We start from the raw sequence: 47,241 nt of genomic DNA, 5'->3' as shown, positions 1-47,241 counted from the left end.
GCCGCGCCGCACAGCCACCGCATCGGGCCGCTGACGCGGCTGGCGGTGCGGCTGCGCGCCGCCGGCATCGTCGGCGCCGCCATCGCCGCCGCCAACGCGGCCCGCGACGAGTCGCCCCGGCCCGCCGACCCGCCCGCGACCGGCGACGCCGCCGCGGCCGAGCGGCAGGTGGCGTGCGAGCTGCTGCTGGGCCGGCTCCTCGAGGACGCCGGGCGCGTCGAGGAGGGCATCCGGGTGGGGGAGAGCGCCGCCGCGCACGCCCGGCTGTGCGACGACACCGTCCAGTTCGCCGACGCCGCCCTGGACCTCGGCCTGCGGCTGCTCGCCCAGGACCGCCTCGGCGACGCGGCCGGGCGGCTCCAGCAGGCCGTCGAAACCTACCGCGACCACGCCGACGACCCCGCCCGCCCCGACGTCCGCGCCAACCTGGCCGTCGCCGCCAACCGGCTGGGCGTCGCCCTGTCGATGCAGGAACGCGACGGCGAGGCCGTGCCGTACTTCGAGGAGGCGGTCCGGCAGCACCGCCGCCGCGATGCGGCCGACCCGGAGGTGCGCGACGAGCTGGCGGGCTCCCTGCGCGATTTGGCCGTGTGCCTGATCCAGGTGAACCGGGACGCCGAGGCGGTGGCCGCGCTCGGCGAGTCCGCCGAGCTGTACCGTCCGCCGGCCCGGAACGGTTCGCAGTTCCACCGCAGGCGGCTCGCCGAGGTGCTGAACCGGCTGTGGCGCGGACTGGCCATCCTCGGCCGCGAGGAGGAGTCGGCGAGCGTCAAGGCCGAGTGGTCGGCGCTGGCGGAGGCCAGTCCGGCGCCCTGAGGCGGGCCGGCCTCCCGGTATGCCGAAGCGACGCCTCCTCACCCCGGCCGTGCGAGGCGAGGAGGCGCCGCTTCCGGTGTGTTATTCCCAGTGCCTCACGGGCGGGCGCGGGACCCGCCGGTGAACGCGCGGGCCAGGCCGAGCGCCGCCGCGGCGGCGGCGAACGCGACCACGCCCAGCACCGCGATCTCGATCGGACGGTGGTTGCGGGCCAGCCCGACGACCGCCAGGGTGACGGCGGACAGGGCCGTCACCAGGGCGACGAGGGTGTTGATCCGCCCCGCCTCCGAGTGCGGCCAGTCGGTGCCGTCCGTCGGCGGCGGGTCGGGCACCTGCCGGCGGTGCCCGGCCAGCGCCCGGCTCCGCCACGGCGAGGTGTTCATCTTGCCGAGCCGGTGGAGCCCGCCCGCCGCGGCGACCAGCAGCAGCGCGTAGCAGGCGAGGAAGACGGCCTCGAACCGCATGGTCGAATCACCCTTCCCGTATCAGGCTTCCCGACCGCCCGGATCCTTGACCTCGGTGAACAGCGCCAGCTCCGGCTCCCGCGCGTCGGCGGCGTCCGCGGACTCGGCGGACTGCGGCTGCGTGGCGAGGCCGTCGCGCTCGCCCGCTCGGTCGCGGCGGCGGTGGATGACGGCGTTCCAGGCCAGCCACAGCAGCGGGACCACCCCGCCGACGATGAACACCACGTCGCCCGGCAGCCGCAGCCACTCGAACAGCGCGTTCGTCGAGTTGCCGACGTAGGCGAGGCTGCGCGCGTCCCAGTAGCCGACGTCGACCGCGTGGTACAGCTGCAGCAGCCCGATCGGCATCAGCGTGACGAACACCATCCACGCCAGCCCCGCGTTCAGCGACCAGAAGCTGATCGAGACCAGCCGGTCCGACCAGTACTTGCGCGGCACCAGGTAGCGCAGCGCGAAGACCGCGAAACCGCACGCGAGCATGCCGTAGACGCCCATCATCGCCGCGTGCCCGTGGTTGGCGGTCAGCATCGTCCCCATCTCGTAGTAGGAGACGATCGGCAGGTTGATCAGGAAGCCGAACACGCCGGCGCCGAGGAAGTTCCAGAAGCCGACCGCGACCAGGAACATCACCGCCCACCGGTGCGGGAACGGCGTCGGGCTCCTGGACTCCTGCCGCGCGCCGAGCCGGATGAACGACCACGCCTCCACGGTGAGGAAGGTCAGCGGGATGACCTCGAGCGCCGAGAAGAAGGCGCCCAGGGCCAGCACCTCGGCCGGCTCGCCGTTGAAGTACCAGTGGTGGGCGGTGCCGATGACGCCGCCCACGCTGTAGAGGACGATGTCGAGGTACACCACGCGCAGCGCGACCTTCTCCCGGACCACGCCGAGCAGCACGAAGATGTAGGCCACCATCACCGTGGTGAACAGTTCGAGGAAGTCCTCGACCCACAGGTGCACCACCATGAACCGCCAGAAGTCGGTGATGGTGTAGGTGTCGCCGTGGTCGGTCAACAGCCCGGTCGCGTACACGACGGGCAGCGCCAGCGCCGCGAAGAAGAACAGCCACGGCAGGTTGCCCCGGCTTTCGCCCGCCAGCTTGTGCCGCATGCCGCGCCACAGCATCGCCACCCAGACGGCCATGCCGACGGTCAGCAGGATCTGCCAGAACTTGCCGAGGTCGAGGTACTCGAACCCCTGCATGCCGAACCAGCTCCACAGCCTGCCGAACGCGCCGCGCATGCCGGCGAGCTCGCCGAGCAGCGACCCCAGCACCACGACGACCAGCGCGCCGAGCAGCAGGTAGGACAGCACGGACTGCCCCTTGGGATCCCGGCGGCGGGTGATCATGGGCACGAGGAAGATCCCGGCGGCCAGGAAGCTGACCGACACCCAGAACAGCGAGAGCTGGATGTGCCAGGTCCGCACCAGGTTGTACGGCAGCCAGCGCTCCAGCGGGATGCCGAAGAAGCTCTCCAGGTCGGCCCGGTAGTGCTGCCCCGCCGCCCCGACGAGGGTCTGCACCAGGAACAGCCCCGCCATGGCGAGGAAGAACCAGGCCATCGCGCGCTGGCTCGGTGTCAAAGGCACCGACCTGGGTTCCCGGAACCGCAGCTCACGCTGGTCGCGACCGTGCCAGCCGAGCCAGTTCCACCGGCCGAACGCGGCGAACAGCGCTCCGGTGCCTCCGATCAGCGCCACGAGGCTGAGCACGCTCCACAGGACGGTGTCGGCGGTCGGGGTGTTGCCGACCAGCGGCTCGGACGGCCAGTTGTTGGTGTAGCTGTAGTTCTTCCCCGGACGCTCCGTGGACGCAGCCCAGGCGCTCCAGGCGAAGTAGCTGGTGAGCTGCTTGATCTGGACCGGGTCGGTGATGGCCTTGGGGCGCAGCCCGGTCTTGCCCTCGGGCGCGGCGAAGAACTCCGCGTAGTGCCGCGTCAGGGCGGCGAAGGCCTGCGCCTGCGCGTCCGACACGGTCAGGGTGCCGGACTTCTCGTCGTAGGTGTTCCGCTTGAAGTCGTCCACCGTACGCCGGGTCGCGGTGTCGGATCCGCCGCCATAGGACTTGTTGACGATCTCGGCGGAGCGGTGCAGGTAGTCGGCGGTGAAGTCGGGGCCGAGGTAGGCGCCGTGCCCGAAGATCGAGCCGTACTGCATCAGCCCGTTCTTGAGGAAGACGTCCTGGCCGGCCCTGACGTCGGCGCCGGTGTAGACGGTCTGCCCGCCGGAGGTGACCGCGCGCTCGGGGATCGGCGGACTGGACCGGTAGGTCTGGTACCCCATCAGCACCAGGACGAAGAAGCCGAAGAGAGTGATCAGGACGGCGGCCTGTACCCAGCCCCGGCCGATGAGCCGGTCGCGCCGCTGGGGAGACGTCGCCGCTGGTGGTGTCACTGGGGACCTCCAGGGAAGCGACTATTTTCACGAGTGACGTAGTTTTTATATCAGCGACCATGAAGAATCTTGCGACCGCCCCCGCCTTCATCGGATCCGGCCAGGTGAGGGGGACGGGGCCGGCGGACGCGTCGCCGCCCCGTGTCGGTCGCGGGCGCGCTATCGTCGGCCGTGCGCACCCTGGATCTCGGCTCGTCGCGGCGCTGCCGACCGGACCGCTGCGGGGATGGCGCGTCCGCCTGCGCGCCGGTCGCCGGCGCGAGGGGGTGCGCGTCAGCGGGACCGGCGTGCGCCGAAAGTGGGCTCTTTTTTACAAGTTTTTTTCGTGTAAAATGGCGCCATGGGTAAGCGTCATCTCGTCGACGCCGAGCCGCGGGCCGCGCTCGGCGACAGCCGCGCCAGCGTGCTCGAGGTGCTGCGCGCGTTCGGACCGCTGGGCGTGCGGGAGGCGGCGGAACGGACCGGACTGCATCCCAACACCGTCCGGTTCCACCTCGACGGGCTGGTCGAGGCCGGCCTGGCCGAACGCACCACCGAGGAGCGCGACCAGCCCGGACGGCCCCGCACCCTGTACCGCGCCTCCGACTCCGACCAGGGCGTGCGCAGCTACCGGCTGCTCGCACAGATCCTCACCAGCCTGGTCTCCGGGACCATGCCGGAGCCGACGAAGGCGGCGACCGAGGCGGGCCGGGCCTGGGGTCGCTACCTGGCCGACCGGCCCGCGCCCTTCGAGCGGGTCGACGCGCGGCAGGCCCTGGAGAAGCTGGCCGGCCTGCTCACCGACATCGGCTTCGGAACGCAGGTCGAGGCGGACGCCGGTGCCGCGCTGGTCCGGCTGGTGCACTGCCCGTTCCGGGAGATCGCCGAGGAGCACCAGGACGTCATCTGCCCCCTGCATCTCGGCCTCATGCAGGGCGCCCTCGCCGAAATGAACGCCCCCGTGACCGCCGAGCGGCTGGATCCGTTCGTCGAGCCCAAGCTGTGCCTGGCCCATCTGCGCTGCCACGAGGCGGGCGACGACACGGGAGAGTAGGGCGCCGGTTCCGGCCGACCGGGCGCCCCGCCATGCGCGGTGGGGCGCCCGGTCCCGTGCTCGGACCGTCGACGCACGCCCGGGGCGCCGCCCGCCGGGCGGCGCCCCGGGCGCAGGTCACGGCCGTCCGATGCGCACCCGCCAGACCTGCGGGCCCGCCTCGAGGTAGTCCCAGGTGTAGAGGCCGGGGTACTCGGCGGCGAACTGGTAGGACAGCGGCTTGGGGTCGTGGTCGTTGACCAGCACGAAGGCCCCGCCGGGCGGCAGGGCCCGGAAGGCGGCGAAGATCTGCTCGTGGCGCTGGGCCGGGGCCAGGGCGCGCACGTCCAGCTCGCCGTCGATCAGCTCGGCGGTGGCCCCGGGGGTGCCGGGGGCGTCGTGTCCGCCGCAGGTGCAGCCGCCGCAGGTGCAGCCCCCCTCGCCCGCCTCGGCGGACTCCCCGAGGACCTCGTGCCTTCCCCCCAGGGCCCCGGCGAGGTCGACCCCGGCCTCCACCAGGGCGGGCAGCAGCATCTCGTTCTCCTTCTCCAGGTGCGCCTGGAACATCGCGTTCAGCGCGACCGCGGCACCGGCGGTCTCTCCCGCCGTCCGCGCCCGTTCCAGGTCGTCGACCAGCTCGCGCAGCAGTTCGTGCTCGCGGATCATCGCCTGCACCAGCAGGCGGGCCGCCGGGACGTCCCACGCCGCCCGGTACAGCGTCTCGTTCTCGACGGCCGCGTGCGGAAGGACCTCCGCGCGGCTGAACTCCACCATCCGCGTCCGCGGCCCGCTCAGCTCGGCCAGCTGGTCGGCGCCGCGCCGGACGGTGAGGGCGTGGTCGGCCATCGTCCGGCCGAGTCGGCCGTGATGCTCCCGGATGGCCTGGACGGTCGCCCGCTGCGACTCGGTGGCCTGTGCGGTCATGGGGACTCCTCTCACGGACGCCACGGGACACCCCGGACACCCTCGGGCCGGTTTACAGTGTGAGATTGATATTTACTAACATAGCTATGAAAAACTCAAGCGACGGCGCGAGATGACCGAGGAGCTGCGATGACCGGCGGCCGGCCCGCCACGGCGGCGCGCACCAGACCCCGTTCGGCGGCCGTGCGGCGGTCTCCGCTGCTCGCCCTGGCCGCGGTGTCGCTGGTCGCCGGGCTGTGGGGCGGCCTGGTGCTGCTCGGTCTGCGGGTGCCGGTGCCCCGCCCGAGCGTCGCGCAGAACCACGGGACGCTGATGACCCTCGGCTTCCTCGGCACGCTGATCAGCCTCGAACGCGCCGTCGCGCTGGGACGTCCGTGGGGCTATGCCGCGCCCGCCCTCGCCGGCCTGGGCGGGATCACCACCGCGGCCGGGCTCGCCGGGATCGGCCGTCCGCTGCTGACGGCGGCGGCCGGCTGGCTCGTCGCGGTGTACGTCGCCCTGATCGGCCGGCGGCCGGGGCGCCGCCCCGGCCGCGACATCCTCCTCCAGACGTCCGGCGCGGTCGCCTGGTACGTCGCGGGCGTCCTGTGGATCCGGGACGCCCCGACCGGCGACCTGGTGCCCTGGCTGACGGCGTTCCTCGTGCTGACGATCGCCGGGGAACGGCTGGAGCTGGCGCACGTGGCGTTCCTGCGGCGCCGGGCGGGGGACGGACTGATCGCGGCCTGCGCGCTGATCGGCGCCGGCGCCGCCGTGTCGGTCGCGGCACCGGATGCGGGCTGGCGGCTGGCCGGCCTGGGCCTGCTCGCGCTGGCCGCCTGGCTGGCCGTGTACGACATCGCCCGCCGGACCGTCCGCGGCACCGGCCTGCCGCGCTACGCCGCCGCGTGCCTGCTGACCGGATACGCCTGGCTCGCGGTGGCCGGGACGCTATGGACCATCGTCGGTAGACCCGAGGACCAAGGGGCCTACGACGCGGCTCTGCACTCGGTGTTCCTTGGGTTCGTCCTGTCCATGGTGTTCGGGCACGCTCCGGTGATCCTTCCCGCGGTCCTGCGCGTCCGGCTTCCCTATCACCCGCTGCTGTACGGGCCGCTCGCCCTGCTGCACGCCGCGGTGCTGATCCGCGTCACGGGCGACCTCGCCGACGCGGGCACCGTGCGCGCGGCGGGCGGCGTGCTCGGCGAGGCGGCGCTGATGGGGTTCGCCTGCTGCGCCGTCGCCGCCTCGCGCCTGTCCCGTCCCTCCCAAGCCGACCCCAGGATGGAGCCTGGATGACATCGGTCGATGAGAAGATCGAACGACCGCGGCCGCGACCGCCGTACCAGTCCGGTTCGCGTGCCACCTGGCACGCGATCGCCAACGCGGTGGTGCTGGCCTGGTTCGCGACAACCGTGTTCACCGTGTTCGCGCGGGACCGCCTTCCCGGCGCCGACTGGGTGCCGGTGCACACTTTCCTGCTCGGCGCGGTCACCAACGCCGTCGTCACCTGGACCGAGCACTTCAGCACCGCGCTGCTGCACCTGCCGGCGCCCGCGCGGTGGTGGCAGGTGCTCCGCCTCGCCGTGCTGAACGCCGGGGTGGTGGCCGTGCTGCACGGCTCCAGCGGCGGCGACGCGGTGCTGGGCACCGCCGGGGCCGTCGTGGTCTGCGGCGTCGCCGCCGTCCACGTCGGCACGCTGATCGTCCGGTCGCGGCGATCGCTGGGCGGCCGGTTCGCCCACCTGGTGGCCTGGTACGTAGGCTCGGGGGCCGCGCTGGTCGCCGGGGGGACGCTGGGTGCGCTGATGGTGTCCGGGCAGGTCACCGGCTCGCTGCGCCTGCGGGTGGAGGCCGCGCACATCCACGCCAACCTGCTCGGCTGGGTCGGGCTGGCCGTGCTGGGCACCCTGTTCATCCTGTGGCCGGCCGTCCTGCGCACCCGGGCGCACGAGGACACCGGCAGGCTCGCCCGTCGCTCCCTCGCGCCGGTCGTGCTCGGTCTCGCCGTGACCGTGGGCGCGCTTGTGACGGGCACGCGCTGGGCCGCCGCGGCGGGGCTCGCGCTGTACGGGGCCGGGACGGCGTTGGCCCTGGTGCCGTCCGTCCGCACGTTCCGGCGGCGGCGGCCGCACTCGGCCGCGTCCTGGATGGTGGCGGCCGCGACCGGCTGGTTCGTCGCCGCGGTGGCCGTCGACCTGGTCATGGTGGCGGTCCATCCCGCGGACGAGGTGGCCGGGGCCGTCGGTCCCCTGCTGCCGCTCGTCATGGCGGGCTTCGTCGGCCAGATCCTGGTGGGCGCGATGATGTTCCTGCTGCCGGTGGTGCTCGGCGGCGGCCCGGCCGCGGTCAAGCGCAACTCGGCCCTGCTGGAGTACGGGTGGAAGACCCGTCTGGCCCTGGCCAACGCGGCGCTCCCGTTCATCGTCCTGCCCGTGCCGGCATGGCTGTCGCGCACGGCCTGGGGGGTTCTGCTGGCGACGCTCGGCGTGTTCGTGGTGCTCGCGGCCGTCGCCGTCGCCCGGTCCTTCGGCCTGGTGCCCAAGCCGCCCGTCGCGGGTCTGGCGGTCGGGGCCGTGCTCACCGCCCTCGTCGTGGTCGTCGCGGTGACCGGACAGGGCGGCGGCCCGTCCGGGACCGACGCCGCCGAGCACACCGGGCACGCCGGGCACATGGCGTCCGGCACGGCCACGCGGACCGTGGACGTCACCCTGAGCGGCATGCGCGTCCGCCCCGGGACGATCGAAGCCGCACCCGGCACCCGCCTCGTGCTGCGCGTGACCAACGTCGACACGCAAGAGCACGACCTGCGGCTGGACACCGGGCAGCGCACGCCCATGCTCCGCACCGGCGAGACCGCGACGCTGCGCCTGGACCCGCTGCGGAAGGCCATAGACGGCTGGTGCACCGTGCCCGGGCACCGGGCCGCCGGGATGACCTTGCGCATCACCCCCACCGGCGCGGCGACGGCCTCGGCCGGATCGGCGGATTCGCAGGCGTCGCCCGCCCCGCTCGACCTGACCGCGTCGCCGAGCCGGGAATGGCGTCCCTATGACGCCGCGCTGAAGCCCGCGCCCGGCGGCCGCGAGCACCGCGTCGAGATACGCGTCGAGGAAAAGGACCTGGAGGTCGCCCCGGGCGTCCGGCAGCGCATGTGGACGTTCAACGGGACCGTCCCCGGGCCCACCTTGCGCGGCAGCGTCGGCGACGTGTTCACCGTCACCTTCGTCAACTCCGGGACGATGGGCCACGGCATCGACTTCCACGCCGGTGCGCTCGCCCCCGACCGGCCGATGCGCACGATCCAGCCCGGCGAGCGCCTGACCTACCGGTTCCGCGCCGACCAGGCCGGGGCGTGGCTGTACCACTGCTCGACGATGCCGATGACCGAGCACATCGCCAACGGCATGTACGGCGCGGTCGTCATCGACCCGCCGAAGCTGCCCCGCGTCGACCGCGAGTACATCCTCGTGCAGGGCGAGCTGTACACCGGGCAGATCGGCGACGCGGCGCGCTCCGCCCGGCTGCGCCGAGGCGACGCGGACGGCTGGATGTTCAACGGCACCGCCGCCGGCTACGACCACGCGCCGCTGACGGCCCGTACCGGCGAACGGGTCCGGTTCTGGGTGGTCGCCGCGGGCCCCTCGTCCGGCACGGCCTTCCACATCATCGGCACCAGGTTCGACACCGTGTACAAGGAAGGCGCCTACCTCCTGCGGCCGGGCCGCGATCGAGGCGGCGCGCAGGTCCTGGACCTGGCCGCCGCCCAAGGCGGCTTCATCGAAACGACCTTCCCCGAACCCGGACGGTACTCGTTCGTCGACCACGACATGCGGCACGGCGAGGCCGGCGCGCACGGCTACATCCAGGTGACCTCGGGGGAGGACGAGTGACCCGGTGAGCCGGCGCGCCGTCGAGGGGCGGGGCCGGGCGGCCGGCGCCGGCCGAGGTCAGTCCGCCACCCTGAGGCGGGCGAGCGCCAGCCCGGTGAAGGCGTCGGCGGTCACCCCGCGGACGCGTTCGGACCACACGAGGTGGTCGTGCCCGTACCACAGCGGGATCACCGGCATGTCGCGCAGCAGGGACGACTCGGCCAGCCGTGCCGGCAGCACGCCGTCGTCCGGGTCGGCGGCGCGTTCGGCCTGTTCGATGAGATCGGACGCGCCGCCGCCGGGCCGCGGCAGCGGGGCGAGGGCGGCGACGGGTGCGGGGTAGTCGGGGGCCGAGTGCAGGACGAAGGGGCCGTCGGTCTTCCGGTCGGCGACGGCGGCGCGCAGCTCGGCGGCGGGCACCGGCTTGGGGCGCGCGTCCAGCCGCAGCGTCGCACGCCACTGGTCGGCGACCGCCTTCACCCACGCGTCGTCGCCGGCGCCCGCCTCGTACCAGATCGGCACGGGGCCGTCGAGGCCGCCCGCGTCGGCGAGCGCCGCGGACGCGGCCGCCCGGTCGTGCACGCACACCCGGCACTGGCCCTCGCGGCGGCCCAGCCCGATGCCCGGCGGGACCAGCGCGTTGGCCGGGCTGGCCTGGTGCCCGAGCGGCCCCTCGGCCACCGCGCGCCGGTCCACCGCCATCGACAGCGCGTGCCGCACGGTCGGGCCGGCGAACCGCTCGTCCCACTCGGGGATCACCAGGTACGTCATGGCCCGGCCGGGCACCATCAGGTGATGGCGGGGGAAGTCGGTGTCCATCGACGCGTGCCGCTGCGGCGGGACCGCGGTGGCCACGTCCAGGTCGCCGGCCTGGACGGCGCGGTACTGGGCGGCGGCGTCCGGCATCGCCCGCACCACGACCGTGCGGCCGCGGCCGTCCCGCGGCTCCAGCACCGTTTCCCGGGCGTCGTGGGAGCGCACCCGGAACGGGCCGTTGCCCACGGGTCTGCGCGCGTAGGAGGCCCAGTCGCGGGACCGCAGCACGGACTCGGGCATCGGCAGGAACGCCGGATCGGCCAGCAGTGCCGGGAAGCCGGCCAGCGGGCGGTCGAGCGTCACCTCGAACGTGCGCTCGTCGCGCACCTTCAGCCCCGCCACGTCGTCGTCCCGGCCGCCCGCGCCCTTCACCCGGGCCACCTCGGTGAACAGGCGGGCGCCGTGCCAGCCCTCGCGCAGCGTGGCGCGCCAGGCGTCGACGAACGACCGCGCCGTCACCGGCGAGCCGTCGTGGAACCGCCCGCCGGGACGCAGCCGCACGGTCCACACCCGCCGGTCCGGGCTGGTGATCGACTCGGCGGCGGCCTCGACCGGCGTGCCGCCCCGGCCGTCGTGGGCGGTCAGCCCGGTCCACACCGCAGCGGCGATCATGCGGCCGGCCGGGTCGCGGACGTCGCCCGGCACCAGCGTGGCGGGCGGCGCCGCGCCCACCGAGATCCGCGGGTCGGCGGGAGCGCTCCACACCCGCATGGCCGCCACCGGCGCGACCAGCATCGCCACCGCACCGGCCACCAGCGCGGCCGTGCGCGCGAGGCTCCTCACCCGCCCCTCCCCGGGGCCTTCCCAGCGCTCAACCGGACCCTTCCGACGGCGGCGGCGGACGACGCGGGTGAGCGTACGGCACCGTCCCCCGGCGCGGGAAGGGCACGCGGCCGCCCCGGAACATCCGCGACCGGCCGCCCGGGCCGGTTCACCGGCGCCCACCTGCCGGATGATCATCTGACCACCAACCGGGCCGGGTTTTTTGTGACCACTCGCCGATGGAGCGCGGCGATCTCCGTGTCCACACTTGCCTAGGCCCTCATCCCCTCGGCGTGGAGGCGCGATGCGTATCCGACCCCAGCGACAGTCCAGGCGGGTCCTCGCCGGCGCCGCCGCGGCGGCGGCCTCCGCGCTGGCCATGGCCGGCACGGCGTGGGCCTGCCCGCCCGAGCCCGGCAACCAGCAGACCGCCGTGTCGCAGGCCCAGGGCGAGGGACGCGACCTCGGCGGGCACGCCGGCCACGGCAGCGGGCCGGTCGGCAAGACCTCCTCCCGGGTGTCCGAGGCGGTCAAGGGAGTGCAGCGGGTCGGCAACGTGCCCGACGCCAAGGAGGCCACCTCCCTGGTCTTCATGGACTACGGCTCGGGCCCGCGCAAGCGCACGATCATGTACGCGACCGGCCGGTTCGGGCTGAAGGCCTACGACATCAGCGCCGACCCGCGCCGCCCCAAGCTGGTCGGGACGTTCGACCTGCCCGGGTTCTGGCAGGGCGAGGACACCGAGGCCGACCACAAACGCAAGATCATCTACCTGTCCCGGGACCCGCGGGCCTTCGGCGGCACCACCGACACCGGCGAGTCCGGCGTCTACGTCATCGACGTGGCCAGGCCCGAGAACCCGCGGCAGATCGCCTACCAGGTGATCCCCGCCGGGCATACCACCTCGTGCATCAACGACTGCCGGTACCTGTGGACCGGCGGCCCCGCCAAGGCGAAGTGGATGCCCGAGGACTGGGGCGGCCGCCCCGTGTGGGTGACGGACGTGCGCAACCCCCGCAGGCCCAAGGTGTTCCAAGACCCCATCGACACCGGCCGCAACGACGGCAAGACCGACTACACCCACGACATCCAGGTCGACTCGGCCGGGATCGCCTGGGCGTCCGGCCGGGGCGGCGTGCGCGGCTACCACACGAGCGGGCGGCACTGGGACCCGGTGCAGAAGCGCTACCGCACGGCCACCGCGTGGGACCCGGTGCCGTACGCGGGCGGCGGCCTGGACGAGGCCACCACCAACTCCTCGTTCATGCACAACAGCTTCCGGGCCGTGGGCCGCACCCGCGACCAGGGGCCCGACCCCCGCAAGTGGGGGGACGGGCAGGTGCTCGTCGTCACCGAGGAGACCTTCAACGACGGCTGCGCCAACGACGGGCTGCTCGTCCTGGCGTCGCTGAAGGGCTCCTACGGGGGCCAGGGCTGGCGGTCCACGCCCGACAACCCGTTCCGGCTGCAGACCCTCGGCACCTGGGGCGTGGCGGGCCAGGAGGGCAGCCGCCCCGACACCGACGACTGCTCGGCCCACTACTTCGACGTCAAGGACGGCGTGCTGGCCCAGGCGTTCTACGCGCAGGGCACCCGGTTCATCGACGTGCGCGACCCCACCAACCCGCGGCAGATCGCCTACTACCGGCCCGACGACGCCCGCGCATGGGCGGCGTACTACCACGGCGGCTACGTGTACGTGGCCGACCACGCCCGCGGCATCGACGTCCTGAAGCCCGCCTTCCGCTGACGCCGCACGCGCGGCGGCTCCAGGACCCCGAGCCCTTCGAGGTCACATCCGCGAACCCGTCTGGAGGAATCCCCCCGTGACGCATCCGCGTGCCCGCACCGCGATCGTCGGCCTGGCCGCACTCGTGACGGCCGCCGGAGCGCCGGCGGCCCCGGCCGGTGCCGCGACCGCCGGCGCCGCACCGCAGACCGCCGCCGCACCCCACGTGCAGACGGGCGGCGTCCGGCTGCACAGCAACGCCGAGCTGGCGCGCACCCTCAAGCAGATCGAACGCGCCTCCCGCGGGCGGGTCACCGTCCGCAGCGTCGGCACGTCCAACGAAGGCCGGCCCATCTGGTTCGCCACGCTCGGCAACGGGCCCAGGCGCGTGCTGTACATCACGCAGCAGCACGGCAACGAGCCGCTGGGCACCGAGTCGGCCCTGGCCGCGCTGCGCACCCTGGGCCAATCCGACGGCCGCGCCGCCCGCGCCGTCCGCTCGAAGATCACGCTGGGCATCGTGGTGCGCGCCAACCCCGACGGCCACGAGCACGGGTGGCGCTACAACTACGACCCCGACGCCGACCCCGAGTACGGGGAGCGGGGCAAGGGCTACGACATCAACCGCTACCACGACCCGGCCGTCGCGCCCGCCGACAACCCGGCGACCGAGGCCGCGGTGATCCAGCGGACCTATGCCGCGTTCCGCCCGTCGATCGTCGTCGACTACCACATGCAGGGCCGCTACGCCTTCCCGCCGCCGGACGGCCGCGAGATCACCACGTCCATCCTGTGGCCGAACCACCCGTCGGTGCCGACCGCCGCGCTGCGCCGGTCCAAGCAGGTCGGCGTGGCGGTTTACGACGCGTTCACCCGCGCCGGCGCCGTGGTGTCGCAGTACCCGGGCGGCACCTACCAGGGCATCGCGCGCAACGCCTACGGCCTGCTCGGCAGCGCCTCCCTGCTGGTCGAGCTGAGCGCCCTGCCGCCCGAGCGCGAGCACTTCCAGGTCCGCACGGCCTACCGGTCGATGGTCGAGCTGGCCGAGGCCGCCGCGTCCGGCGCCCTGGACCGCCTCGACCCGGCCGCGGCCGACAGGATCCCGCCGCGCGGCCCCTCGATCCCGAGCGGCACGTCGGCGGGCCGGTAGCGCGGCACCCGCTGCGCTCTTCTCCTCCCCTTCGGCGCCCCGTGCCGCCTCCGGCGGGGCGGGGCGCCCCGCTGTCTAGTCCGGCTCGGTGCCCGGAGCCGCCGGCCCGGATTGCCTGGGGGAGGTGTCGCGGGGGGCGCGTCGGCGAGCGCGGAAGGCGGCGACGTTGGTGCGGTTGGCGCAGTTCTCCGAGCAGAACCGGCGCCGCCCGGCGCGCGAGGTGTCGGCGTAGACGCGGTCGCAGCCGGGCGCGGCGCACACGCCGGTGCGGCTCAGCCCGTGCTCGACCACCAGCTCCGACAGGTTCATCAGCGTCGTCGCGCGGAAGCGGTGCGGCAGGCGCGCCGACGGCGGCGCGTAGTGGATGTGCAGGCCGTGCGGGTCGTGGTCGGCCAGGTGGGGGTGCATGGGCACCTCCATCATCAGCTCGTTGAGCAGCGCCACGGCCTGCTCCAGCTCGGTGGCCTCGAAGAACGGCCGCAGCGTCCGCCCCCAGCGGCGGAACGGCTCGGCGTCGCGCGGCTCGAAGTGGTGCCAGAAGAAGCCGTTGTCGCGCAGCACCGCCCGCAGCGCGTCCTCGCTGTCGTCGCCGTCGCGCGTGGTGACCGCGTTCACCAGGGCCACGGCGGCGGCGACCCCGTGGCTTTTGTATCCAGTGATCCGCATCATTGCCCCGGCTTCCGCTCCGTGTCATGCTGTAAACGACATATTAGTTATAACCCTTACGGGGGTCCGGTGGGAACGCCGGAGACACAGACGGACGGGAGCGTCGTGGACGGGTGCCCGCGCTGCGGCTGGCCGGAAAACGAGATCTACCAGGTGCTGTCACGGCACCTGACCTCCGAGGGAGTGGTCACCTACACCCGCTGCGCCTGCGGTGAGGTGCAGGTCCGCGTACAGCCGTACGCGGCCGGACGGGTGGTCGCGGCCTCGTGCGGCTCCTCCCGCGACGACTCCGCTCCGCCCGGCCGGTGACCCCCGCGCACCGGAGGCGGCCGAAGAAATCCGAATTCGTCTGCCGAAAGGGGTTGTCGGCGCCGCCTCGGTGACACATCATGCATTCAGCCGAGGAAGTCGGGGGCGCACCCGCCTAAGATCCGTAGGGCGGGCCCCACCCCCGCCCCCGACACTCGCTCCGCGGCGCGGAGCCTCGGCACGAGTCGGCCGGCACCCCGGAGAGCCCTTCGGGGTGCGCCGCGTCGGCCTCGCGGGCCGCTTGGCCGCGCGCCCGGCGGCGTGCCGCGGATCAGTGGCGCCAGCGGGTGGCGGCGGCGATCTCCTCCGGGGAGGCGCCGTCCAGCAGCGCGATCTCACCGCGCCGGACGGCGGCCACGGTGTCGATCACGGCCTGGCCCAGCGCATCGCCCAGCACCGGGTCCTCCTCGAACGCCCGCACCGCCTCGCCGAGCGAGGCGGGCAGCCGGACGATGCCGCGTCCGGCCAGGTCCGCCGGCCCGAGGGAGGCCGGATCGACGTCGACGGGGGCGGGCAGCACGGCCCCGGCGGCCATTCCGGCGCGGCCCGCGGCCAGCAGCGCCGCCAGCACCAGATAGGGGTTGGCGGCGGCGTCGATGCACTTGACCTCCAGGTTGGCCGCCTGCGCGCGCTCGTCGTCCGGCCCGGTGACGAACCGCAGCGCCGCCTCGCGGTTCTCCAGGCCCCAGCAGGCGTAGGCGCCCGCCCAGTGCGACGGGATCAGACGCAGGTAGCTGGCGACCGACGGCGCGCCGACCGCCAGCAGCGCGGGCAGCCGCCGCAGGATGCCCGCCGCGAACGACTGCGCGGCGGCGGTCATCCCGAACGGGCCGTCGCCGCCGGTCATCGCGTTCACCGGCCCCGCACCCTCCGCCGGCTCCGGCGCGCCGCCCCGCCACAGGCTCAGGTGGACGTGCTGCCCGTTGCCGACCGCGTCCGCCTCCACCTTCGGGGAGAACGACGCCGCCAGCCCGTGCCGCAGCGTCACCGCCCGGATCGTCTCGCGCACCAGCACGGCGGTGTCGGCCGCACCGACCGGGTCCTCCGGGGCCACCGACAGCTCGTACTGCCCGGCCGAGTACTCGGGGTGGATCTGCACCACCGTCACGCCGCTCGCGGCCAGGGACGTGAGCACGTCGCGCAGGTAGTCGGGCAGCTCGCTGATCCGCGCCATGCCGTAGGCGGGGCCGTGGCAGGCCGGGACGAAACCGTCGCCGCCCTCCTTGGACACCGCCCACTCGATCTCGAACGCCGCGCGCACCGACCAGCCGTCCGCGGCCAGCCGGGCGGTCTCGCGGCGCAGCAGCGCCCGGGCGTCCAGCGGGTGCACGGTGCCGTCCTGGGCGTACCGGTCGGCGGGGGCCCACGCCCAGCCCGGCAGCGCGGCCATCGGCGTCAGGCGGTCGAGGTCGGGATGCAGCCGCAGGTCGCCGCTGGGGCCGCCGGCGTACCGGCCGCTGGTGATCGAGTCGTCCAGCAGGAAGACGTCGAACACGGGGGACATGCCGACGCCCCATTGCGCCGCGTACTCCAGACGTGCCGTCGGCACCGCCTTGGTGCGGGTGACGCCGCTGGTGTCGACCCAGGTCAGCGCCACCGCCGCGATGTTCTGCCCGCCCAGGGCCCGGGCCGCCTCCGCGGCGCGCCTGCCGAGCCGGTCGCGAGCCGCGCGGTCCAGCGGCGGCCACACGTCTTCCAGGACTGCTGCCATGACGGCCCCCTGGTCACACTTCGCACCGGTGCGAAGACTGTCGGTACGGGCATCGTAGAAGCCAGGGCGAGGCGAGGCCACGACCACGCGCCGATGGAGGGCCGCCGTGTTGGAGGAGAAGATCGAGTCGCTGCCGCTGGTGGACCACCACTGCCACGGCGTCGTCCGCCGCGGCCTCGACCGCGCCGCGTTCGAGGCGCTGCTGACCGAGGCCGACGCGGGCGGGGGACCGGACGGCGGCCTGTTCGACTCGCGGATCGGGTTCGCGGTGCGGCGCTGGTGCGCGCCGGTGCTCGACCTGCCCGCGCACGCCGAGCCGGACGACTACCTCGCGCGCCGCGCCGAGCTGGGGGCGGCCGAGGTGAACCGCCGGTTCCTGCGGGCGGCGGGCCTGGCGGCGCTGTGCGTGGACACCGGCCACACCCCCGAGCCGCTGCTGGAGCCCGCCGAGCTGGGCTGCCTGGCGGGCGCGCCCGCACACGAGATCCTGCGGCTGGAGACGCTGGCCGAGGAGGTCGTCTTCGACGGTGTGAGCGCGTCGGCGTTCGCCGCGGAGGTGCGCGCCCGGCTGGAGGCCCGCGCGCCGCGGGCGGCCGGCGTCAAGTCGATCGCCGCCTACCGGGCCGGGCTGGAGCTGTCGGGGGAGCGGCCGTCGGGCGAGGAGGTGGCGAAGGCGGCCGGGCGCCTGCTGCGGGACACCGAGCGGGGGCTGGCCGGATGCGACGCGCCGCCCCGCGTCCGGGACGAGGTGCTGCACCGCTTCCTGGTGTGGTGCGCGTGCGACCTGGGGCTGCCGATCCAGTTCCACGCCGGCTACGGCGACGCCGACGCCGACCTGCGCCGCTGCGACCCGCTGCTGCTCACCGGCCTGCTCCGGGAGCTGGCCCGCAAGGACGTCCCGGTCATGCTGCTGCACAACTACCCGTTCCACCGCAACGCCGGCTACCTGGCGCAGGTGTTCCCCAACGTCTTCGTCGACGTCAGCCTGGCCGTCCACAACCTCGGCGACCGGGCCTGGGCCGTCCTCGCCGAGCTGATGGAGCTGGCGCCGTTCGGCAAGGTGCTGTTCGCCTCCGACGCCTACGGCCTGCCCGAGCTGTACCACCTGGGGGCGCTGCTGTTCCGCCGCGGCCTGGGGCGCGTCCTGGCCGAAGGCGTGGCCGAGGGCTCCTGGACCGAACGCGACGCCGCGCGCGTCGCCGAGATGATCGCGTCGGGCAACGCCCGCCGCGCCTACCGGCTCGGCGACCGCCCCTGATCCGCGGGGGCCGCGCCGTCCGAGCCGGCCCGGCCGTCCAGCGCCCGGCGCACCTCGTCCGGGACGGGCACGGGCCGGTGCGTCCCCGGGTCGACGCTGATCATCACGAACTCCGCCTCGCCGACCGGCCGGCCGTCGATGGACAGGCTCACCCCGATGTCGAACGACGTCCGCCCCCACCGCGTCACGCGGGGGCGCAGTTCGATCACGTCGTGCAGGCGCGCCGGAGCCGACCACTCCATCGCCGCCTTCTTGACCATGTACTCGAACCGGCCGAGGTACTCGGCGCCGAGCCTCCGGTGGAACCACTGGTCGAGGGCGTCGTCCAGGTAGACGAAGTAGTTGGCGTTGAACACCACGCCCTGCATGTCGCACTCGCTGTACCGCACCCTGATCCGGTGGGTGAACCCCGGCGCCTCGTGCAGATCGTCCGTCACGGGACGACTGTATATCCGTCGTGTCGTTATCTGATCATGTTTGTCGGATGTGTACGGGGTATCCGGGGAGAGATGTGGATGCTGAGGCTGCCGGGGGTGTACCGCCCGCAGGCGGACACGGCCCTGCTCACCGAGGCCCTGCGGCAGGCCGCCATGCCGCGCGGCGCCCGCGTGCTGGACCTGTGCACCGGCACCGGCGCGGTCGCGCTGGCGGCGGCGCGCGAGACGGCCGGGACGGTCGTCGCGGTGGACCTGTCCGCCCGGGCCGTGCTGGCCACCCGCGTCAACGCGCGCCTTCGGGGAGTGCGCGTGCGCGCCCATCGCGGCGACCTGCTCGCACCGGTCGCGGGCGAGCTGTTCGACATCATCCTGGCCAACCCGCCGTACGTCCCGTCGGGGTGCTTCCCGCCGCCGCGGCACGGACGGTCCCGCTGCTGGGACGCCGGCCCCGACGGGCGTGCGCTGCTCGACCGGATCTGCGACCAGGCGCCCCGGCACCTGGCGCCGGGCGGGACGCTGCTGCTCGCCCAGTCGTCGGTGTGCGGGGTGGACGAGACGCTGCGCGCCCTGCGGGCCGCCGGGCTCAAGACGTCGGTGGCGGCCCGCAGACGCGAGCCGTTCGGACCGGTCATGCGGTCCCGGACGGCCGACCTGCTGGCCCGGGGCGCGATCCGGCCCGGGCAGGACGACGAGGAACTGGTGGTGATCCGTGCCGACCACACCCGGCCCCGGAGATGAGGCGACGGCCCCGGGCGGTGCGGCGGCTCCGCCGCGCCGCCGGGTCCTGGCCGAACGCGGCGGGCCCATCCTGGTCGAGGGCCCCGTCGAGGTGGTGCTGCCCGACGGCACCTCGGTCGCCTCGGACCGCTTCATGGTCGCGTTGTGCGCCTGCGGAGCCAGCGGCCGCTACCCGTTCTGCGACACCAGCCACCGCCGGTGCCGCAGGACCCGCGACCGGCGCGGAACCGGTTCTGACACCGCGTCGGCCTCGTGATACCGGCGCGGTGACACCAGCCCTGTGACATCAGCCCTGCGACATCAGCCCCGTGACAGCAATCTCGTGACATCGGCCCCGTGACGTCGATTCCGTGACATCGCCCGGCCGCGTGACACCGTTCAGCCCGGTGACACCGCGGAGTCGGGGGAGGAGGGCAGCGGGCGCCGCAGGGAACTGCGGCCCGCCCGCCAGCACGCCAGCACGTGCTCGCCGAACCGGTCCTCCAGCAGCCCGGTCGCCTGCGCGCCGAACGCCACGTCGGCGGCCAGCTCCGGCTCGCGGGCGAGCAGGTCCCCGACGACCTCGTGCCGCAGCACCTGCTCGTGGACGGCGTCGGCCTCGATGTGCTCGGTGTAGAAGCGGACGCACCGCGGACCCGCCCCGAGCCGCCGCGCGGCCCGCGCCATCCGCCGCGCCGCGGGCGCCGTGGTGATCTCGGCGGCGGCGAAGTGCCCGACCATCGCGCCGCGCAGCCCCCGGTGCAGCCCGAACAGCGACATCATCGACACGATCGCCAGCATCGGCGCCGGGACCAGGTCCAGGTAGCGGCCGTAGCGGGAGTCCAGGCCGAGATCGTCCATCAGACCGGCGAACAGCACGGCGTGCACCGCCTCGGCCCGGCCGCCGCCGAACTCGTCGAACTCCACCGCGACCAGGGACGCCTTGGCGCGTCCGCGCAGCCGCGGGATCACCCAGGCGTGCGGGTCGGCCTCCTTGAGGTGGTAGGCCGAGCGGTGCGCCGCGAACTCGCGCAGCTGCCACCGCTCGCCCCGCTCGCACAGGTGGTGGGAGACGCCGTAGGCGTCCGCGGGCTCCTCCAGCAGCGCGCCCAGCGTCCCCTCGGCGTCGTCGCCGCCGGGCGTGTCGGCGCGCAGCGCGCCGAGGAACACGCGCTCCATCCCGCCCCGCAGCCGCAGCAGGTCCGGTGACCACTCCCAGGCCGCGTCCACCCCGTCGAACCCGCGGTAGTGCAGCTCGTAGCAGGTGTAGAGGGCGAGCTGCAGGTCCTCCCCGTACGGGTCGGCGCAGCGGCGCAGAAGCGGCCGCGCGGCCGCGTGCAGCGGCGGCGCGGGTTCGGACGCCGGTCGGCGCAGCGCCTCCACCACGGCCTCCGACAGCGGCCCGCGCGGCTCGGGCAGCGGCGGGGCGGGCTCGCGGGCGGCCGGGGGGAAGGGGGAACCGGTCGGCGTCAGGGTCATGCTCTCTCCCGTCACCTGGGGACGTTCGCGCACCGGTACCCGTTCACGACGGGTCCATGCTCCGCGTCGGTCCGGCCTGCCGCTCGGTCTGCCGGTCGCCCTCCGTCTGCCGCACCAGCAGGTCCAGCACCGCCCGGGGGCCGCCGCGCGCGTCGGCCAGCCGCTGCCGTTCGGCGCCCGTCCCGTCCCGCAGCACCCCCGCCAGCAGCGCGCGGACCTCCGCCAGATCGCCGGTCTCCTCCAGCGCGGGCGCGACGTGGTCGATCAGTTCGGCGGCCAGCTCGGCGGCGGGCACCCGGCGCTCCCGCAGCGGATGCACCCCGGGGCCGGTCATGCCGTACCGGGCGGCCGCCCACAGCGCCGCCGCGCACACCTGCGGCGACACGCGCGGCGCCTCCCGCCCCGCCGCCAGGTCGGCCAGCGCCGTGCGCACCAGCGCCCGCGACAGACCCGCCTGCAGCGTGGCGTCCTCGACGGTGGCCACGGCGTCCGCCCCGCGCAGCTCCACGGTCGGCAGCCGGGGGGAGGGGCGCGCCAGCCAGAACGTCATGGCGGTGTCCGCCATCGCCCCGCAGTCGACCAGCCGGGCCAGCTCGCGCTCGTAGGCGGCGACCGACTCGAACCACGGCGGCACCCCCGAGCAGGGGAACCGGCCCATCTTCTCGGTCACCCGGCAGCTGGCGAACCCGCGGTCGCGGCCCCGGTCGATCGGCGAGTTGACCGCCAGCGCCACCAGCGTCGGCAGCCAGGGGCGCAGGTGGTTGACCACCGCGAGCGCGGTCTCCCGGTCCGGGACGCCGACGTGCACGTGGCAGCCGCACACCTCGTAGTCGGCGAACACCCCGCCGCCCATCTCGGCGATCCGCTGGAACCGCTCCCCGGGGGAGAACGCGAACGCCGGCGCGGCGGCCGCGGTGACCGCCGTCCCCGTCGACACCAGGCGCGCGTCCTCCGCGCGGGCCGCGTCCGCCAGCAGGGCCCGGGACTCGCGCAGCTGGCGGCGCACCTCCGCCAGCCGGGTGCACACCCCCGTGGCCGCCTCCACCTGCGTCCGCAGCAGTTCCGCCTGGAGCCCGGTGTCGGGTGCGGGCGGGGGAGCGGCGCGGGCGCGTGCCAGCACCGGCTCGGCGCGCGCGACCGTCGCCCCGGTGACCGGGTCCACCAGGAGGAACTCCTCCTCGACCCCCATCGACAGGCCTGCGTCCGACATGTCCGACCCCCTATCGACCAGCCGTTCTTACCCGTTTTGTCGGCCCGTTCCCCAGGGGGAGTCGCCGGCCGGCCGGGCGCGGGCAGGGCGGCTGCCGTCCCGTCCTGGTCATTCCGCGATCGTCGCCGACGCCCCTCGCCCGGAGACGTCGCGGCCGACAGCCCGCCCGGCGCCGGATCGGTCATTCCGCGGCGGCCCCGAGATGTCGGTAGAGTGCGAGGCGCCCGGCCTCCGGCACGGTTCATTCCCCGTCTACTGCGGGAGCACTGCATTCACCCGCCGGAGGCCGGGCGCCCGTCACCCGCCGGTGCCTTCCTCCACGCGATTCGGATAACACGCCGCCCTGCGGACGGACGCCGCCCGGACGGCCTGTCGAGCACCTTGCCGAAGCGGCCGCCGACGGCCGCGCGGTATGCGCACTGGCTGCGGAAAACCGGCCTTTCGGAGTGGACGGTGATGTCCAGAACCGCCCGGTCCGATGGAATTCGAGGCGGCGTTCCTGCGGCGTTCCGAAATGCGCGGACGATTCTCCTGACCGACTAAAACCGCGGCCAATCTTCCTGCGCGGGCGGTCGCGGGCACTGGCGTGTTCCGGTATTACCGCCGCAGGATCGTCCGGAGGGCGGGTGCGATTCGGCCCGATGCTGAGAGGGGGGCACGGCAGTGAACGCTTCCATGGCGGATGTGGCGGTGGTGGGCGCCGGCCCATACGGGCTTTCCGTGGCGGCGCACGCCGCCGCCCTCGGATTGGACGTGGTCGTCTTCGGCGAACCCATGGGGACCTGGGCGCGGAACATGCCGCGCGGAATGCTGCTGAAATCCGAACCGCAGAACTCCGGGCTGGCCGCGCCGGGGAACTCCTGCGACTTCATCGCCTTCTGCGAGATCAACAACCTGCCGTGCGCGCGGAGCCTGCCGATCCCGGTGGAACGCTTCGTCGACTACGGCCGCTGGTTCCAACGGCAGGCCGTGCCCAACCTGGACCCGTCGATGGTGACCGCGGTGCGGACCGCCGGCGGCGGGTTCGCGCTGGAGCTGGCGGGCGGCGACCGGGCGCGGGCGCGGGCGGTCGTGCTCGCGGTGGGCGTCGTGCCGTTCGCCCGCCGCCCCGAGCAGCTGGCCGCCTTCCCGCCCGCGCTGGCCAGCCACACCATCGACCACAACGACTTCGGCGGCTTCGGCGGACGGGACGTGACCGTGATCGGCGCGGGACAGGCCGCCCTGGAGACCGCGGTGCTGCTGGACGAGGCGGGCGCCCGGGTGCGGCTGGTGGCCCGCGCCGACCGGCTGCGCTGGAACGGCGTGCCCCTGCCGCGCCGCCCGCTGCGCGACCGGCTGCTCGCCCCCGAGTCGGGGCTCGGCACGGGCTGGCGGACCTGGGTGTACGCGAACGCGCCGCACGCGGTGCGGCACCTGCCGGCCGCCGCCCGCCGGCACATCGCACGGACCGCGCTCGGCCCGGCCGGCGCCTGGTGGCTGCGCGACCGGTTCGTCGACCGCGTGCCCGCGCTGCTGGGCTACCGGATCACCGACGCCGCCGCCGACGGCGACCGGGTCCGGCTGTCGCTCACCGACGCCGGCGGGCGGACCCACCGCATCGACACCGACCACGTCGTGTGCGGCACCGGCTTCGAGGTCGATCTGCGCCGGCTGTCCCTGCTGGACCCGGTCCTGGCCGACGGGCTGCGGCGGGACGGCGCGGCGCCCTGGCTGTCGGCGCACTTCGAGACGTCCATGCCGGGCCTGTACGCGGTCGGGCTGCTGGCCAAGCAGACGTTCGGGCCGGGCATGCAGTTCGTCCAGGGCACCGCGTTCGCCGCGCGCAGGGTCGCCGCCCACCTGGCGCGGACGCTGCCGCGCCGGTCGGTCGCGGTGCCCGCCGAGGCGGCCGGGACGGCCGCCGCCGGGTGACCCGGCCCCGGGTGTCGCGCCCGGCTGCCCGGGTACGAGCAGGCGGATCATGCCGCCACCGGGGGGAGATCGCGATGCCGCACTACTCGTGGTACCCGGAGGACGACCCGCGCCACCACACCGGCAGGCTGCACGACATGCTCACCGCCGTCGTCCGGGTCGCCCGGGAGGAGCTCGGCAAGGTCGACGAGCCCCGGGCGCAGGAGTTCCTGGAGACCACCGCCGAGGTGTGCGCCGGCCTGGAAACGGCCTTCGAGCGCTACGAACGGCGGGACTGAACCGCCGCCCGCAGGCGCGCGTCCGCCCCACCGGCCCGTCCCTGGGCGGACACACTGCCGTCACCCTCTTGACACATGCCCGAAACAGTGCCAATTTGATCGCTCACACGGCGGTTTGAACGATCAAATCGCCCGGTGCCCGACGAACCAATGGGGGTGACGGGACTCATGCGTGAGCGCAGCGGCGTGACCATTTCCGAGGTCGCGGCGGCCGCCGGAGTCTCGCGCCAGACGGTGTCGAACGTGCTGAACGCACCCGACCGGGTCGCCCCCGCCACCGCCGAACGGGTCCGCCGGGCGATCGACGAGCTGGGCTACCTGCCCAACCGGGCCGCGCGCAACCTGCGCGAGCGCACCAGCCGCTGCATCGGCTTCAAGATCGCCGCGCCGACCGGGCTGAACAACCTGCTGGACCGGTTCCTGCACGCGCTGGCCGAGTCGGCCGGCGGCGTCGGCTACCACCTGCTGCTGTTCAGCGCCTCCACGGCGGACGAGGAGCTGGCCGCCTACGCCGAGCTGATCGGCACCGGCACCGTCGACGGGTTCGTGCTGGCCGACATCGAAGCCGCCGACAAGCGGCCGGACTGGTGCGCCGAACGCGGCATCCCCTGCGTCAGCTTCGGCCGTCCGGCCGACCCCCGGCGGTGCTCGTGGGTGGACGTCGACGGCGCCGACGGCATGGCGCAGTCGGTCGACCACCTGGTCGCCCGCGGCCACCGCCGCATCGCCTACCTGGGCTGGCCCGAGGGCCAGCGGGTCGGCGACGAGCGGCGCGCCGGATGGCGGGCGGCCATGCGCCGGCACGGCCTGGCCACCGAAGGGCTGTCGGGCGCCGGCGCCGAGGATCCCGCCGAGATCGCGGCGGTGGCGCGCCGGATGATGGAGCAGCCGGATCCGCCCACCGCGTTCGCCTGCGGCAGCGACACCTTCGCCGTCGCCGCCCGCCAGGCGATCGGCGTCGACTCCGCCGGACGCCCCCGCGTGGAGGCCGTCGGTTACGACGACTCCCCGTCGGCGGCGCTGATGACACCACCGCTGTCGAGCGTGCGCCAGCCGCTGGACAAGGTGGCGCACCACGTCGTCGACCTGCTGGTCCGGCAGTTCCGCACACCCGGCGGCCCGCTTGAGGGGGTGATGTTGCGACCGGAACTGGTGGCCCGGGAGCGGCCCGGCCAAGACCCCCGCTAGCCCGAGCGGCGCGTCCCGGAGAGCGGGCGGGACGCGGAGAGGCGGACGGGGGCGACTGACGCACAGAACCCCCGAGAGAAGGGAACGATCGTGGCAACCCCTCTGAGGACGACCATCCGCTGCATGATCGCGGCGGGCACCGTGGCGGCGCTGACCGCGGCCTGCGGCGGCGGCGACTCCGGCTCCGGCTCGGACGCGGCGTCCGGCGAACTCACCGGACGCGGCCCGATCACCCTGGTGCAGGGCAAGGACACCTCCGGCAACGTCCAGCGGCAGATCGACGCCTGGAACGCCCAGCACCCGAACGAGCAGGTGCGGCTGGTCGAGCTGCCCGAGGACGCCGACGCCCAGCGCCAGCAGATGGTGCAGAACGCCCAGGCCAAGTCCGACGCCTACACCGTGCTCAACCTCGACGTGGTGTGGACCGCCGAGTTCGCGGCCAACCGCTGGATCACGCCGCTGCCCCAGGACCAGTTCGACCTGTCGAAGTTCCTGCAGCCCACCGTCCGCACCGGCCAGTACCGCGGCCGCCTGTACGCCGCGCCGTGGAAGACCGACGCCGGGCTGCTCTACTACCGCACCGACCTGCTGAAGAAGGCCGGAGCGTCCGAGCCGCCCAAGACCTGGGACGAGATGAAGCAGATCTGCGACAAGGTCGCCAAGGACGGCGTCTCCTGCTACGGCGGCCAGTTCGAGAAGTACGAGGGCCTCACCGTCAACTTCTCCGAGGCCGTGCACAGCGCCGGCGGCGCCGTCGTCGACGACCAGGGCAAGCCCGCCGTCAACACCCCGCAGGCCAAGCAGGGCCTGGAGTTCCTGGTGCAGGGCTTCAAGAGCGGCTTCATCCCCAAGCAGGCCATCACCTACAAGGAGGAGGAGGCGCGCCGCGCCTTCGAGAAGGGCAGCCTGGTGTTCCTGCGCCAGTGGCCCTACCAGTACGCCCTGTCCACCAAGTCCGACGTCAAGGACAAGTTCGACGTGGCGCCGCTGCCCGGCCCGAACGGCCCCGGCGCGCCCACGCTCGGCGGCCACAACCTGGCCGTCTCCGCGTTCGCCAAGAACAAGGCGACCGCCCTCGACTTCATCAAGTACCTCACCGGCGCCGAGCAGGAGCGCGCGAACATGCTCGCCACCTCCGAGGCGCCCACCCTCGCCTCCCTCTACGAGGACGCCGAGCTGAAGAAGAAGTACCCCTACCTCGACGTGCTCAAGGAGTCCCTGCTCAAGGCCAGGCCTCGGCCCGAGGCGGTGCGCTACGGCGACGTCACCAAGGCGATCCAGGAGAACGCCTACGCCGCCCTCACCGGCGACAAGTCCACCGACCAGGCGCTGGCCGACATGCAGGACCAGCTCGGAAAGCTGACCCAGCAGTAGCGGCGACTCCCCGCCGGGACGCCCGCGTCCCGGCGGGGGATCCAGGGAGGCTTCCATGACCACCATCACCGCCGCACCCGAGCGGCCGCCCTCCGGCGGTACCGCCGCCAAGCCCGCCCGGCGCCGGGGCGACGTGCAGCGCTCCGGCCGGCTGGCCGCGGTCCTGCTGTCCCCGACGTTCATCGTGCTCGCACTGGTCGTCGGCTACCCGATCCTGGCGGCGCTGCGCGAGTCGCTGTACCGGCGCGGGCAGGGCCTGGACGCCGACGGGTTCGTCGTGCAGGGCGACCAGTTCGTCGGCCTGTCGAACTACCTCGACATCTTCACCGGTCCGAGCGCCTCGGTGTTCTGGGGCGCGCTGTGGAACACCTCGTTCTTCACCGTCACCACCGTCGCCATCGAGACCGTCCTCGGGATGTGCATGGCGCTGATCATGCACTGGGCGTTCCGCGGCCGGGCGCTGGTGCGGGCCAGCGTCCTGGTGCCGTGGGCGATCCCGACCGCCGTGTCGGCGCTGCTGTGGCGCTGGGTGTTCCAGGCCGACGGCGTCGCCAACGCGATGATCGGCCGCGAGGTGCTGTGGACCACCGAGGGCATCCAGGCCAAGTTCGCCGTGATCATCGCCGACACCTGGAAGACCGCCCCGTTCGTCGGGCTGCTGGTGCTGGCCGGGCTGCAGATGATCCCGCGCGACGTGCACGAGGCCGCGCGGGTGGACGGGGCGGGCGCCTGGCACCAGTTCTGGCGGATCACCCTGCCGCTGGTCAAGCCGGTGCTGCTGGTCGCCGTGCTGTTCCGGCTGCTGGACGTGCTGCGCATGTTCGACCTGCCGTTCGTGCTGATCGGCGCGCAGAAGGAGTCGGTGCAGACGCTGTCGATGCTGGCCTACGACGAGGCGTCGAACCTGCGCTACGGCGCCGCCGCGGCCTACTCCACCATCCTGTTCGTCTACGTCGCCGTCGTCGCCTACGCCTTCGTCAAGCTGCTGGGCGCCGACGTGATCGGCGAGATGCGCCAGGCGCGCGCCGCGGGCGACCGCCGCGTCCGCCTGCGCCTGCCGTTCCGCAAAGGGGTGACCTCATGAGCGCACCGTCGGCCGGGGCGCCCGCGCGGCGCCGCCTCCCGGCGTCGACCGTGCTGCGGTTCGCCGGCGTGGCGGCCGTGGTGGTGTACTGCCTGGCGCCGTTCTACTGGATGATCGTGTCGGCGTTCCGGCGCCCGCAGGACCAGTTCGACAACGCGCCGCTGCCGTCGCCGTGGTCGCTGGAGAACTTCCGCGCGGTGTTCGAGCCGGACGTGGGGTTCCAGCGGGCGCTGGTCAACAGCCTGGTCGTGGCGGGCACGACCACGCTGCTGACCCTGCTGGTCGGCACGTTCGCCTCCTACGCCCTGGCCCGGCTGACCTTCCGCGGCAAGAACCTGGTGCTGGGGATGGTGATCACCACCTCGATGTTCCCCGGCATCTCGCTGATCGTCCCGCTGCTGAAGCTGTTCACCGACATCGGCTGGATCAACACCTACCAGGCGATGGTCCTGCCGAGCCTGTCGTTCGCGCTGCCGCTGGCGGTGTGGAACCTGACCACGTTCTTCCGCCAGCTGCCGTTCGAGCTGGAGCAGGCGGCGATGGTGGACGGCTGCACCCGCGGGCAGGCGTTCCGGCGCATCATCATCCCGCTGGCCGCGCCCGGGGTGTTCACCACGGCGATCATCACGTTCATCGCGGCCTGGAACGAGTTCATCATCGCCCTGTCGATGGTGAACAAGAAGGAGATGCAGACCGCCACCGTGGCGATCTCCAAGTTCACCGGCGCGTACGGGTTCGACCAGCCGTTCGGCACCCAGATGGCGGCCGGGGTGATCGTCACCGTGCCGCTGGTGATCGTGGTGCTGATCTTCCAGCGGCGCATCATCGCGGGCCTGACCGCCGGGGGCGTCAAGTGACGGCCCCGGGCGGCCCGGCCCCCCTCCCCAACCGAAAGGACGTCGTGCAGCACACGGACAACGCGCCCTGGTGGCGCAGCGCGGTGATCTACCAGGTCTACATCCGCAGCTTCGCCGACGGGAACGGCGACGGCGTGGGCGACATCGCGGGCATCCGCTCGCGGCTGCCGTACCTGCGGGACCTGGGCGTGGACGCCATCTGGATCACGCCGTGGTACACCTCGCCGATGGTGGACGCGGGCTACGACGTGGCCGACTACACCGACATCGACCCGCTGTTCGGCACCCTGGCCGACGCCGAGGAGCTGATCCGCGAGGCGCACGGCCACGGCATCCGGGTGATCGTCGACGTGGTGCCCAACCACTCCTCCGACCGGCACGCCTGGTTCCAGGAGGCGCTGGCGGCCGGGCCGGGCTCGCCCGCCCGCGACCGGTACGTCTTCCGCGACGGCCGCGGCGAGAACGGGGAGCTGCCGCCCAACGACTGGCGCAGCACCTTCGGCGGCCCGGCGTGGACGCGCGTGCCGGACGGCCAGTGGTACCTGCACCTGTTCGCGCCCGAGCAGCCCGACCTGAACTGGGAGAACCCCCGGGTGCGCGCCGACTTCGAGCGCGTGCTCGGGTTCTGGCTGGACCTGGGCGTGGACGGGTTCCGCATCGACGTCGCCCACGGCCTGATCAAGGCGCCCGGCCTGCCCGACCTGGGCCCCGACGGCGAGGACGTGCTGGAGCCCACCGACCGCGTCGACCACCCGCACTGGGACCGCGACGGCGTCCACGAGATCTACCGGGCGTGGCGCCGGGTCTCCGACCGCTACCCCGGGCAGCGCGTCTTCGTCGCCGAGGCGTGGGTGGCCAACGCGCAGCGCCTGGCCCGCTACCTGCGTCCCGACGAGCTGCACACCGCGTTCAACTTCGACTTCCTGCGGGCCCCGTGGGACGCGGCGCGGCTGCGCGACGTCGTCGACACGACCCTCGGCACGCTCGGCGAGGTCGGCGCCCCCGCCACCTGGGTGCTGTCCAACCACGACGTGGTGCGGCACGTCACCCGGTACGGCAGGCCGCACACCGAGGGCCGGGGGCCGCGCCACGACGTGAGCGAGCCCCTGGACCTGGAGCAGGGCACCAGGCGCGCGAGGGCGGCGGCCCTGCTCATGCTGGCGCTGCCCGGCGGCGCGTACATCTACCAGGGCGAGGAGCTGGGGCTGCCCGAGGTGGAGGACATCCCCGAGGAGCGCCTCCAGGACCCGGTGTGGGAGCGGTCCGGGCACACCAACCGGGGCCGCGACGGCTGCCGCGTCCCCATCCCGTGGTCGGGGGACGCGCCGCCGTACGGGTTCAGCACCGCCGAGGACGCCGAGCCGTGGCTGCCGCAGCCGGAGCTGTGGAAGACCCTCTCGGTCGAACGGCAGTCCGGCGACCCCGCCTCGATGCTGGAGCTGTACCGGTCGGCGCTGCGGCTGCGGCGCGAGAACCCGGCGCTGGGCGACGGCGCGATGCGGTGGAACGACACCCCCGACGGCGTCCTCAGCTTCTCCCGCGACCCCGGCTTCACCTGCGTGGTGAACGTGTCCGGCGAGCCGTACGAGCTGCCCGCCGGCGCCGAGGTCCTGCTGGCCAGCGGCGACCTGGACGGCGGACGGCTGCCCGCCGACACCGCCGTCTGGCTCGCCACGTCCTGACACGCATCCGGCGCGGGGCCCGGCCGCCCCGGGCTCCGCGCCCCGTCCACCGGTCCGGGAGCCGGACCGATTCGGCACATCGGGGGTCGAGCGAGGGGAGACACCGACCTTGACAGGCGACACCAGACGCGACATCAGACGCGGGATGCGACGCGGCACCGCCCTCGCGGCCGCAGCCGTTGTGGCCGCCGGGACGGTCGCCGTGCCGTCCGCCCAGGCGCGGGAACGGGCGCCCGGGGAGGAACTGACCACGACGACCCGGCTGGCGGACCGGCGCTCCGTCGTCATCGGCGACCGGTTCTACGCCATGTCCACCGCCGACGGGCTCTACCCGGCGTCCGGATGGCACATCACCGGAGAGATGGGCGGGTTCTGGACACCGCCCATCAAGCTGCTCGACGGCGTGTGGTTCGGCGTGGACGGCGCCTGGCTCGGCGAGCAGGCGCGCGCGGAGAGCCACACCGTCGGGTACGGCTACACCCGCACCCGCTACGCCGCGACCGGCGGGGTGCGCGTCGAACGCACCGACGTGGTGCCCGACGGCCTGCGCGCCGGCCTGATCGGCCTGACCTTCCGCGCCGACAAGAGCCGCACCGTCCGGCTCGACGTCGACGCCCACTCCGAGCTGATGACCGCCTACCCGTGGGGCGGCACCACCCCGAACCAGAGCGCCTACAACCTGCCGGACACCGGCGCCTACGAGGACGGCGCACTCGTCTTCCGCGAACGCGGCAGGCCGCAGGTGCCCAACGCGTCCGAGCACGACTTCGCCGCGCTCGTCGCCGCCGACCGCAGCCCCGCCGCGCACCGGCTCGGCTCCGGGTACCGCGGCCCGCAGGCCCCGGCCGTCGTCTGCCCCGCCACCGGCACCGCGCCGGACCGGTGCGACGACTCGGAGTTCGGCAAGGGCACCGGCGGGCGGCTGACCTACGACGTGCGGGTGCCCGCCGGACGCGGCGTCACCGTCTGGTTGGCCGTCGCCGGATCCGACCGCGGCGACGGCGAGGCCCGCGCGGCGCTGAAGTCGGCGCTGCGCGACCCCGCCGGGCTGCTGGCCCGCAAGAAGGCCGCCCGCCGCGCCGTCGCCGCCAACACCGTCGTCGACCTGCCCGGCGACCGGCTGCTGCAGCGCAGCGTCGAGTGGAGCAAGCAGAACCTGGCCGACTCCGTGCAGGAGGCGCGGAACCTGCGCGTCCGCGTCACCCGCGAGGGCAGGCAGTACCCGGCGGCCAAGGGGACGGTCCCGGCGGCCCGCTGGCTGGGCGCCGGATGGCCCGACTACCCCTGGCTGTTCGGCACCGACGGCGAGTACACCGCGTTCGCGTCCGTCGCCGCCGGGCAGTTCGACGACATCAAGGCGCACCTGCGCGCGCTGCGCGACACCAGCGAGATCGCCAACGACCGCAGCGGCAAGGTGGTGCACGAGGTGGTGTCCGACGGGTCGGTGTACTTCGGTGCCGACGACGACGCGGGCAACACCGACGAGACCGCCAAGTTCCCCAGCGCCGTGGCACTGGTCTGGCGGTGGACGGGAGACCGCCGCTTCCTGGACGACCTGTACGACTTCACCGTCCGCAACATGCGGTACGTCGTGGAGAAGCTGGACGAGGACGGCGACGGCTGGCCGGAGGGGCTCGGCAACGTCGAGCGCAGCGGCATGGGCGTCGAGAAGCTCGACAACGCCGTCTACACCATCCGCGGCCTGCGCGACCTGGCCGACATGGCCCGCGCCAAGAACGACACCGCGACCGCGCGGTGGGCCGGCGAACGCGCCGCCCGCATGGAGAAGCGGTTCGACAAGACCTGGTGGAAGGGCGGCGACACCGGCCAGTACGCCGACTCCATCGACGACCCGGACGACCCGGCCAACGACAACGCCAAGCTGTTCCAGCGGCACTGGATCGGCGTGACGCCCATGGACGCCCAGCTCGTCCGCCCCGGCCAGGTCACCCGGCCGCTCGCCGACGACGAACGCGCCCGCACCGCCCTGGCCAAGCGCGAGGAGCCCTGCTACACCGGCGACAACGGCCTGTACCACACCGGCACGGGCCCGACCTCGGCGGACGGCGGCAACAAGGGGCCGTCCTGCGACAGCGCGGTCTCCAGCGTGCAGAGCGAACGCGTCGTCTACTCGCTCGGCAACGGCATCATGGCCACCGCCGAGGGCAACTACGGGCGGCTCGCCCAGCAGCGCCGCTACACCGACGCCAACGCCCGCATCCAGCTCGACCCGGACCTGTGGGAGATGCCGGGCGCCATGCCGGAGATCGCGGCCAGCCCCGACTTCAGCCCGGCCAACATCGACCGCAAGCTCACCGAACGCTCCATGGTGCTGCAGGCGTGGGGCGCGTACGGGACGCTGTGGCCGGTCGTGCGGCAGCAGCTCGGCGTCGACCCCGACATGGGGCGGGCGCGGCTGGAGGTCGTCCCGCAGATCCCGCCGGGCCAGTCCCGCATCTCGGGGCGGTCCATCCGGGTCGGCTCCGGCTCGGTCGACGTCACCGCCGAGTCCCGCGGCCGGACGCTGCGCACCGTGGTGAGCGCGGCGCGGCTCGGCGGCGCCGCCCTGCGGATCGGCCACGTGCTGCCCGCCGGGGCGAAGGTCGCCTCCGTCACCCTCGACGGCCGCCGCGTCGACGCCACCGTGCGCCGCACCGCGCGCGGCGACGAGGTCGTCGTCGACGCCGGAGCGCGGCGCGGCACCGCCACCCTTGTGATCACCCTCCGCTGACCGACAGGAGGTCCCCTTGCCCCAGTCCGCCCAGCCCGCCGTCCATGAGCACATCACCTGCGTGGCGGCCCCCGCGATCTGGCTGTCGCCGCCGAGCGGTCAGGTCGCCGGCGGCGTCGACGGCCTGTACGTCGCCGAGCGCCGCGTGCTGTCGCGTCTCGTGGTGACCGTGAACGGACGCGAGCCCGAGCCGGTCGAGGCGAGGCCGCACGGCGCGAACGGCGCCCGGTTCACCGCGTCCGCCGGGGCGCTGTCCGTCGAGCGGGTCCGTGTCGCCGCCCCCGACGGCGGCACGGAACGGATCACCCTGCGCAACACCGGGGACCTGGCGTCCATCAGCGCCGTGCGCTCCGGCGGCGACCCCGGCCTGCCGGAGAGGCCGCTGGAGGACGGCACCGAGTGGGCCGGGCCGGACGGCCACCGGGTCCGCCTGGACGGCCGCACGAGCGCCGACGTGACGCTGGCGCCGGGGGAGTCGTTCACCACCGCGGTCACCGTCCGCGCCACGCCCCCCGACACGCCCGGGTTCCGCCCGGCGCCGCCGCCCGGCCCGGCGCCGTGGGCGGACGCGCCGCTGACCGTCCGGTCGGGCGACGAGCGGCTCGACCGGCTCGTCGCCCAGGGCGTCGCCGACCTGGGCGCGCTGCTGCTGGCCCACGGCGGCGACATCTACTGCGCCGCCGGAAGCCCCTGGTACCTGACCCTGTTCGGTCGCGACGCGCTGTGGACGGCGCGGCTGGCGCTCCCGCTCGGGTACGAGCTGGCCGCCGGGACGCTGCGCGTGCTGGCCCGCCACCAGGGCGTGCGCCGCGACCCGGTCACCGAGGAGGCGCCCGGCAAGATCCCGCACGAGCTGCGTCCCGCCGACGCCACCACCTGGCTGCCGCCGGTCTACTACGGCTCGGTCGACGCGACGCCCCTGTTCGTGGTCACGCTCGCCGAGGCCCGCCGCTGGGGCATGCCCGACGACGAGGTCGCCGCCCTGCTGCCCGCCGCGGAACGCGCGCTGGAATGGCTCGGCACGTTCGACGGCGGGTTCGTCTCCTACACGGGGTCGGCCGACCGGCTGACCAACCAGGGGTGGAAGGACTCCGGCGACGGCATCCAGCACGCCGACGGGCGGCCGGCCCGGCCGCCGGTCGCGCTGTCGGAGGTGCAGGCCTACTCCTACCAGGCCGCCGTGCTCGGCGCCGACCTGCTGGATGCCTTCGGCCGGCCCGGCGCGGACCGGTGGCGCCGCTGGGCCGCCGACCTGGCCGAACGGTTTCGCGCCCGGTTCTGGGTGGACGACGGTGCGGGCGGCTACCCGGCGATCGCGCTGGACGGCGAGGGCCGCCCCGTCGACGGCGTGGCCTCCAACCTCGGCCACCTGCTCGGCACCGGCCTGCTCACCGCCGCCGAGGAGGCCGAGGTCGCGGCGCGGCTGCCCGAGCTGGACTCCGGCTGGGGGCTGCGGACGCTGACCCCGGCCGCCGCCGGGTTCGACCCGCTGTCCTACCACCTGGGGTCGGTGTGGCCGCACGACACCGCCATCGCGATCCTCGGCCTGGTGCGCTCCGGGCATCCCGAGGTCGCGGCGCGGCTGGCGCGCGGCCTGATCGGCGCCGCCCCCGCGTTCGGCCACCGGCTGCCCGAGCTGTTCGGCGGGCAGGACTCCAGCGCGCCGCCGGTGCCGTACCCGACGGCGTGCAGCCCGCAGGCGTGGGCGGCCGCAGTGTCCCCGGCGCTGGTCACGGCGCTGCTCGGCCTGGACGTCGACGTCCCGGCCGGACGCGTCGCGCTGGCGCCCGTGCCCGGGTTCGGGGAACTGGCGGCCGACAACATCCGCGTGGGCGGGGCCGTGCTGTCGGTCCGGGTGGCCGGTGACGGCCGCGCCTCCGTCACCGGCCTCCCGTCCGGCATGACGACCTGGATCCGCACGGAGACCTGAGGCGGCGCGGCTACCCGGCCGCCCCGCAGTGGTCGAGCGCGAAGGCCGCCAGCGTCTGCGCGGCGACGGCGACCTCGGCCAGGGACACGCATTCGTCCGGGCCGTGCATGCGGGCCACGTCACCGGGCCCGTACTGCACGGCCGGGATGCCGCCGAGCCCGGTGATCAGCCGCAGGTCGCTGCCGTAGGGGGCGCCCCACACCTGCGGGGTGCCGCCCGCCGCGCGGGTGTGCGCGGCGCCCAGGCGCTCCAGCAGCCCGCCGTCGTCGGCGGGCAGGCGCGCGGAGGCGAACCGGCCGCCCCACCACTCGACCCGCACCGGGTGCTGCGACAGCCAGTCGTCGGCGGCGCAGGCGTCCGCGACCGCCTCCTCCAGCGCCTGCCTGGCCGCCCGTTCGGATTCGCCGAGGGCGACGCCCATCCGGCCCTCGGCCACCAGGTCGCCGGGCACGGTGGACGGCCAGTCGCCCGCGCGCACCGTTCCGATCTCGATGGCGTAGGGCAGGTCCCAGCGCCGCATCAGCGGATCGACGTCGGCGTTGCGGCGCCGCTCCAGGTCGCGCAGCGCGGCGAAGACCGGCCAGAACCGCTCCACCGCGCTGACCCCGGTGCCGCGGCGGGCGGCGTGCGCGGCGCGGCCCCGCACGCGCAGCCGGAACGTCAGCGCGCCGGCGTTGGCGGGCACCACGTCCAGCCCGGTCGGCGCGGGGATGACGCACGCGTCGGCGCGCCAGCCGCGGCGCAGCAGGGCGTAGGAGCCGAGGCCGCCGTCCTCCTCGCCGGCCACGCACGCGACGAGCACGTCGCCGCGCGGCCGGGCGCGGCGCAGCGCCCGCACCGCGAACAGCGCGGCGACCAGCCCGCCCTTCATGTCGCAGGCGCCGCGCCCGTACAGCAGGCCGTCGGCGACGCGGCCGCCGAACGGGTCCTCGGTCCAGGCGCCGGGATCGCCGGGCGGGACGACGTCGACATGGGCGTTGAGCATCAGCGAGCGTCCGCCGCCGGTGCCGGGCAGGAGGCCGACCAGCCCGGACGCCCGGGTGCGCGGCACCTCGGCGCCGGGGAAGGCGTCCTCGGCGGTGACCGCGGCGACGTCGATCGGCCAGTGGTCCACCTCCAGGCCCTCGTCGCGCATCCACCCGGCCAGGAACTCCTGGATCTCCACCTCGGCGGCCGATCCGCCGACGCTGGGGATCCGCACGAGCTCGGCCAGCAGCTCGGCCATGGCGCCGGTCTGGCCGCGCAGCGCCTCGACGACGCCGGTCACGGCTGCGCGGTGAGGTAGCCGCCCATGGTGCGGAAGTACTCGGCGGCGGGCAGCTCGGTGCCGTCGTCGGTGCGGACCCGCTCGATGACCAGGCCGTGGCTGCGGCCGCGCCGCGCCTCCGCCCCCGCGACGATGACCACGCCGTCGCCCTCGCGGATGAACACCCGCCCGGGGGTGCCGCCGTAGACGCCCTTGGACACCGACGCCTTCAGCACGCGCACCCGCTCGCCCTTGTAGTAGGTGAACGCGTTGGGGTACGGGTCGGACTGCGCGCGGACGAGCCGTTCGATGTCCTCGGCGGGCCAGGTCCAGTCGATGCGGCTGTCCTCGATGGAGCGCTTGTGGAAGAAGCTGGCCTTCGAGCGGTCCTGCGGGGTGAAGTCGGTGCGCCCGGAGGCGATGAGGTCGAGCGCCTCGGCGACGATGGGGCCGATCAGGTCGACGGTGCGGTGGAACAGGTCGGTGGCGGTGTCGGTGGGGCCGACCGGGACGGCGCGCTGCACCACGATGTCGCCGGCGTCCAGCTCCTCGTTCATCATGTGCGCGGTGACCCCCACCTCCTTCTCGCCGTTGATGAGCGCCCAGATGATGGGGGAGAAGCCCGCGTAGGCGGGCAGCAGCGAGTCGTGGATGTTGAGGGTGCCGTGCCGCGGCAGGGTGAAGATCCGCGGCGGGATCCAGGTGCGCCAGTTGTTGGCGACGATCAGGTCGGGGTCGGCCTCCTTGAGCCGGGTCATGAGCTCCTCGTCGTCGGGCCGGTTGCGCAGCAGCACCGGGACGCCGTGCTCGGCGGCCAGGTCGGCGACGGAGTCGTCCCAGATCTTCTCGTAGGCGTGGTCGCTCTTGGGGTGGGTGACGACGAGGACGACGTCGTGCTCGGATTCCAGCAGCGCCTGGAGCGTGCGGTGCCCCCACGTCTGGTAACCGAACATCACGACCCGCATGTGGCCTCCTTGTGCCGAGGGTTCAGGGAAGGTTAGGCTCGCCTCAATTAGGTGAGGCTAACCTAATCACCCCCCGCAAATCCATCTGTCGGATCTTGGAAAGGTGCCCTTTCATGCCCCCCTCGGACGCGCACGTCCACGATCTCGTCGGCATCGGCTTCGGCCCGTCCAACCTGGCCCTGGCGATCGCGCTGCGCGAGCGGCACGAGCGCACCGGGCAGGCGGTCGACGCGGTGTTCCTGGACAAGCAACCGGCGTTCGGCTGGCATCGCGGCATGCTCATCGAGGGCGCGACCATGCAGGTGTCCTTCCTGAAGGACCTGGTCACCATGCGCAACCCGGCCAGCGGCTTCGGCTTCCTCAGCTACCTGCGCGAGCGCGGCCGGCTGGCCGACTTCATCAACCACAAGACGCTGTTCCCCTCCCGCGCGGAGTTCCACGACTACCTGGAATGGGCCGCGGCGGCCTTCGCCGACCAGGTCGAGTACGGCTCGGAGGTCGTCGCCGTCACCCCCGTCGTCGTCGACGGCGCCGTGGAGTACCTGGATGTGGTGGTGCGGCAGGGCGGCTGCTCCGACGAGCTGACCACACGGCGCGCCCGCAACCTGGTCGTCGCCGCCGGACTGGAGCCGGTGCTGCCCGACGGCGCCGTCACCGGCGAGCGGATCTGGCACAGCGAGGAACTGCTCGACCGCGTGTCCGGCCTGCGCGACCCGCGCCGCCTGGTGGTGGTCGGCGCCGGGCAGAGCGGTGCCGAGGTCACCGACTACCTGCACCGCACGTTCACCGACGCCGAGGTGTGCACGGTGTTCGCCAAGTACGGCTTCACGCCCGCCGACGACAGCTCGTTCGCCAACCGCATCTTCGACCCCGGGGCCGTCGACCACTTCTTCACCGCCCCCGAGGAGGTGAAGCGGACGCTGATGGACTACCACCGCTCCACCAACTACTCCGTCGTCGACCTGGAGCTCATCGACGAGCTGTACCGGCGGCACTACCAGGAGAAGGTGCAGGGCAGGGAGCGGCTGCGCATCATGAACGCCTCCCGCGTGACCGACGTGGAGAGCGACGCGTCGGCGGTGCGCGTCGCGGTCGAGTTCCTGCCGACCGGCGAGCGCACCGTCCTGGAGGCCGACGCGCTGGTCTACGCGACCGGATACCGGCCCTGCGACCCGCTGACACTGCTGGGCGAGGCGGGCGAGTACTGCGTGCGGCGCCCCGAGGGCGGTCTGCGCGTGGAACGCGACTACCGCATCGCCACCACCTCCGCGATGCGCTGCGGCCTGTACCTGCAGGGCGCCACCGAGCACACGCACGGGATCGGCTCGACCCTGCTGTCCAACACCGCCATCCGGGCCGGGGAGATCGCCGACTCGGTGGCGGAGCGGCTCGGCGCCCAGCACCGCGGCTCCTACGCCGTGCACAACTGACCGCCCCCTACCGGGGCGACGTACCCGGGGGCCGCGCCCGGGCGGGGCGCGCGGCCGGCGCCGGCCGGACGGTCAGGACGCCGTGCGGCCGTGGCCGGACGCGGCCCGCGCCCCGTCCCCGTTGCTGCTTGCGTCTCCGTCCCCGGCCCCGTCCCCGGCCCCGTTCCCGGACAGGGGACCGCCCTCCGCGGGGGCGCTGTGGTGGCGGCCCATCGGAATGATCCAGGGAGTCCCGCTGACCGGGTCGGTGGCGACCTGGCAGCGCAGCCCGAACACGTCCTCGACCAGCGCGGCGTCGACCACCTCGGCGGGCGGCCCCTCGGCGACGATCGCGCCCGCCTTCATCACGACCACGTGGTCGGCGTACCGGCACGCCTGGTTCAGATCGTGCAGCACCATCACCACCGTGCGCCCCTCGCGCCGGTTCAGATCGACCACCAGGTCGAGCACGTCCACCTGGTGGGCCAGGTCCAGGTAGGTGGTCGGCTCGTCCAGCAGCAGCACGGGGGTGCCCTGCGCCACCGCCATGGCGATCCAGGCGCGCTGCCGCTGCCCGCCCGACAGCTCGTCCACCGACCGCGCCGCGTGCTCCAGCATCCCGGTCGCGCGCAGCGCCGCGGTGACCGCCTCCTCGTCGGCGGACGACCACTGCCGCCACCAGGTCTGGTGCGGGGCGCGGCCCTGGCCGACCAGGTCCAGCACCGTCAGCCCCTCCGGCGCGACCGGCGACTGCGGCAGGATGCCCAGCCGCCGCGCGACCTGCCGGGTCGGCATGGTGTGGATGGCGCGGCCGTCCAGGTGCACGGCGCCGCCGCGCGGCGTCAGCAGCCGGGCCAGCGCGCGCAGCAGCGTCGACTTCCCGCACGCGTTGGCGCCGATGATGACGGTGATCCGCCCCGGCGGGACGACCAGGTCCAGGCCGTCGACCACCACGCGGTCGTCGTAGGCCAGCCGGAGCCCGCTGGCGCGCAGGTCCGGCTCGGGTCCGGCGGCGCCGGCGGAACCGGGGGTGCGGACGGACGGCGATGTCACGGTTCATCCTCCAGAGCCGATGCGGTTGGCCCGGGCGAGCAGCCAGAGCAGGAACGGCGCGCCGAACACGCCGGTGACGACGCCGACCGGCAGCTCGAAGTCGGCGAACGCGCGCTGGGCGACCAGGTCGCAGCCGAGGACGACCAGCGCCCCGGTGAGCGCGGCGGCGGTCAGCGGCGGCCGGGGCGTGCCCGCCAGCCGCAGCGCGATCTGCGGCGCGGCCAGCGCGATGAACGACACCGGCCCGGCCGCGGCGGCGGCGAACGCGACCAGGCCGCCGGCCGTGCACAGCAGCGCCAGCCGCGCCCGCTGCACCGGCACGCCCAGCCCGCCCGCCACCTGGTCGCCGAGCTGCAGGGCGCGCAGCCACCGGCCGAGCAGCAGCGCGGCCGGCACCAGCACGGTCAGCGCGACGGCGAGCGGGCGCACGCTGTCCCAGCCGCGGCCGTTGAGGTCGCCGACGAGCCAGCCCACCGCCTGCTGCGCCTCGAACTCCCTGGCCCTGACGATCAGGTACTGGGTGGCGCTGGCGCACATCCAGTTCACCCCGATGCCGACGAGCACGATGCGGTAGCCGGTCGTGCCGCGGTTCCAGGCGAGCACGTAGACGAGCAGGGCGGTCAGCAGCGCCCCGGCCAGCCCGAGCGTCTGGGTGCCGAGGCCGGAGCCGAGGCCGAGCACGACGCCGGCGACCACGGCGGTGCCCGCGCCCTGGGTGATGCCGATGACGTCGGGGCCGGCCAGCGGGTTGCGGGTGAGCGTCTGCAGGATCGCCCCGGACATGCCGAACGCGGCGCCCGCCAGCAGGCCGATCAGCGCCCGCGGCAGCCGCAGCTCGCGGACGACCAGGACGGTGCCGCCGTCGCCCGCCCCGAACAGCGCCGGCACCACCTCGTGCAGGCCGAGCGGATAGTCGCCCGAGCCGAGGCCCAGGCACAGCACGAGGAACGCGGCGGCGGCCAGCGCCGCGCACGTCGCCAGCAGGCGCAGCCGCAGGATGCACGACACCGGCGGCCAGGCCAGCCGCACGGTGGTGCGCCCCGCCAGCCGGTTCACTTCGATCAGGCTCATGGGCGCCCTCACAGTTCGGCGAGGCGGCGACGGCGGACCAGCGCGATGAAGAACGGCGCGCCGAGGAACGCGGCGAGCACGCCGACGTCGACCTCCTGCGGGCGGGCCACGACCCGCCCGGCGATGTCGGCGGCCAGCAGCAGGCAGGGCGCGACCAGCGCGGTCAGCGGCAGCAGCCAGCGGTGGTCCGGCCCGCTGACGGCGCGCACCGCGTGCGGGACGACCAGCCCGACGAACACGATCGGGCCCGCGACCGCGACGGCGGCGCCGGTCAGCAGCGTCACCGCGGCCGCGCCCTGCACGCGGACCAGCCGCAGCCGCCGGCCTAGCGAGGCGGCCACGTCGTCGCCGAGCGCGAGGTTGTTCAACGCGGGCGCCAGGCTCAGCGCCAGCACCGCGCCGACCGCCAAGAACGGCAGCACCTGGGTGATCAGCGCGGTGTTCTGCCCGGCCAGCGACCCGGCGGACCAGAACCGGTAGCGGTTGAGCACCTGCGGGTCGACCAGCGACACGCCGCGGGTGATCGACTCCAGCAGGAACGTGACGGCGATGCCGGCCAGCGCCAGCTTCACCGGCGTCCGCCCGCCGCGGCCGAGCCCGCCCAGCAGGTACACCACGGCGCCGGCGGCGACCGCCCCGGCGAACGCGAACCACACGTACCCGTACAGCGACGTCATGCCGGCCACCCCGACCGCGAGCATCAGGGCGAACGCGGCGCCCCCGCTGACGCCGAGCAGCCCCGGGTCGGCCAGCGGGTTGCGGGTCAGGGCCTGCATGACCGCCCCGCCGAGACCCAGCGCGGCACCGGCCAGCACCCCGAGCAGGGTGCGCGGCATCCGCACGTCCCACACGATGGTGCCGACCTCGGTGTCGTGCGGCCCGGTGAGCGCCCGCACCACCTCGTCGAGAGGGATCTGCCGGCTGCCCACCGCGATCGACAGCAGGCACAGCAGGCCGAGCAGGCCGAGCGCCGCCACCACCAGCGCGGACCGTCCGGCCCGGTCAACAACCCTCACGCGATCACAACCTGTCCGGGGGTATGGCCACGTCGGTACCCGAGCACGTCGGTGCTTAGGTGAGCCATACCTTACAGGCTCCGAAAGGGCTTGTGATTAGGTAAGGCTTACCTTAGTATCGCGCCGACGCCGAGCTTCATCCCCGCGGTTCCCTCACGCCCGGCAGTCGCGCTCAACCGAATTCGAAAGGGAGTCGATGTCCCCCACATCGCTGTCCTCCACCCCGCCCCGGACCGCGGGCCCGTCGTCCGCCAGGAGACTCGCGCTGGCGCTGGCGGCCGTACTGCTGGCGACGCTCGGGCTGGCCGCCTGCGGCGACGACTCCGACGGCGGCGGCGCGTCCGCCTCCGGTCAGGGCGCCCCTGTCCGGATCCAGCACAAGTACGGCACCACCGAGGTGCCCGCCTCGCCGAAGCGCGTGGTGACCGTCGGCTGGACCGACCAGGACGCGGTGCTGGCGCTGGGCGTCAAGCCCGTCGGCGTCGTCGAGTTCACCGGACTCGGCCTCAGCGTCGACAAGTACCCGTGGAGCGCCGACCGGTGGGGCGGCACCGCGCCGACCGTCGTCGGGCAGCGCGAGGAACTGAAGATGGAGAAGATCGCGGCGCTGCGCCCCGACCTGATCCTCGCCCTCTACACCGGCATCAAGAAGGAGCAGTACGACCAGCTCTCCAAGATCGCACCGACCGTCGCGCAGTCGGCCCAGTACGACGACTACGCCATGCCGTGGAAGGAGTCGACCCTGGTCACCGGGCGCGCCCTCGGCAAGGAGGCGGAGGCCAGGAAGCTGATCGCCGCCGTCGACCAGCGGTTCGCCCAGGCCCGGCAGCAGAACCCGCAGCTGGTCGGCAAGACGTTCGCCGTCGCCGACCCGTTCAAGCCCGGCCAGTACGCGGTGTTCGGGCCCGGCGACGCCAAGGTCGAGTTCATGAAGGGCCTCGGCATGGTCGTGCCCGACGCCATCGCCAAGGCGGCCGGCAAGGAGCAGGCGGCCGTGATCGGGTCCGAGCGGGCCGACCTGCTCGACACCGACCGGCTGGTCTTCCTCACCTCGGTGCCCGACGCCCGCGAGACCGTCGAGGCCGACAAGGTCTACACCGGGCTGAAGGTCGCCAAGGAGAACCGCGCGGTGTTCGTCCCCTACAACCCGACCGGCGCCGCGGTCTCCTTCAACACCGTGCTGAGCATTCCGTACGCGATCGACCAGATGGTGCCGTTGCTGAACGACACCCGCTGACATGCAAAGCACGGATCGACCGGGTCGGTGCGCGGCGCCGGCCCGGTCGCAGCGGTGAGCAGGGGAGAGGGCCGTGTCGGAGGTGTGCTGGTGAATCGGGAAAACGACGCCTCGGTGCCGTCGGCGACGCTGCCGGAGATGTTCTCCGAACGCGTCCGGCAGGCCCCGGACGCGGTGGCGCTGGTCTTCGAGGACGAGGAACTCACCTACGCCGAGGTGGACGCCCGGGCGAACCGGCTGGCGCACGCGCTGGTCGAACGCGGCGTCGGGCCGGAGCGGGTCGTGGCGCTGGCGCTGCCCCGCTCCCCGGAGATGATCATCGCCGAGCTGGCGGTGCTCAAGGCGGGCGGCGCCTACCTGCCGCTCGACCCCGACTACCCCGCCGAACGGCTGGCGTTCATGCTGGCCGACGCCGGGCCCGTCTGCCTGGTCACCACCCGCGCGCTGGCGCGGGCCGTCCCGGACGCCGCGGGCACGTCGCGGCTGCTGCTGGACGACCCGGCCACCGCCGCCGACCTCGCCGCCCGCCCCGGCACCGACCCCGATGTCGCGCTCGACGTGCGCAACGCCGCCTACGTCATCTACACCTCCGGGTCCACGGGCCGCCCCAAGGGCGTCGTGGTGACGCACACGGGGGTCGGCAAGCTCGTCGCCACCCAGACCCAACGGCTCGGCGTCGGCCCGCACAGCCGGGTCCTGCAGTTCGCCTCGCCCAGCTTCGACGTCGCGTTCTGGGACCTGTGCCTGGGGCTGCTGTCAGGTGGACGGCTGGTGATCGTCCCCGCCGAGCGGCGGGTGCCCGGCCCGGAGCTGTCGCAGTACGCCCACGCGCACGGCGTCGACTTCATGATCCTCCCGCCGGCGCTGCTGGCCGCGATGCCGCAGGACTGCACCCTCCCGCTCGACTCCACGCTGCTGGCCGGCACCGAACGGGTGCCGGCGGAACTGGTGGCGCGCTGGTCGCCGGGGCGGCGGATGTTCAACGCCTACGGCCCGACCGAGGCCACCGTCAACTCCACGCTCGGCGAATGCCCCGACGACCCCCCGCCCGGCTCGACGGTGCCGATCGGAGTCGCCGACCCCGGCACGCGCGCCCACGTGCTGGACGCCGCGCTGCGCCCCGTCCCCCCGGGCGTCACGGGGGAGCTGTACCTGGGCGGCCCCGGCCTGGCCCGCGGCTACCTCGGCCGCCCCGGCCTGACCGCCGAACGGTTCGTCGCCGACCCGTTCGGCGCGCCTGGCGAACGCCTCTACCGCACCGGCGACCTGGTGCGGCGGCGCCCCGAGGACGGCCTGCTGGAGTTCGTGGGCCGCGCCGACGACCAGGTGAAGATCCGCGGCTTCCGCGTCGAGCCCGGCGAGATCGAGGCCGTGCTCGGCGGGCACCCCTCGGTGGCGCAGACCGCGGTCGCCGTGCGCGAGGACCGGCCGGGCGACCGGCGCCTGGTCGCCTACGTCGTCCCCGCCGCCGGGCCGCGGGCGCGCCGCGACGAACGCCGCGAACGCGACCGGCTCGACGAGGTCAAGCGGGTGCACGAGCTGCTCTACACCGCCGTCGGCTCCGGCGACGGCGGCCTCGCCGACGGCTTCGCCGGGTGGAACAGCACCTACGACGGCGAGCCGATCCCGCTGGAGGAGATGCGCGAGTGGCGGGACGCGACCGTCGAACGCGTCCTGGCCCTGCGGCCGCGCCGGGTCCTGGAGATCGGCGTCGGCAGCGGCCTGATCCTGTCGGCCGTCGCACCGCACTGCGAGTCGTACTGGGGCACCGACCTGTCGGAGGAGGCCGTGGCGGTCCTGCGCCGCCGGGCCGCCGCCGACCCCGCCCTGGCCGGGCGGGTCGAGCTGCGCGCCCAGCCCGCCCACGACACCGGCGGCCTGCCCCGCGGGCACTTCGACACGATCGTCGTCAACTCGGTGGTGCAGTACTTCCCCAGCGCCGACTACCTCGTCCGGGTGCTGCGGTCGGCGGTGGAGCTGCTGGCCCCCGGCGGCAGCGTGTTCGTCGGCGACGTGCGCGACCTGCGGACGCTGCGGTGCCTGCGCGCCGCCGTGGAGGTGGCCCGGCGCGGCGGGCACGTCGAGCCGTCCGCCGTGCCGCGCCTGCGCGCGGCCGTCGAGCAGGCGGTGCACTGGGAGGGCGAGCTGCTGCTCGACCCCGACTTCTTCGCCGCGCTGGCGCGCACGGTCGACGGCGTGCACCGCGTCGACGTGCGCATCAAGCGCGCCCGGCACCACAACGAGCTGAGCCGCTACCGCTACGACGTCGTCCTCGGCACCCGCCCCCGGCACGGGCAGCAGCCGCCCGCCCTGACCCTGCGCTGGGGCGCGGACGTCCCCGACCTGGCCGCCCTGCGCGACCGGCTGGCCGCCCGGCCGCCGCTGCTGCGGCTGTGCGGCGTCCCCAACGCCCGCCTGACCGACGACCTGAACGCGCTGCGGACGCTGTGGCCCGGCGATCCGGCCCCCGAAGGCGTCGACCCGGAGACGCTGTGGGCCCTCGGCGAGGAGTTCGGCTACACGGTGGACGCCACCTGGGCGAGCGGCCGCACCGACGGCGCCGTCGACGCGGTGTTCGCCGACACCGGAGTGGACCCCGGCGAGATCTACCGGCCCGCCGGCGACCTCGCCGCGCCCGCGGAGTACGCCAACACGCCCTCGGGCTTCCGCGACGTGGGCGCGCTCATGCACACGCTGCGCTCCTATCTGAGCGAGAAGCTGCCCGCCCACATGGTGCCCGCGGCGTTCGTCCCGCTCGCCGAGCTGCCGGTCCTGCCCAGCGGCAAGCTCGACCGGGCGGCCCTGCCCGCCCCCGACTACACCGCCCTCGCCTCCGCCCGCCGCACCGCCGCCGCCCGCCCGGCCGCCGACGCGCGGGAGGAACTGCTGCGCGGTGTCTACGCCGAGGTCCTCGGTGTCGACGACGTCGGTGTCGACGACGACTTCATCGAGCTGGGCGGTGACAGCATCCTGGCCGTCCAGGTGCTGATCCGCGCCCGCGCGGCGGGGCTGGCGCTGTCGGCCGGGGACGTCTTCCGGCACCGCACCGTCGCCGCGCTCGCCGCGGCCGCCTCCGCCGCCGCCCCGGCGGGCGAACCGGCCGCCGGGCCCGACACCGCCGCCGAACCGCTGGTCGTGCTCGACACCGAGGACGCCGACCGGCTCACCCGCCTGGCCGGGGAGATCGACGAGGTGCTGCCCCTCACCCCGCTGCAGGAGGGGTTCTTCTTCCACGCGCTCGTCGACGGCTCGTCCGGCAACGTCTACGTGGTCCAGCACCTCATCGAGCTGCGCGGCGCCCTGGACGCGGCGGCGCTGCGCCGGGCGGCGCAGGCCGTGCTCGACCGCCACACCCCGCTGCGCGCCGGGTTCGCCCGGCTCGGCGACGGCCGGATGGTGCAGTTCGTCCCCCGCGAGCCCGCCGCCCTGCCGTGGCGCGAGATCGACCTGAGCGGCCTGGACGCCGGCGAGCGCGCCGCGCGGGCCGCCGCCGTGGCGGCCGAGGAGCGGACCCGCGGCTTCGACCTGGAACGCCCGCCGCTGCTGCGCTGCACGCTCCTGCGGCACGGCCCCGAGCACCACACGCTGGTGCTGATGTTCCACCACATCGTCGCGGACGGCTGGTCGGTGCAGATCATGCTCCGCGACCTGCTCCACTTCTACGGCGCGGCGGACGCGCCGCCGGCGGTCACCCCGTACCGCGACTACCTCGCCTGGCTGGCCCGCCGCGACCGGGAGGCGGCGCTGGCGGCCTGGCGCCTGGCGCTCGACGACCTGGACGGGCCGACCCGCCTGGCCGCCGCCCTGCCCGCCCCGCCGGACGCGGCCGGCGCGGACCCCGACCCGAGCCGGCGCCGGGCCGACGTCCGCGTCGAGCTGCCCGAGCAGGCCACCGCCGACCTGGCCGCGTGCGCCCGGCGGCACGGGCTCACCCTCGGCACCCTCGTGCAGGGCGCGTGGGGGCTGCTGCTCGGCCGGATGACCGGCCGCACCGACGTGGTGTTCGGCACGGCGGTGTCCGGGCGCGGCGCGGACGTGGCGGGCATCGAGTCGATGGTCGGCATGTTCGTCAACACGCTGCCGGTGCGGATGCGGTGGCGGCCCGGGGAGCCCGCCGCCGCGGCGCTGGCCCGCTTCCAGGACGAGCAGTCGGCCCTGCTCGACCACCAGCACCTCGGGCTGGCCCGCATCCAGCGGCTCGCCGGCACCGGGGAGCTGTTCGACACCCTGGTCGTCCTGGAGAACTACCCCGAGGAGCCCGACCTGCGCGACCCCTCGGGCACCGTCGCCGTCACCGGCGTCGAGTTCGCCAACGTCGAGCAGTACCCGCTCGCGCTCGTCGTGGTGCCCGGCCGCAGGCTCGCGCTGCGCGTCGACCACGACACCGCCGTGCTCGACGGCGCCGCCGCCGACCGCCTCGCCGACCGGCTGACGGCGCTGCTGCGGGCCGTGGCCGCCGACCCCGCCCGGCCCGTCGCCCGGATCGAACCGCCCGCGGCCGGCGAGC

General features: G+C 74.4%; 36 protein-coding genes. 22 read left to right on the top strand and 14 right to left on the bottom strand.

Annotated features, from left to right (window positions below; translation table 11 throughout):
- A partial coding sequence (locus tag ABD879_RS15975) for a tetratricopeptide repeat protein (protein WP_345022190.1) occupies positions 1 to 816 on the top strand: 816 nt, incomplete at its 5' end.
- 95 nt (positions 817 to 911) lie between these two features.
- Here the strand turns inward: ABD879_RS15975 and ABD879_RS15970 are convergent.
- Both ABD879_RS15970 and ABD879_RS15965 read right to left on the bottom strand, forming a co-directional pair.
- The gene (locus ABD879_RS15970) at positions 912 to 1,280 is read right to left on the bottom strand and encodes a hypothetical protein (RefSeq protein WP_345022188.1); all 369 of its coding nucleotides are present in this window, start codon (positions 1,278 to 1,280) and stop codon (positions 912 to 914) included.
- A 21-nt stretch (positions 1,281 to 1,301) separates the two neighbouring features.
- Positions 1,302 to 3,671 carry a nitric-oxide reductase large subunit gene (locus ABD879_RS15965; protein ID WP_345022186.1) on the bottom strand — a complete coding sequence of 790 codons (2,370 nt, stop codon included), beginning with the start codon at positions 3,669 to 3,671 and terminating at the stop codon, positions 1,302 to 1,304.
- A gap of 340 nt (positions 3,672 to 4,011) precedes the next feature.
- On the opposite strand from ABD879_RS15965, the gene ABD879_RS15960 reads away from it, so the two are divergent.
- Positions 4,012 to 4,704: a helix-turn-helix transcriptional regulator gene (locus ABD879_RS15960; protein ID WP_345022183.1), complete on the top strand. Its 693-nt coding sequence runs from the start codon at positions 4,012 to 4,014 to the stop codon at positions 4,702 to 4,704.
- Between the two features lie 117 nt (positions 4,705 to 4,821).
- Here the strand turns inward: ABD879_RS15960 and ABD879_RS15955 are convergent, their stop codons facing one another.
- The gene (locus ABD879_RS15955; RefSeq protein ID WP_345022181.1) at positions 4,822 to 5,607 is read right to left on the bottom strand and encodes a DUF2249 domain-containing protein; all 786 of its coding nucleotides are present in this window, start codon (positions 5,605 to 5,607) and stop codon (positions 4,822 to 4,824) included.
- A gap of 129 nt (positions 5,608 to 5,736) precedes the next feature.
- Here ABD879_RS15955 and ABD879_RS15950 point away from each other — a divergent pair, with 129 nt between their 5' ends.
- The gene (locus ABD879_RS15950; RefSeq protein ID WP_345022179.1) at positions 5,737 to 6,885 is read left to right on the top strand and encodes a hypothetical protein; all 1,149 of its coding nucleotides are present in this window, start codon (positions 5,737 to 5,739) and stop codon (positions 6,883 to 6,885) included.
- The gene (locus ABD879_RS15945) at positions 6,882 to 9,479 is read left to right on the top strand and encodes a multicopper oxidase domain-containing protein (RefSeq protein WP_345022176.1); all 2,598 of its coding nucleotides are present in this window, start codon (positions 6,882 to 6,884) and stop codon (positions 9,477 to 9,479) included. The genes ABD879_RS15950 and ABD879_RS15945 overlap by 4 nt, the downstream gene beginning before the upstream one ends.
- Before the next feature lie 57 nt (positions 9,480 to 9,536).
- Here the strand turns inward: ABD879_RS15945 and ABD879_RS15940 are convergent, their stop codons facing one another.
- The gene (locus ABD879_RS15940) at positions 9,537 to 11,057 is read right to left on the bottom strand and encodes a peptide ABC transporter substrate-binding protein (RefSeq protein WP_345022174.1); all 1,521 of its coding nucleotides are present in this window, start codon (positions 11,055 to 11,057) and stop codon (positions 9,537 to 9,539) included.
- A 283-nt stretch (positions 11,058 to 11,340) separates the two neighbouring features.
- Between ABD879_RS15940 and ABD879_RS15935 the strand changes: the two genes are divergently transcribed.
- Together ABD879_RS15935 and ABD879_RS15930 are read left to right on the top strand one after the other, a co-directional pair.
- On the top strand, positions 11,341 to 12,786 hold the full coding sequence (locus tag ABD879_RS15935; RefSeq protein ID WP_345022172.1) for an LVIVD repeat-containing protein: 1,446 nt from the start codon (positions 11,341 to 11,343) through the stop codon (positions 12,784 to 12,786).
- 76 nt (positions 12,787 to 12,862) lie between these two features.
- Positions 12,863 to 13,915, top strand: coding sequence for a M14 family zinc carboxypeptidase (locus tag ABD879_RS15930; RefSeq protein WP_345022170.1), 1,053 nt, complete (start codon positions 12,863 to 12,865; stop codon positions 13,913 to 13,915).
- A gap of 75 nt (positions 13,916 to 13,990) precedes the next feature.
- Here ABD879_RS15930 and ABD879_RS15925 read toward each other — a convergent pair whose 3' ends face one another.
- Complete coding sequence (locus ABD879_RS15925; protein WP_345022168.1) at positions 13,991 to 14,584, bottom strand: CGNR zinc finger domain-containing protein; 594 nt, start codon at positions 14,582 to 14,584, stop codon at positions 13,991 to 13,993.
- Between the two features lie 102 nt (positions 14,585 to 14,686).
- On the opposite strand from ABD879_RS15925, the gene ABD879_RS15920 reads away from it, so the two are divergent.
- Positions 14,687 to 14,890 (top strand): hypothetical protein, encoded by a 204-nt coding sequence (locus tag ABD879_RS15920; RefSeq protein ID WP_345022166.1) that lies wholly within the window; start codon positions 14,687 to 14,689, stop codon positions 14,888 to 14,890.
- Positions 14,891 to 15,161: 271 nt separating this feature from the next.
- On the opposite strand, the gene ABD879_RS15915 is transcribed toward ABD879_RS15920, so the two are convergent.
- A complete protein-coding gene (locus ABD879_RS15915) occupies positions 15,162 to 16,601 on the bottom strand; it encodes a type I glutamate--ammonia ligase (protein ID WP_345022165.1) in 1,440 nt (479 codons plus the stop codon).
- Between the two features lie 106 nt (positions 16,602 to 16,707).
- Between ABD879_RS15915 and ABD879_RS15910 the strand changes: the two genes are divergently transcribed.
- Entirely contained in the window at positions 16,708 to 17,859 is a 1,152-nt protein-coding gene (locus ABD879_RS15910; protein WP_345022164.1) for an amidohydrolase family protein, read from the top strand.
- Here ABD879_RS15910 and ABD879_RS15905 read toward each other — a convergent pair.
- On the bottom strand, positions 17,835 to 18,296 hold the full coding sequence (locus ABD879_RS15905) for an acyl-CoA thioesterase (protein WP_345022162.1): 462 nt from the start codon (positions 18,294 to 18,296) through the stop codon (positions 17,835 to 17,837). The two genes, ABD879_RS15910 and ABD879_RS15905, sit on opposite strands and share 25 nt — an antisense overlap.
- 78 nt (positions 18,297 to 18,374) lie before the next feature.
- Between ABD879_RS15905 and ABD879_RS15900 the strand changes: the two genes are divergently transcribed.
- Both ABD879_RS15900 and ABD879_RS15895 read left to right on the top strand, forming a co-directional pair.
- On the top strand, positions 18,375 to 19,034 hold the full coding sequence (locus ABD879_RS15900; protein ID WP_345022161.1) for a HemK2/MTQ2 family protein methyltransferase: 660 nt from the start codon (positions 18,375 to 18,377) through the stop codon (positions 19,032 to 19,034).
- Positions 19,006 to 19,290, top strand: coding sequence for a CDGSH iron-sulfur domain-containing protein (locus tag ABD879_RS15895; RefSeq protein WP_425549637.1), 285 nt, complete (start codon positions 19,006 to 19,008; stop codon positions 19,288 to 19,290). Before ABD879_RS15900 ends, ABD879_RS15895 begins: the two co-directional genes overlap by 29 nt.
- Before the next feature lie 122 nt (positions 19,291 to 19,412).
- On the opposite strand, the gene ABD879_RS15890 is transcribed toward ABD879_RS15895, so the two are convergent.
- Together ABD879_RS15890 and ABD879_RS15885 are read right to left on the bottom strand one after the other, a co-directional pair.
- A complete protein-coding gene (locus ABD879_RS15890; protein ID WP_345022159.1) occupies positions 19,413 to 20,492 on the bottom strand; it encodes an iron-containing redox enzyme family protein in 1,080 nt (359 codons plus the stop codon).
- A 43-nt stretch (positions 20,493 to 20,535) separates the two neighbouring features.
- On the bottom strand, positions 20,536 to 21,702 hold the full coding sequence (locus ABD879_RS15885) for a carboxylate-amine ligase (RefSeq protein WP_345022157.1): 1,167 nt from the start codon (positions 21,700 to 21,702) through the stop codon (positions 20,536 to 20,538).
- Positions 21,703 to 22,377: 675 nt separating this feature from the next.
- Here ABD879_RS15885 and ABD879_RS15880 point away from each other — a divergent pair.
- The 9 genes from ABD879_RS15880 to ABD879_RS15840 all read left to right on the top strand — a co-directional run bounded on the left by ABD879_RS15880 (position 22,378) and on the right by ABD879_RS15840 (position 34,737).
- Positions 22,378 to 23,613 carry an FAD-dependent oxidoreductase gene (locus tag ABD879_RS15880; protein ID WP_345022155.1) on the top strand — a complete coding sequence of 412 codons (1,236 nt, stop codon included), beginning with the start codon at positions 22,378 to 22,380 and terminating at the stop codon, positions 23,611 to 23,613.
- A 74-nt stretch (positions 23,614 to 23,687) separates the two neighbouring features.
- The gene (locus tag ABD879_RS15875; RefSeq protein ID WP_345022153.1) at positions 23,688 to 23,891 is read left to right on the top strand and encodes a hypothetical protein; all 204 of its coding nucleotides are present in this window, start codon (positions 23,688 to 23,690) and stop codon (positions 23,889 to 23,891) included.
- A gap of 168 nt (positions 23,892 to 24,059) precedes the next feature.
- On the top strand, positions 24,060 to 25,079 hold the full coding sequence (locus ABD879_RS15870) for a LacI family DNA-binding transcriptional regulator (RefSeq protein ID WP_345022151.1): 1,020 nt from the start codon (positions 24,060 to 24,062) through the stop codon (positions 25,077 to 25,079).
- 90 nt (positions 25,080 to 25,169) lie between these two features.
- Complete coding sequence (locus ABD879_RS15865; protein ID WP_345022149.1) at positions 25,170 to 26,453, top strand: ABC transporter substrate-binding protein; 1,284 nt, start codon at positions 25,170 to 25,172, stop codon at positions 26,451 to 26,453.
- Positions 26,454 to 26,508: 55 nt separating this feature from the next.
- Positions 26,509 to 27,537: a carbohydrate ABC transporter permease gene (locus ABD879_RS15860; protein ID WP_345022147.1), complete on the top strand. Its 1,029-nt coding sequence runs from the start codon at positions 26,509 to 26,511 to the stop codon at positions 27,535 to 27,537.
- Positions 27,534 to 28,394: a carbohydrate ABC transporter permease gene (locus tag ABD879_RS15855; protein ID WP_345022145.1), complete on the top strand. Its 861-nt coding sequence runs from the start codon at positions 27,534 to 27,536 to the stop codon at positions 28,392 to 28,394. Before ABD879_RS15860 ends, ABD879_RS15855 begins: the two co-directional genes overlap by 4 nt.
- A gap of 44 nt (positions 28,395 to 28,438) precedes the next feature.
- Positions 28,439 to 30,076, top strand: a complete 1,638-nt coding sequence (locus tag ABD879_RS15850) for a glycoside hydrolase family 13 protein (RefSeq protein WP_345022143.1) — start codon at positions 28,439 to 28,441, stop codon at positions 30,074 to 30,076.
- Positions 30,077 to 30,221: 145 nt separating this feature from the next.
- The gene (locus ABD879_RS15845; protein ID WP_345022141.1) at positions 30,222 to 32,807 is read left to right on the top strand and encodes a glucosidase family protein; all 2,586 of its coding nucleotides are present in this window, start codon (positions 30,222 to 30,224) and stop codon (positions 32,805 to 32,807) included.
- A gap of 16 nt (positions 32,808 to 32,823) precedes the next feature.
- Positions 32,824 to 34,737 carry a glycogen debranching N-terminal domain-containing protein gene (locus ABD879_RS15840; protein ID WP_345022139.1) on the top strand — a complete coding sequence of 638 codons (1,914 nt, stop codon included), beginning with the start codon at positions 32,824 to 32,826 and terminating at the stop codon, positions 34,735 to 34,737.
- A 10-nt stretch (positions 34,738 to 34,747) separates the two neighbouring features.
- Here the strand turns inward: ABD879_RS15840 and ABD879_RS15835 are convergent, their stop codons facing one another.
- Together ABD879_RS15835 and ABD879_RS15830 are read right to left on the bottom strand one after the other, a co-directional pair.
- Positions 34,748 to 36,004, bottom strand: coding sequence for an ArgE/DapE family deacylase (locus tag ABD879_RS15835; protein ID WP_345022137.1), 1,257 nt, complete (start codon positions 36,002 to 36,004; stop codon positions 34,748 to 34,750).
- Positions 36,001 to 36,948, bottom strand: a complete 948-nt coding sequence (locus ABD879_RS15830) for a methionyl-tRNA formyltransferase (protein ID WP_345022135.1) — start codon at positions 36,946 to 36,948, stop codon at positions 36,001 to 36,003. Before ABD879_RS15830 ends, ABD879_RS15835 begins: the two co-directional genes overlap by 4 nt.
- Positions 36,949 to 37,061: 113 nt before the next feature.
- On the opposite strand from ABD879_RS15830, the gene ABD879_RS15825 reads away from it, so the two are divergent.
- Positions 37,062 to 38,378, top strand: a complete 1,317-nt coding sequence (locus tag ABD879_RS15825; RefSeq protein ID WP_345022133.1) for a lysine N(6)-hydroxylase/L-ornithine N(5)-oxygenase family protein — start codon at positions 37,062 to 37,064, stop codon at positions 38,376 to 38,378.
- Positions 38,379 to 38,450: 72 nt separating this feature from the next.
- On the opposite strand, the gene ABD879_RS15820 is transcribed toward ABD879_RS15825, so the two are convergent.
- Genes ABD879_RS15820 through ABD879_RS15810 form a run of 3 tightly spaced genes read right to left on the bottom strand, consistent with a single transcriptional unit; the run spans position 38,451 to position 41,497 of the window.
- The gene (locus ABD879_RS15820) at positions 38,451 to 39,410 is read right to left on the bottom strand and encodes an ABC transporter ATP-binding protein (protein ID WP_378268760.1); all 960 of its coding nucleotides are present in this window, start codon (positions 39,408 to 39,410) and stop codon (positions 38,451 to 38,453) included.
- A 3-nt stretch (positions 39,411 to 39,413) separates the two neighbouring features.
- Complete coding sequence (locus tag ABD879_RS15815) at positions 39,414 to 40,481, bottom strand: FecCD family ABC transporter permease (RefSeq protein WP_345022131.1); 1,068 nt, start codon at positions 40,479 to 40,481, stop codon at positions 39,414 to 39,416.
- Positions 40,482 to 40,489: 8 nt separating this feature from the next.
- The gene (locus ABD879_RS15810; protein WP_345022129.1) at positions 40,490 to 41,497 is read right to left on the bottom strand and encodes a FecCD family ABC transporter permease; all 1,008 of its coding nucleotides are present in this window, start codon (positions 41,495 to 41,497) and stop codon (positions 40,490 to 40,492) included.
- A gap of 196 nt (positions 41,498 to 41,693) precedes the next feature.
- Here ABD879_RS15810 and ABD879_RS15805 point away from each other — a divergent pair, with 196 nt between their 5' ends.
- Positions 41,694 to 42,734, top strand: coding sequence for an iron-siderophore ABC transporter substrate-binding protein (locus ABD879_RS15805; RefSeq protein ID WP_345022127.1), 1,041 nt, complete (start codon positions 41,694 to 41,696; stop codon positions 42,732 to 42,734).
- A 90-nt stretch (positions 42,735 to 42,824) separates the two neighbouring features.
- The coding region (locus ABD879_RS15800; protein ID WP_345022125.1) for an amino acid adenylation domain-containing protein at positions 42,825 to 47,241 on the top strand (4,417 nt) is incomplete at its 3' end.

Source organism: Actinomadura keratinilytica (assembly GCF_039539665.1).
Classification (GTDB): Bacteria; Actinomycetota; Actinomycetes; order Streptosporangiales; family Streptosporangiaceae; genus Spirillospora; species Spirillospora keratinilytica.
Note: the sequence above shows the minus strand (reverse complement) of the source record. Positions and strands in the feature narration are given on the sequence as shown.

What these genes read in the sequence shown, in the direction of transcription:
- ABD879_RS15970 (WP_345022188.1), bottom strand. Translation starts at nt 1,280, where the DNA reads ATGCGGTTCGAGGCCGTCTTCCTCGCCTGCTACGCGCTGCTGCTGGTC.
- ABD879_RS15900 (WP_345022161.1), top strand. Translation starts at nt 18,375, where the DNA reads ATGCTGAGGCTGCCGGGGGTGTACCGCCCGCAGGCGGACACGGCCCTG.
- ABD879_RS15915 (WP_345022165.1), bottom strand. Translation starts at nt 16,601, where the DNA reads ATGGCAGCAGTCCTGGAAGACGTGTGGCCGCCGCTGGACCGCGCGGCT.
- ABD879_RS15875 (WP_345022153.1), top strand. Translation starts at nt 23,688, where the DNA reads ATGCCGCACTACTCGTGGTACCCGGAGGACGACCCGCGCCACCACACC.
- ABD879_RS15945 (WP_345022176.1), top strand. Translation starts at nt 6,882, where the DNA reads ATGACATCGGTCGATGAGAAGATCGAACGACCGCGGCCGCGACCGCCG.
- ABD879_RS15885 (WP_345022157.1), bottom strand. Translation starts at nt 21,702, where the DNA reads ATGTCGGACGCAGGCCTGTCGATGGGGGTCGAGGAGGAGTTCCTCCTG.
- ABD879_RS15830 (WP_345022135.1), bottom strand. Translation starts at nt 36,948, where the DNA reads ATGCGGGTCGTGATGTTCGGTTACCAGACGTGGGGGCACCGCACGCTC.
- ABD879_RS15955 (WP_345022181.1), bottom strand. Translation starts at nt 5,607, where the DNA reads ATGACCGCACAGGCCACCGAGTCGCAGCGGGCGACCGTCCAGGCCATC.
- ABD879_RS15925 (WP_345022168.1), bottom strand. Translation starts at nt 14,584, where the DNA reads ATGATGCGGATCACTGGATACAAAAGCCACGGGGTCGCCGCCGCCGTG.
- ABD879_RS15935 (WP_345022172.1), top strand. Translation starts at nt 11,341, where the DNA reads ATGCGTATCCGACCCCAGCGACAGTCCAGGCGGGTCCTCGCCGGCGCC.
- ABD879_RS15960 (WP_345022183.1), top strand. Translation starts at nt 4,012, where the DNA reads ATGGGTAAGCGTCATCTCGTCGACGCCGAGCCGCGGGCCGCGCTCGGC.
- ABD879_RS15855 (WP_345022145.1), top strand. Translation starts at nt 27,534, where the DNA reads ATGAGCGCACCGTCGGCCGGGGCGCCCGCGCGGCGCCGCCTCCCGGCG.
- ABD879_RS15845 (WP_345022141.1), top strand. Translation starts at nt 30,222, where the DNA reads ATGCGACGCGGCACCGCCCTCGCGGCCGCAGCCGTTGTGGCCGCCGGG.
- ABD879_RS15825 (WP_345022133.1), top strand. Translation starts at nt 37,062, where the DNA reads ATGCCCCCCTCGGACGCGCACGTCCACGATCTCGTCGGCATCGGCTTC.
- ABD879_RS15815 (WP_345022131.1), bottom strand. Translation starts at nt 40,481, where the DNA reads ATGAGCCTGATCGAAGTGAACCGGCTGGCGGGGCGCACCACCGTGCGG.
- ABD879_RS15890 (WP_345022159.1), bottom strand. Translation starts at nt 20,492, where the DNA reads ATGACCCTGACGCCGACCGGTTCCCCCTTCCCCCCGGCCGCCCGCGAG.
- ABD879_RS15870 (WP_345022151.1), top strand. Translation starts at nt 24,060, where the DNA reads ATGCGTGAGCGCAGCGGCGTGACCATTTCCGAGGTCGCGGCGGCCGCC.
- ABD879_RS15950 (WP_345022179.1), top strand. Translation starts at nt 5,737, where the DNA reads ATGACCGGCGGCCGGCCCGCCACGGCGGCGCGCACCAGACCCCGTTCG.
- ABD879_RS15805 (WP_345022127.1), top strand. Translation starts at nt 41,694, where the DNA reads ATGTCCCCCACATCGCTGTCCTCCACCCCGCCCCGGACCGCGGGCCCG.
- ABD879_RS15880 (WP_345022155.1), top strand. Translation starts at nt 22,378, where the DNA reads ATGGCGGATGTGGCGGTGGTGGGCGCCGGCCCATACGGGCTTTCCGTG.
- ABD879_RS15860 (WP_345022147.1), top strand. Translation starts at nt 26,509, where the DNA reads ATGACCACCATCACCGCCGCACCCGAGCGGCCGCCCTCCGGCGGTACC.